Consider the following 57,671-nt stretch of genomic DNA (forward strand, 5'->3'; position numbering starts at 1 on the left):
TATTACGCTGTATTGCCGTTCCTACCTATCATCGGCGTTTTTCTGTTCAATGGACGCACCATTCCAGGCCTAAAACTGGACATCTATACCATTGTTGTTTTGTCGATTTTCATTGGTGCACTTGTCGACTTTGTCACTAAACGATTCAAAGGCAAGGAGACGCTAGAGGACTTAGAGTCTTGCTATCAGGGTATGGCAGATGCATTTAAGGGCGTGGTAATGCTGTTAGTTGCGGCTGGTGTATTCGCCCAAGGTCTGATGTCTATTGGAGCAATTGATAACCTACTTCATCTTGCTGAAACAGCGGGGGCTGGTGGTATTGCGCTCATGCTTATACTGACTGGTTTAACCGTTGCGGCAGCGATCGCGACCGGTTCGGGTAACGCGCCTTTCTATGCGTTTGTAGAGCTGGCACCTGCTCTAGCGGCAAAAATGGGGTTAAACCCGGCCTTTTTGATCATTCCGATGCTTCAGGCTTCAAACTTGGGCCGCACTGTTTCACCAGTGTCTGGTGTGGTAGTTGCGACATCAGGTATGGGTAAGATCAGCCCATTTGAAGTGGTAAAACGTACGTCAGTACCCGTTCTATGTGGCTTAATCACGGTTATTTTAGGAACGTTAGTCTTAGTTCCAATGTCAGCATAACCTAGACAAAAATAGTAAGGGCGCTCGTTGAGCGCCTTTTTTGATACTTTCTAAAACCAATTATTTTATTTCGCCGTAACGCTCAAGATACAAAACAGTTGCAGCGGTACGCGATGGAACCTTAAGTTTTTTTAGCAAGCTCTTCATGTGAACCTTCACTGTAGACTCTGAGATGAACAAGCTATCCGCGATTTGTTTGTTCCGATAGCCCTTCGCGACCTCTCTCAAAATCTGCATTTCGCGATCGGTAAGGTCGTCAAACACATCACTTATGTTTTCTCTTTCAGCCAAGTATTTAGCGACTTCTTTGCTATACGCTTTGTTACCTTGTAACGATGATTTCAACAGCTCGACCAACTCATCAGGCTCAGTGTCCTTGAGCAGGTAACCATCCGCGCCCGCCTTGACGATAGCTTCAATATCACCAGGGCTATCAGAGACTGTCAGGATAACAATGGTAGCGTCACACTCGTCAGCGCGCAGAGCATTGAGAGTATCTAGCCCGGACATGCCTTTCATATTGAGATCCAGTAAGATTAAGTCAGGCTTATGTTCGTGGTTTTGTGCGACTGCATCCGTACCATTGCTGGATTCAGCGACTACAGTGAACTCATCTTCAAAGCTTAATAGCTGATTAATACCTCTTCTCATTAGTGGATGGTCATCCACCAGCAATACTCTACACTCTGTCAATGTTATGTTCCTTAATCTTTGGATATTCTAATAAAATTTCACAGCCAGAATGTAAAGCAGTTATCACTTGTAACTGGCCATTCAGACGCGAAGCTCGCTCCTGCATAATGTTCAAACCATAGTGGTTTACTTTTTCAACACCCTTGTCAAAACCCACACCATTATCTTTCACTGACACGGTAACGGCGGTGTCGCTCTCGCAGCATCTAATTTCTATCGTTGAAGCTTGCGCATGCTTAATTGCATTGATGGTTGCTTCACGGATTAATTGCAACAAGTGCACTTGTTGGTTTGCATCTAATTCAATTGATGACAGTTCGTTAATCAGGACGATATTTGATTCCGTTTGTTCTCCCAGTTGCTCTGTCATCTCTTGCAAAGCGTTGCCGAAGCTACCCTCTCTAATTGTCAGCCGGAACGTCGTCAACAGCTCTCTGAGCTGAGTGTACGCGGAAGAAAGCCCAGTATCGAGTTCCAACAAGATCGGCTGAGTTTTTTCCAGTTGTTCAGACGCTGGCAATTTGCTCATACCACGCTTTAACAGAGAAACCTGAATTTTTAGATACGATAGTGCTTGAGCCAGTGAATCATGCAGTTCACGCGCTATCGTTGCCCTTTCTTCCATCAGCAATAATTGTTCAGCTTGTCTCTGGGCTTGATTATAGTAAATAGCGCGAGAAATTATCTGGACAAAGTTATCAATCAACGCAGGATCAGGACACGGAAGAACGACCTTCCAATACAAGGTGCCAAGCTCTTGGCCATCAAGGGATAATGTTTTCCGTTGGCAGTCTGAATCACAGTCTGAACATTCCTCACCTTCAGTGAGAGTCAGGGTTTTCTCACCTTTTTCTCTTATCTCTAATCTGACTGCCTTTATACCTTCAAGACTAGCAAGGTGCTGGAGTATCGCTTCAAAGTTTTCTTGGGTGATCCTTGATGCGGTTAACTCCTGAGAAGAGTTATAAAGAACCTGAAGGGAATCATTAGCATGTTGAAGTTTCTGGGTTTTCTCATTGACTGCGTGCTCAAGACCACGGTAAAGCTTACCGAGATCCGCAGCCATATTATTAAAAGTACGGGTCAGAATACCCATTTCGTTATCGCTGGAGACATTGAGAGATACATCAAATGAGCGAGACTGTATCTGCTCGCTTGCCGTCACCAGGGCATTAAGAGGCTTAACGATTTGCTTACGGATGTAATGAACGACAAAAATGCTGACAATCAGTATCCCACCTAAGCCCATACCGCCAGCCCAAGCCAGCTTAATCAACTTTTGTTCAGAGAAGCTTTGCAGTTTAAACACAAAGGCGTCTATTTGATTAACAAAACCTGCTACAAGAATGAGATAGCGTTCTCTGTCATGACTGCCGAGTACTTCCTTGAGTTCATGCCATCGGATAATCAAACGGTAGTAGTCGTGCGTTATGTCTTCAGGAACTGTCCAGCTTTGAAGCGCTTTCATGGAAGGTGAGTAGATCGAGCGCTCAAACATCTCTATATGCTCCGCATAGTCGACTGACATGATCTGAATGTCGTGCGCTAGCCGGTAGCTTTGCATGCGCATCGAACCTGCAACGTTCACCGCTTCCGCGTCATTTAAACTCGACGCTAAGGTAATGATCGCAAAGCTAGTTGTTGCTATCGATAACGACAAAATGAGCACCATCGCTTTCGCAATCGTACTCGTCACCGATTTCTTCACACTTTTAAACACTCACTCTCCTGCACACGCCTTTTGGCGCCATATCACTATTTATAGTTTTATATATTGACGAAGACAATATCTGATCAAATGTTCCGGAATTTATTGATCTAAAACAAGAAGCACCTCTATTTAACCCCTAAGGGGTATTTATACAAATATGTCAAAAACTACAATTTGTGTGAGGTTAAATGACAAATTATTAATAAGAAATGTGAGCTATGGTTAGTTTAGGTTTCATCAACTTTAGGTAGCGTAGTGGTCGACCTTTCAAAAAGACGTTTTTTCTCAAGAAAGAAGCTGGAAGATAACGAACTGTATCTGCCTTGGCTATCGCAGCCTGCTTTTTTCACTGACCAGTGCACTAGATGTGGCAAGTGCGTAGACGCTTGCGAAACTCAAATCATAGTCAAAGGGGATGGCGGTTTTCCTCAAGTCGATTTTTCTGTCGATGAATGCACCTTTTGTTATCAATGTGCAGACGCTTGTCCTGAACCCTTGTTTAACCCAAAAACTGAGCAACCTTGGGGAGCGAAAGCTACTATTAACGAGGGCTGTTTAGCAAAACAAAACGTTGATTGCCGTACTTGTGGCGACATGTGCGAGCCCATGGCAATCACATTCAAATTAGAAGTTGGCAAAGTAGCACAACCCATTTTAAACCTTGATGAGTGTAACGGCTGTGGCGCATGTGTTTCTGTGTGCCCTACTTCATCCATCAATGTGAGCAATTTTTAATAAGAACGGAAGATATCTATGTCACTTAACGAAGTGCATATTTCTAGCTTAGTGGTACACGTGTCACCTGAGCACCTGACTGAGATTAAGTCTCAGATTGAAGCATTCAGTAATGCCGAGATCTACGGTGATAGTCCGGAAGGCAAAATTGTCGTGGTTCTAGAAACAGAAAACCAGGGATTCATTACTGACACTATCGAAGCTATTAATAACTTACCGAACGTTTTGAGCACAGTACTGGTTTATCACCAAATCGAGACTGAGCTGGAAGAAGACGAATCAAAAAATAAAAACACTGGAACTCAATATTCCCAAACCGAGGGTGAAGTATGAAGATGACAAGACGTGCGTTTGTGAAAGCAAACGCAGCAGCATCAGCAGCAGCGGTCGCAGGTATCACTCTACCAGCTTCTGCTACCAACCTGATTGCTAGCTCAGACCAAACAAAAATCACATGGGACAAAGCACCTTGTCGTTTCTGTGGTACTGGCTGTTCCGTTCTTGTAGGTACACAAAACGGCAAAGTGGTAGCCACTCAAGGTGACCCAGAAGCGCCTGTTAACAAAGGCCTTAACTGTATCAAGGGTTACTTCCTATCGAAGATCATGTACGGACAAGACCGTCTGACTCAGCCGTTACTTCGTATGAAAGATGGTAAGTTCCATAAAGACGGTGACTTCGCTCCGGTTTCGTGGGATGTAGCATTCGATGTCATGGCCGAAAAATGGAAAGAAGCACTGAAAAAACAAGGCCCTTCTGGTGTTGGCATGTTCGGTTCCGGTCAGTGGACTGTAATGGAAGGCTACGCTGCCGCTAAGATGATGAAAGCTGGTTTCCGTTCAAACAATATCGATCCAAACGCACGTCACTGTATGGCTTCTGCTGTTGGTGCGTTTATGCGTACATTTGGTATTGATGAGCCTATGGGCTGTTACGATGACTTCGAGAACGCTGACTCTTTCGTTCTTTGGGGTTCAAACATGGCAGAAATGCACCCTGTTTTATGGACTCGTATCACTGACCGTCGTCTAAGCCACCCACATGTTAAAGTGAATGTACTGTCTACGTACTATCACCGTTCTTTTGAGCTAGCAGACAAAGGTTACATTTTCGAACCACAATCTGATCTGGCTATTGCTAACTTTATCGCAAACTACATCATTGAAACTGATGCGGTTAACTGGGATTTTGTTAACAAGCACACCAATTTCAAACAGGCTGCGACCGACATTGGCTACGGTCTTCGTGATGATGATCCACTGCAGATGGCAGCTGCTAATCCGAACTCAGGCAAAATGTCTTCAATTTCATTTGAAGAGTACAAAAAGTCTGTAGCGCCGTATACGGTAGAAAAAGCTTCTGAAATGTCAGGTGTTTCTGAAGAGAAACTGATTGAGTTAGCGAAACAGTATGCGGATCCAGACACTAAAGTAATGTCTTTGTGGACTATGGGTATGAACCAACATACTCGTGGTGTCTGGATGAACAGTCTGATTTACAATATTCACCTTCTAACCGGTAAAATCGCAACACCAGGTAATAGCCCGTTCTCTCTAACAGGCCAACCTTCAGCGTGTGGTACAGCTCGTGAAGTGGGTACTTTTGCACACCGTCTACCTGCAGACATGGTGGTTGCAAATCCTAAGCACCGTAAGATTGCAGAAGGTATCTGGAACATTCCAGATGGCGTAATTCCCCCTAAACCGGGCTATCACGCAGTTGTTCAAGACCGCATGCTTCGCGACGGCAAACTTAATGCTTACTGGGTAATGTGTAACAACAACATGCAAGCAGGCCCGAACATCAACGGTGAGCGTTTACCGGGCTACCGTAACCCAGAAAACTTCATCGTTTGCTCTGACCCATACCCAACAGCAACAGCACAAGCAGCAGACCTTGTTCTTCCAACAGCAATGTGGATTGAAAAAGAAGGTGCTTATGGTAACGCAGAGCGTCGTACACAAGCTTGGTACCAGCAAGTGGATACCGTCGGCGAAGCGAAGTCTGACCTTTGGCAGGTGATGGAATTCTCAAAACGCTTCAAGATGGAAGAAGTGTGGACGGAAGAGCAACTAGCAAAAGCACCGCAGTACCGTGGAAAAACCATGTACGACATGCTGTTTGCTAACGGCGTAATCAATAAATTCCCTATTGAAGAAGCTCGTGAGTTGAACGACGATGCTCACCACTTCGGCTATTACGTACAAAAAGGCCTATTCGAAGAGTATGCCGCCTTTGGTCGAGGACACGGACACGATTTAGCACCGTATGATGTTTATCACCAAGTTCGCGGTTTACGCTGGCCTGTTGTTGATGGCAAAGAGACACTTTGGCGCTACAAAGAAGGTTCAGATCCTTATGCGAAAGCAGGAAGTGGCTGGGACTTCTATGGTAAACCCGATGGTAAAGCACTGATTATCTCTGCTCCATACGAAGCGCCACCAGAAGTGCCAGATTCAGAGTTCGATCTCTGGCTATGTACGGGCCGTGTACTTGAGCACTGGCACACAGGAACGATGACACGCCGCGTTCCAGAGCTTTACAAAGCTGTTCCTGATGCCGTGTGCTACATGCACCCTGAAGATGCAAAAGCTCGCGGAGTACGTCGAGGCGAAGAGGTGCTTATCGCCAACAAACGCGGTGAAGTACGTGTTCGTGTTGAAACACGTGGTCGTAACCGCCCACCTAAAGGCTTGGTATTTGTACCATTCTTTGATGCACGCATCCTGATCAACAAATTGATCCTTGACGCGACGGACCCTCTGTCTAAACAGACCGACTTCAAGAAGTGTCCTGTCAAGATCACCAAAGTTGCATAAACCAGAAAGCGTCGGTCGCTCTTACGGGCGACCGCAGATAAGAATTTAGCCATAAGGCGGAGAATGTAAGATGAAAAAATTACTTATTGCACTGTTATCTGTTGGTGCTTTAGTCAGCGGTTTTGCAGTAGCTGAACTTGAAAACCCAGGTGGTATTGGTGGTCTTGAATCACTACGCGGTGTTAGTGAACTAGAAGCAACTCGCCCTGCTGATGATTTCAAGAAATACCCTCGCGAACAGGCGCTTGATAGCAGCTATGTTTATCAACCACCTTTGATTCCTCATAACATTCGTGGTTACGAAGTCTCATTGAACGCAAATAAATGTCTTTCATGCCACAGCTGGAAGAATGCCAAAGAGATGGGTGCAACGAAGATTAGTGTAACTCACTACGTAAACCGTGAAGATGCAGTTCTGGCGGATATGTCTCCTCGTCGTTACTTCTGTCTTCAATGTCATGTTCCTCAAGCAAATGCTCAGCCTTTAATTGAGAACGACTTCAAGAGTGTTGAATCACTTAAGTAAGTACTACGTGAGTAAGTAAGAGGCTATCTATGAAATTATTGAAAGCGTTTTGGAAGAGACTAGCATCCCCAAGTAAAACAGCCGTTGGTGTCGTTTTATTTATGGGCTTTGCTGGTGGCCTTCTGTTTTGGGGCGCATTTAACACGGGTATGGAAGCAACCAACACAGAGGAATTTTGTTCTGGTTGTCATGCCCCTATTGTCGCAGAAATTCAAGAAACGATTCACTACTCTAACCGCTCTGGTGTGCGTGCTATTTGTTCAGACTGTCACGTTCCACATGAGTGGACAGACAAGATCGTTCGTAAAGTACAGGCATCTAAAGAGCTGTTTGCACATTACGTGCTGAGAACTATTGATACTCCAGAAAAATTCAAAGAACGCCGAGCTCACTTGGCCGAACGGGAATGGGCTCGATTCAAAAAGAATGACTCTTTAGAGTGTCGAAACTGCCACGAGTTCGAATATATGGATTTTTCAGAACAAGGCGCACGTAGTGCTAAACAACACTCAACAGCTCTGGCTTCAGGTGAAAAAACTTGTGTAGACTGTCATAAAGGCATTGCTCACAAACTTCCTGACATGCATGGCGTTGAAGGCTGGCAATAGGAGCACTAATACATGAGTACTTTAGAATCAGTTATCTGGCATATCTTGGGCTACGGCGCGATGCCTTTTATTATCTTGTCTGGCTTTGCCGTTGTCGCCGCAATCTCTGTCTGGCTACTCTCGCTGGGCAAAGATAAAGAGGTGGATTAACCTCATCCGCATTGTCAATTTTGCCTATTTTGTATAATGCGTAAAAAAGCCACCGCTTGCGGTGGCTTTCTTCTTTGTAACGATAAGTTATGCGTCTGGATACCCTTGAGGATTATTGGACTGCCAACGCCACGTATCAGTTGTCATTTCTTCCAATGTACGATCCGCTTTCCACTCCAAATCACGCATTGCTTTGGAAGGGTCTGCCCAACATTCAGCGATATCACCAGGACGACGTTCGACGATTTGATAAGGCACCTGCTTACCAGATGCCAACTCAAAGGCTTTAACCATATCTAGGACACTGTAACCGTTACCAGTGCCTAAGTTGTAGACATGCAAACCCTCTTTCTGACCGACTTTCTTTAGCGCCGCTACGTGGCCATCTGCAAGATCCATCACGTGAATGTAATCACGAACTCCCGTCCCGTCTTTAGTTGGGTAATCATCACCAAACACAGACAAACATTCACGTCGACCAACCGCTACCTGAGAAACAAAAGGCATTAGGTTATTTGGGATACCCTGAGGATCTTCACCTAAATGACCTGATGGATGTGAGCCTACTGGGTTGAAATATCGAAGTAACGTAACGCTCCAGTCTGGGTTCGCTTTCTGAAAATCCGTCAGGCACTCTTCCACCATTAACTTACTACGACCATATGGGTTCGTCGCGCTGGTAGGGAAATCTTCAGTAATTGGCACACTTGCAGGGTCACCATAAACAGTAGCGGAAGATGAAAAGACTATAGACTTGACGCCAACTTCACGCATAGCATCGACAAGTACCAACGTACCATTAACGTTGTTATCGTAATATTCGAGCGGCTTCTCTACTGACTCACCTACAGCTTTCAAACCAGCAAAATGGATAACAGCGTTGATCTGATGCGCTTTCATTACCGCTACAAGCGCCTGCTTGTCACGAATATCCCCTTCGATGAAGGATAGCGCCACACCTGTGACTTGTTCTACTCTTTTGAGAACACTCTTTTTACTATTGTATAGGTTGTCGAAAATTACAGGTGTCATCCCTGCTTCGATCATTTGTATACATGTATGGCTGCCTATGTAGCCCATACCGCCTGTAACCAGTACGTTCATATCCCTAACCTTCTGATAAATTTGGTGCAAATACTAACGAATCTTCATGTTAAAACATAGCTTATTAATGAGAATCAAACCGCTAATTCCGCCCCTAGACGCCTTAAGCGAACCATAAGAACAAGATGCTTACAATAAAAGCAATAAATAGGCTTAGCGTTGGCAAAATAATGAAATAGATCATTGATTGTTTGTTATTTTTATAACATGTTGACTCAATAGATGAATGTTGGAATGGATTCAATGACAAAGCGTTCTATTACACTGAATTGCGATATGGGTGAAAGCTTTGGCTCCTGGCGTATGGGCAACGATGAAGCGGTCATGCCTTGGGTAGACATGGCAAACATTGCTTGCGGTTTTCACGCGTCCGACCCTCAGATTATGTCCAATACGATTAAACTGGCAATTGAGCATGACACACAAATTGGAGCCCATCCGAGTTACCCGGATCTGCAAGGTTTTGGTCGACGTTCCATTCCGATGGCTACAGAAGAAATCACCAACATGCTTATCTACCAGGTAGGCGCGCTTAAATCTTTAGCAGAAAGCCATAACGCGCAAATTGGCTACGTTAAGCCTCATGGTGCTCTATACAATGACATGATGCGAGATATCTCAATATTTGATGCGGTTGCTGATGCTGTATCGTGTTTTGATGTACCGCTAATGATGCTGGCCATTAATGATAGCGAAAAACATTTGGATATTGCTGACAAGTATGAACTTCCTGTTCTATTCGAAGCATTTGCCGATCGCGCCTATCTATCGAACGGTTCACTGTCTCCGCGCTCAATGCCTGGTGCCGTATTGCATAAAGAAGAAGATATACTCGATCAAATCAAACAGATTGTGCACTACGGAAAAGTGAGAACCATTGACGGCTTTTTAATCCCTATTGAAGCTGACACGATTTGTGTTCATGGCGACAACGAGCACGCGATTAAAATGATTCAGAAAATACGAAACGTCCTTTAGCGTAAGGAGATCATGAGTGAATATCGAAACATCTGTAGATCCCGTTGCTGAATGTTCAATACTCATCCATTTTGAGGCAGAACCAAGCCACAAGTTATCTCTCTTGATTGGAGAGATAAGCCAGTATCTGAGTAATCAACTTGGGGCCATGATAATGAACGTGACCCCTTCGTTTGATTCAATCCTGATTGACTACCTTCCTCATCGAGTCTCAATATTCGAATTTGTGCCTTATTTGGAAAAACTGGTAACAGAAGCCATTAAAGCGCTTCCTGATGATACTGACTCACAACACATCGAACTGCCCGTCTATTATCATGACGATGTCGGCCCAGATTTAGCTTATTACTACGATCAAGGGCTAAAGCTCGACGATGTGATTGAACTGCATTGCGCTCAGGAATACACGGTAGGAGCCATTGGTTTTGCACCAGGCTTTGCGTTTTTAACTTCGGTAAATGAGTCACTGCGCTTACCTAGAAAGTCTTCACCAAGAGTTAAGTTGCCAAAAGGCAGTGTCGGTATCGCCAATTCCAATACAGCTATCTACCCCGCAGAGTCTCCCGGTGGCTGGAATATTATTGGTAACTGTCCAGTAAATCTCTACACACCAGACAGCTCGCCAATATTGCCCTTCTCTATTGGCACCAAAGTTCGTTTTAAACCAATTTCCGGTGATGAGTTTCTTCGTTTAGGCGGACGTATCGCCAAGGGGTGGCAGTGATGAATAGCAATGCAATTACTGTAATTAAACCCGGCCAGCAAACGCTCATCCAAGATTTTGGGCGATTCGGATTGGCTCACTTTGGTATTACACAAGGTGGCCCTGTCGATGACTATGCCTATAGCTGGGCGAATCACCTTTTAGGCAATACCACTAATTGTCCTTCCTTAGAGATTACTCTTGGTCAGGCCGAATTTCTCATTCACTCAAAATGCGAAATGGCCATCACTGGTGGAGACCTTAATGCCCGCCTTGACGGTGTAGCGATTGAAAATTGGTCTACGTTTGTTGCACGCCAGGGGCAAACTCTGACCTTTTCTTTGCCAAAGAACGGGTTAAGGAGTTATCTCGCCGTAAAAGGCGGTTTTAAGGTTAAAACTCAACTGGGTAGCTGCGCCACCGTCACTAGAGATCAACTCGGGGGCACTCAGTCAGGCCAGCCAGTACAAGCAGGTGAAGTCATTGGTTTCGAGCCTCATGAGGTGAGGGAAAAATCACTGCAAATGACTTTCCGTTATAAGCCAGACTACGACTTACCGCTTGAGCTACGCGTTATTGAAGGCTATCAAGTGGTTGATTTTTCACAAGATGCAATAAACTCCCTCTACAAACAGGAATTTACTGTCAGTCAGTTGGTAGACCGGATGGGCTATCGACTATGTGATGCGAAAATCAGCCCGCCTAACAAAGAATATCTCAGCGAAGGCATTGCGCTTGGCGCAATTCAGATCCCGCCTAATGGGGAACCCATCATTCTACTTAATGACAGACAAACGATTGGTGGCTACCCCAAGATTGGTTGCGTTGCGCGCATTGACCTGCCCAGACTCGCTCAAGCCAAGCCAGGACAGAAAGTTCGCTTTGTCAGAGGTGATCTATTGGGGTTGCAAGATGTTTGGTGCCAATGGGCAAGATTCTTTGGCTACTAACCGATAATAATGAAAAAGCTCCCAATTTCGGGAGCTTTTTCATTATTGACCATAAACATTGGCAAGTTCTGGCGGATAATCTCGCATTTTTGCCAATTCCTCCGCTTTGGATTCAATCACTTTCGGATCCAATGCCATACTCACAGGATGCATAGACTCAATAGATGCCCCTTGGTAATCAAATAACGCCCATTCTTCAACTAGCTTGGTGGCGGCTTCTAGAGCGGAAGAACCTTTAACTACTTCGATCCTTGCATAGTGTTGTCCTTCGAAGGTGACATCCGCAGCTCGAAGGGTCTCATCTGATCCAGGAATCTGCTGAGCTCCAAATAAGGGCGTACCAAATTCATGAGCGGTCTTGTAGTCCGGTACGAAATTAGCCATGTGTTCAATAGCGCGTCTCGTGCGCTCCAATATCACAGGTTCATCCCAACCTTGTTGAATTTTTCTTCTTAACCTAAGAGGAAGCGTTGGCTGAGAAGATTGCTCACCGGAAGCAACCAAACCGTCATCAAATAAGGTGATGTCTTTCGTCATACCATGTAATTGGAATACACCATTAGGGTACGGCGTTAACTGCGCCATGCCCTTTGGCGTACCTCTCGGGCCATGGAAAATTACTTCTGGCCAGAGTTCGTTACATTCGTCCCAACGAGTGACATAAGCTGCTTTGAACTCAACCAATCGATTTCTCGGTTTTTGTGCTAAATCGTCAATGTTTCCTGTTTCGTATCCACAAGCATTGATCAAGTAGTCGACATCCAAAACGGATTGTTGCCCTTGTGCATTCATACACTCTACACGCCAGCCTATCTCAGTATTGTCAAGACCGATAACCTGTGTTTCTGTTAACAGCTCACAATTGTTGATTGACTCAAGCGCTAACGTCGCGGATGCAGCAATACGAAATACGCTCCAACCATGTTCCTGAACGGCCACAACCGGAAACTTCAAAGATTCCAAGTCCGCTGATTTCGCGAAAGGGATCATCCAGTCGTCAACATGTCTGGGGTGTTCAGGTTGAGTACGGCTGGCAAGCTCTTCCAATTCGTCTCTGCCATAGAACTTGTAATAGTCACAAGGTTTTCCCAACACTTCATTCGCTGGATCCGAATCTACCAACTCCTGATAGCATCGTTGTATCGTAATTAATCGTTCATATAACTCTTCAGGGCTACCACCATCACTGTAAGGGACAGCAATGACGGTCGGACGGCGATTAATGGTATGTGGATAAAGGCGAACAGATTCGATGGACTGTTTTAACAGCTCGATGCACTGAGAGGTCGAGATCTCCCTGTACAAATTTCCACCAGCATGTAAATGACAAATTGGTGGGCCACTGATTAAAGTTTTGCCTTTTTCAAGCAACACAACATTTATACCGATTTCTGCCAAGTGCAAGGCTGCGGTCGAACCCGCGATGCCTCCACCGATTACAGCGACAGTAGGCGTATCAACTTTAGTATTATCAGACTGCATTTATGTTGCTAATTTATTCATTCTCAGCACATTTTACTGAGTTTGTGCGCCCAAGAAAATCACATTTTTTGAAGGGGATAAATGTGACAATTTCAAGTAAAAAAAATGAAAAAAAACTCTTGACTCATATCTTGTGAAAAGAAGAAAAATTGCCACTGTGAATAACAAAAATCCTCTAAACATTATGCTTATTGGCTTCGGAGGAAATAAGGAGTTATCTACAGGCTAAGTTATCCCAAACTTTATCCACTGTTTTTGTGGATAACTGGATAACTTAGCCACTGGTGAGTTAGTTAAACTCTTTATTTATAGGGACTAGCAGCCGTTTTATCAGACTGTTCACAACCAGCGCAAGTGTGCAAAAAGTCACCAAAGGAAGTGCAAACCAGAGTGAAAAATGAAGGTTGGGAGAAAGATCAAATCCAAATGACATAATGCCCCCTACAACAGCTTCTGCGCCAATTGTAGCTATCAACCCAGCTACAAGCGCCATTAATCCATATTCGGCCCAAATGGTTCGGGTTACTCTCTTTTTACTTGCACCCAATGTGCGGTAGAGCTGAATTTCAGATTGTCGCTGGCCCAAACTCAGGCGTAACAAAGTGAATATCAACAACACACCGGCAATCACGCCTAATGCGGCAAGTACCGTAATCGACCAGACAATTTGCGTGAGCAGTTCCTGAATTTTTGCACCCATACTGCGTATATCCATCAAACTAACCGTAGGATGACTTCTGGATAGTTCATTCAACACTCCATTGTGCTGGTCTTCTACCCTAAAGCTCACTAAGTATGTCGCAGGGATGCTTTCTAAAACATCAGGTGTGAAGATGAAATAAAAGTTCGGCTTCATATCACGCCATTCAACATGGCGAATGCTATTTACTTTCGCAGTAACAACCTGGCTGTTGATCACGAACTTAAGCTCATCTCCCAGCTTGAGATTAAAGTCTTCAGCGACATCCGATTCAACAGATACACCATTACTCTCAGACCATTCTCCTTGTAGAATAGTGTTATGTTCCGGGTTTTCTGTACCGAAGGTAAAGTTAATCTCTCGTCTCAATACGTCACTGCCCTCTTCTCCTTGGGCCTGTTCTTTCGCATCAATGCCATTAATTTCAGTCAAACGTCCACGAATAATTGGGTAGTCTCTTGAGCGCTCAATCTTATGCTCATCTAACACACTCAAATAAGCGTCTTTTTCATATGGAGCGATATTCAGAGCAAACGCGTTTGGTGCATTTTCAGGAATCGTTTTTTGCCAATCAGACAACAAGTCGGTGCGAACCAGCCACATAACGGCCAACAACATTAACGACAGCGCCAGAGCGCCGAATTGGATGCCTGTAGCAAGCGACGAGCGGTTAATTCGACTTAGTGCAAGTTTGAATGACGTCGACAACGGAAGACGACCCAACATTCTGGTGACAATTAAGCTCACGACTGCAAGCGCAGCAAATAAAGCAATCATGCCCCCTAGAACGATCCAAACCAGCGTGTTTTCTCGATAAACAAACAGCATTGGCACAATTGGCACCAATATCAGCCAGCTTGTTTTACGCCCCTTTTCGGTTGTTGCTTGGGGTTGCATAACATCTACTGCACTGACATTCAAAAGACTTAGCAGAGGAATACCCAATGCAGGGACAGCGATTAGAATACTGGTGATAATTGATAGAAATGCAGGTTGCAACCCATAACTTGGTAGAGGGTTGGGTAGCAAATCCACAAGCGGTATACGAAGCAGGTATTCTAACGCGATACCAATTATGAGTCCGATGACAGATGCACTGGTTAGTAAGATCACTACCTGCATACCTAGCCAACGACTGATCCATCGCTTACTTGCGCCTAGGCTTTTAAGCATTGAGATCGTTTTCCGACGTGTCGCCACATAATGCTGGCAGGTCAAAACTAGAGTAGTTGCTGCCATGATGACAACAATCGCCACCGTCAAGGAAAGGTATTGTTCAGTGCGCTGAAACACTTCGTTGGTTCGACTAGCACTATTTTGGTCACGCCATCGGTCACTAGGAGTGAGTTCAATTGACTGTTTGACCTGCTCAATGTCGGATTCTTCACCATTAATAAATAGGCTAAAACGGACTCGACTTCCTAGCTGAACTGCACCGGTCTTGTCTAAATCAGAATTATGGATAAATGCTGAAGGCATCTGCTGGAAAGGATTAAAACTTAAACCGGGCTCTTCAATAATACGTCCAGTAACAGTAAAGTCAGCGTCACCAACGGTGACGCTGTCACCAATAGTAACATCCAATTGAGAGAAAAGTCGTTCATCAAGCCATAGCTCCCCAGGCTTAACGGCGCTGAAATCTTGTTGGTCATCTGACAGCACCATCTCACCACGCAACGGATAAGCACTGTCGACGGATTTAACCGTAATCAGTTTCATACTCTGATCGCTAAACGCCATGGTTGCAAAGCGAGTTTGAGTTGAAGTTACGAGCCCTGCGTCATTGGTAGCTTTGTAGAGCGTATCGGGAATTGGATTAGCTGTCGCAAAAACCGTGTCAGCCGTCAACGCCTCCTTTCCCTGCTTAACGACAACCTGCTCCATTCGTTCTGCGAGGGCCGTTAGCGCAAAAATACAGGCGATGATCAAAGTCAAAGCAATGGAAACTGGCCAGAGCTGACCATGTCTAATTTCACTAAGACTCCAAGAAAAGAGTCGTCGATTTAGGGTTGGAGAATTGGTCGTTCCCATTACGATTCCTCCAGATGTCCCGCCTGAATATGAACACGACGATCACACAGTTCCGCGAGCTTCATATCATGCGTGACCAACACTAAAGTCGTCCCGTGCTGTTTATTAAGTTCGAAAAGCAGTTCTACCACTTTGGCGGCTGTTTGCTGATCTAAATTACCGGTTGGTTCGTCGGCGAACAGTACTTTAGGCTGAACCATAAATGCACGGGCAAGAGCCACGCGCTGCTGCTCACCACCAGACAATTGTGATGGCGAATGATGAATTCGATGTTCTAAACCAACCGATGCTAACAAGGCTTTAGCACGCTCAACATCTTCGTTTTCACCTTTCAATAAGCAAGGTAAGGTCACGTTTTCTAATGCACTGAGGCTTGGGATCAACAAAAAGCTCTGAAATACAAAACCAACGGATTCGCTTCGAATAGCTGCGCGCTCTTCATCACTCAATGTATTCAGCGTTTTACCCAGTAAATGCACGTCACCCGAGCTTGGGGTATCGAGACCCGCTAACAAGGTCATTAACGTCGATTTACCCGCTCCGGAAGTACCCACGATGGCGATACTCTCGCCTTCCTTGATGTCAAGATTTACATTTTCCAGGATTGTTAATTGTTCCTGATTAGTAGAGACTACTTTGGATAGTGATTCAGCTTTAATTACGGATGCATGCATGTTTCGATTACTTTCCTTTGTATTTGTTCTTTTCTTCGTTAACCCAGCAAGTGCGACCAAGCTCTTGATTTTAGGTGATAGCCTAAGTGCAGGCTATCAGATGTCAATTGAAAAAGCATGGCCTACATTATTACCTGATGTAATGTCCAAGAAAGGTAAAAACCTGACTGTCATTAACGGTAGTATTTCGGGTGACACAACAGGTAACGGCTTAGCACGTTTACCTGAATTGTTAAAAAAGCATCAACCTGATTCGGTACTGATTGAGTTAGGTGCAAACGATGGTTTACGAGGTTTCCCACCCAACCTGATTCAGAGCAACCTGACTCAACTGATCAGTATGGTACGTGACGCTGGGTCAGAGCCATTATTGATGCAGATACACGTGCTACCTAACTACGGGAAACGCTACACTCAGGCATTTTCTGCACTTTACCCAGAAACAGCAAAGCAGCTTAACGTCCCGTTACTGCCATTTTTCCTCGAAGGTGTCATTACCAAACCTGAGTGGATGATGGACGATGGCCTCCATCCAAAAGCAAGCGCTCAACCTTGGATAGCAGAATTCGTTGCCAGTGAGCTAATTAATCACCTCTAATTGGTCTAGCTCAATAAACTTTACCTAGCTTTACGTTAATGTTGCGAAACTCCGTATTGAAAAGGATGTTTCCATGATCATTGAACCAGTCATCGACGGCGTGATTGCTCGCTCTGCCCACCCATTAGGATGCGAGCAATCTGTTCTCCAACAAATTGAATACGCAAGCCAGGCCAAGCCGATCAAAAACGGCCCTAAACGCGTACTCATAATCGGTGGTTCGTCGGGCCTCGGCCTCGCGTCACGTATTGCGTTGACGTTCGGAGGCGCAGAGGCAGATACCATTTCGGTTTCATTTGAACGCGAGCCATCTGAGAAGTCGGTGGGTTCTGCAGGCTATTTCAATAACGCCTTTTTCAAAAAGCACGCACAAAAAGAAGGCCGTTTAGCAATCAATATTCAAGGTGACGCTTTTTCACCACAAACAAAATCGGAAGTTGTAGAAGCCATTGAAACTTATTTTGAAGGCGAAGTGGATTTAGTTATTTATAGTGTTGCAAGCGGCATGAGGCTTAAACCCGATTGCCAAGATGTCTGGCGCTCGACAATTAAACCTATCGGTCAAAGCGTTTCAGGTGCGTCCATTTCCCTCGAACACGACCAATGGATTGAAACAACACTTACATCTGCTACAGAAGAAGAAGCAGAGTCCACACGAAAAGTGATGGGAGGCGAAGACTGGGAGATGTGGATAGACACTCTCATTAACTCCGAATCGATCGCTCAAGGATGCAAAACCATTGCCTTCTCATATATAGGCCCAAAAGCAACCCACCCTATCTATCTTGATGGCACACTTGGACGAGCCAAAATAGACTTGCATCAGACGAGCCACTCTTTAAACCTCAAAATGGCAAACTTCAGCGGGGGTGCTTATGCGACAGTGTGTAAAGCGCTAGTCACCAAAGCGAGCGTCTTTATTCCGGGATTAACACCTTACATTCTAGCTTTGTATCAAGTAATGAAACGAAAAGGCACCCATGAAGGCTGCGTCGAGCAAATGCAGCGTTTGTTCAATGACAAACTCTACAATCACAATTCGGTACCTCTAGATAGTGAACGTTTGATCCGAATGGATGACTGGGAGCTTAATCCTGATACCCAGCAACAAGTTATCGACATTCTTGACCTTATGAATGCTGAAAACTTTAAAGAGTTAGGTGACTATTCAGGCTTTAAATCAGAGTTTTTAAAACTTAACGGATTCGGATTCAGCGAAATTGATTATACCAAACCCGTTGATTTGAGTGAGTTTTAACAACTAGCCGTATGCTCTTGAAGAGAGTCTTAATTTTGAAACACTAGTACAACAAGCGCCCTGCCTTACTGACAGGGCGCTTTTTTAAACGTAGCATCTGCCTTTCTTAATAATAAGAACGAAGGTTGTCTCCCAAGCATGCCCCTTCTCCTGCTTCCGACTAAATAGCGACTATTATTAACATAAGGGCTAGGATTGCCCGGTTAGAAGGCGAAGCTGCCAGGGATAAAAAATGTATGTCAAAAATAAATACTTCGAATTTGGTCATTCCAGACGAAATGACCAGTGGTTGGCAAAATATTGTCGACCTGCTTGCTGAGATTGTGTCGGTGCCTGCTGCATTAGTTATGCGTATTTACCCTAAACATATCGAAGTGTACTCATCAAACAACAACGGGCAACACCCTTATCGCGTCGGTGACTCAGAAACCTTGGGACAAGGGTTGTATTGTGAAACCGTGGTTAATAAGCAGAGCCAACTCATTGTTCCGAACGCCGAAATTGATCCTCAATGGCAAGATAATCCAGATATTAAATTTGGTATGCTGGCTTATTGTGGCGTTCCGATCAACTGGCCGAATGGAGATACGTTCGGCACAATCTGTGTGCTTGATAACAAGGAAAATCATTTTTCCGAAACTTATCAACAGTTGATTGAGAGCTTTCGAGACTCCATAGAATCACAGCTAAAAACTCTATATCAAAATGAAAAGCTCAAACACCTCAACTTAGAGCTCAAATCCAGAGTCCACACTCGCACGCAGGATCTTGTCGATCTCAACTATTCTTTGAACCAAGAAATAGACAAACGACGTGCCGCTGAACAAAAGATACGTTATCAGCAGAGACACGATTTGGGCACTGGATTTTTAAATCGCTCCGCCCTTGAACACGAAGCGGAACACTTCATTAAAGATGTAGGTGTCAGTCCTTCGCTACAAGCCGCGGCCATTCATATCGGCTTTACAAATGGCCGAAGGATTCAGTCGAAATATGGCTACAGCTCGTGGGAGACTGTTTTAGTCCAATATAGTAAAAGGCTGGGCGATTTAAGTCAGTATCAACTTCTGACCGCTCGTCCCACTTCCACCGACCTAGTGCTTCTACTTGAGTCGTCTCAACTCGAAAGCGACTTAAACTCGATCAGCCACCAATTGGTTGAGGTGAGTCAATCTGAGTTTGATATTGACGGCGACAAACTTCATCTCAATGCGTACATCGGTATCAGCACTACAAACGATACACTCTGCCCCAAAAGCTTACTTAAATACGCTTCTGAAGCGATGCAATCATGCAAAGACTCGGGGCATAAGTTTAGCTATTACTCGCAAGCCATCGCCGACATACAGAAACATATCAATCAGATGGAAAGCTATTTACTTCAAGCGGTTCGTAACGATGACTTGTTGCTCTACTTCCAACCTAAAGTGTCACCAACTACGCATAAATGGACAGGCGCTGAGGCACTTTTGCGTTGGCGCCATCCTATCCTCGGCGATATCTCTAATGAAACGCTCATTCATATGGCTGAACAGAATGGGCTCATTTTTGAAGTTGGTAGCTTTGTTTTGCGTGCAGCCATTCAAAAAGCAGCCGAATGGGCCGAGTATGTTGACGATTTTAAAATCGCCGTGAACATATCGGCCATCCAGTTGAAAAACCCTCACTTTATCGAGCAGATTGAAGATTTGCTCAATGCGTATCAATTGCCAGCTAAATTTCTGGAACTGGAAGTAACTGAAAGTGGTTTGATTGCTGATGAAGTCACGGCTCGTAATACTCTGATTGCATTAAACAATCTTGGAGTGACATTGTCACTTGACGACTTCGGAACTGGTTATTCTTCGTTCAATTATCTGAAAAAATTTCCCTTTGATGCTATCAAAGTGGACAAAAGCTTTGTCCAACAACTGGATGAAAGTGAAGAAGACAAAGAGATTGTGCGCTCAATCATTCACGTTGCTAAGAAGCTAAATTTAATTGTAACTGTTGAAGGTATTGAAAGTGAAACACATGAAGACTTCATTATTAGTGAAGGCTGTGAATATGGTCAGGGCTACTTTTACGGTAAACCGATGCCATGCGATGAATTTGAAACCGGCCTGCTGAGACAAAACTACCCAGGGAATACAAACATTACCTATCAGTAGCTTAATCCTTTACTCTGTGGCGAGCGATTCTTATAATCCTCGCCTTTATTTTATCTCGCTTGTGAATGCCTTATGGATCAGTTAACCGCCACGCTCAAAAAAATCGAAAAACAAAACTATCGCGCTTATCAGCAGATAAAAGGTCAATATGACTTCGGCGATTACACCTTTTTCATCGACTATGTTCAGGCAGACCCTTATGCTTCAGCATCAAGAGTGAGAGCGGTTAGACCATGGTCACTAACCGGTTTACAGTGGCTACGCGAAACATCCGAAGCCTATCAAGTGGCTGCACGTGATTTCATTGCACGTAGTTTTGCTGAATTCGCCAAGCAAGAAAACAGCGTTAGTATTGCTCTCACTGGTCAGACGGTCATGGATAGCACGTCTGTCTTGTTCACAGACGAAGGTATCGAACTTCGATTCCGCGTTAATCTTCCAGCTGAAGGCCGCTCGGTATTAGGTAAAAAGACAAACAACATCCTGACCTTCCACTTACCTAAGTTTATCCGTCGTGCCACATTAGAGCGTGAACTGGATAAAGAAGCACTAGTGCACCACTGTCAAATCGTTGAAGACCAAGAATTCATTCGCAGTAAGTTAGATGAGTATAACTTGCTTGCGTTCGTTGGTAATGGTTCTGTTCTACCTCGAGTGGCTGGTAACTGTGATTTACCCATGAAAGACGCGGTCGCACTGACTGCACCAGAGTCTTTGCAGGTGACTATCGCCACACCAAACCAAGGCGAAATCACTGGTTTAGGCATCCGTAAAGGCATCACTTTGATTGTGGGTGGTGGATTCCACGGTAAGTCTACTCTTCTGAATGCCATAGAACGTTCCATTTACAACCATATTCCAGGTGATGGCCGCGAGCGCATTGTAACGAATCTAAATGCGATGAAGATTCGGGCAGAAGACGGCCGATGTGTACATAGCCTCAACCTTTCTAACTATATCAATCATCTTCCAATGCAACGTGATACCGAAGATTTCACAACGCAAGATGCATCAGGCTCCACCTCTCAGGCGGCTTGGCTACAGGAATCAATTGAGGCTGGCGTTCAAGGTATTCTGATTGACGAAGACACGTCCGCAACAAACTTCATGATCCGAGATGAGCGCATGCAGGCGCTGGTTAGTAAGGGCGACGAGCCGATCACGCCTTTAGTTGACCGCATTGGCCAGCTGCGTAACGAACTTGAAGTTTCAACGGTTATTGTCATGGGTGGTTCCGGCGATTATCTAGACGTGGCTGATACTGTTATTCAAATGCACGATTATCAAGCCGTCGATGTAACGGAAAAAGCACGACAAGTTGTAAAACAACACCCAACAGAACGAAACAACGAGTGTGAAAGCGAGCTCAGCACATTCCGACCAAGATCTTTGAATCGAGCTGCTCTACAAAAAATTCTCGCCGACGGAAAATTCCGCGTTTCAGCGAAGGGCGTCGACTCTTTACGATTTGGTAAAGAATTTACCGACCTGTCTGCGCTGGAACAGCTGGAGTCTAGCTCTGAAATCAACGCCATCGGTTGGTTGTGGTTTCAGCTAGCAAAATTGCCAGGCTGGTCGAACAACCCAGCGAAGGAAATACAGCAAATGCTTGATGGTGATTGGTCTAAGAACATGCCAAATCAGGGTGACTTGGCCAAACCACGCACCATAGATGCGATGGCAGCATTGAACCGAATGAGAAAATCGCAGTTCAAATCAGCAAATTAACCAAAAAGCGCCTTATTCAATAAGGCGCTTTTTTTCAATGTCTTAATACATGCCAAGCTTCACACAGTACGCGGAAGCGATCACTATTTCCGTTTTCTCTATCAGGGTGCCATTTCAGCGCCAGTTTACGCCAAGTCTTGCGGATTTCAGTTGGGCTCGCGTCGTGTGGGAGTTTAAACAACGACAACGCTTTCGCTCGATCCATGTCACCGCCGTTAGTACTGCCAACAAATTCACGATAACGAGTCCAGAACTCATTCAGCAGCCTCTTAACTTCCCCCTCTTCTGCTTCGTAATTGTGCCAATCGAGATAATAATCACGCAAAGGGTCTTCATGATCAACTTCATGTCCAAAGACTCTAGATTGAGGCATCAGCACGATATCCATCGCTTGCACCTGTAGCCAGTTGTCTGGGTACAAGGTTTCTTGCAATTGGTACAATGCATTCATAATAAGAAAATTACGCTTGAAGAGGTCTTTCTCGGGCGAACCGTCTAGCACTGGCAGTAGCTCTAGCTCGCTGAGATGGGAAGATAGTGTATGAACTTTCCATCCTGAAGGCTGTTTTCTGAGAACTTCCATAATAGGCCACAGCAAAGGATTCTCCATATACTGCTGGAACTGGGCCGCGACTTCCTGATGTTCGTTCATATCCACTCTACGACGGGTTTATTTTTAATGAAAATGCAAAATGGCCCATTTGTCGAGAGATTATCTCAGAATTGACGATCATCACCCAAAAAAAGAGCCAGCATTTGCTGGCTCTTTCTTAGAAATTCGTGGTTAGATAACACCTAGCTCACGTAGTCGCTCCATCAGGTAGCTGCCTGCTGTATGGCGCTCTGAAAGAACAACTTCTGGTTTCGGGTGCAGGAACAGTGGCAATGAAATGCGTGATGTTTCCTGACGTTCACCTGTAGGGTTGATAACACGGTGTGTTGTTGATGGGAAATAGCCACCAGATGCTTCTTGAAGCATGTCACCGATGTTGATGATCAAGTTACCAAAGTCACAAGGTACATCAATCCAGTTACCATCTTTACCTTTAACCTGAAGGCCTGGTTCGTTCGCTGCTGGAAGAACCGTTAGAAGGTTAATATCTTCATGCGCAGCTGCACGGATTGCACCTGGTTCCTCGTCACCTGTCATTGGTGGGTAATGAAGAATACGAAGTAGCGTTTTGTCACTACCATTGATCATTTCAGATAGAGCAACAGAGAATTTCTCCTGCACATCTTTTGGTGCATAAGCTTCAACCCAGCCTAATAGTTCTTGAGCGAACTTGTTGGCACGATCATAGTAATCCATGATCTGTTCTTTGAGCTCTTCTGGCATTTGACCCCAAGGATATACATGGAAATATTCTTTAATATCCTTAACTGTATGTCCTTTTGCAACTTCAGAAACTGAAGGTGGGAAGTAACCGTCTTGAGTTTCAACATTATAAGTGAACTCGTTCTTGCGCTCAGTCATAAAGAACTGATACCAGTTCTCATAGATAGACTCTACAAGCTCTTTAGGAATCGGGTGGTTTTTCAATACACCGAATCCAGTCTCACGCAGTGAGGTAACAAATTGCTGAGCAGCATCTTCAGCTAGATAATCGACAGTTTCCAGTTTCATGGCTTTACTTTGAGTAGTTATTTAGTAGTTGGAGCGGCAATTTTAAGTGTGACATATAGGTAAATCAAACTTTGATGAAATGAAACAGACAGTTTGAGCGTTAAATGTGCGATGTTTACGCGTTTCAACATAAATAGTTAATTATTAGTTGACGAAAACGTTCAAATGAACAATTGAACACCGTTTTATTAAGTGGCATGATATAAAGAAATGTATTCAGGGAACCTTTCAATGAACTCAAACAACAGGTCTTCATTTTCGCTTTTAAGTGGGTTAACCGTTGCTTACGCTCTGGTCTTTTTGTTTTCCGCTTTCGAGCCATCTTCGCGCGCGGTTTGGATAGCTGAAATCATTCCAGCAATTGGTATTCTGGTACTTATATGGCTTGTATCACGTCAGTTTCAGTTTTCTAGTACCGCATATTGTTTGATGTTTATCTGGCTTACATTGCACACCATCGGTGCCAAATACACATTTGCCGAAGTACCATTTGACTGGTTTAACAACTTAATCGGTTCAGAAAGAAACAACTTTGATCGTGTGGCGCACTTCTCTATCGGTTTGTACGCGTACCCTATCGCCGAATACTTGATTAAAAAACGATTAATGAGCACAAAGCTAGCAATCGCTTTTGCTCTATTTGCGATCATGTCTCTGGCTGCAGGCTACGAAATTGTTGAGTGGTGGTACGCTGCCCTCGCGGGAGGCGACGAAGGCATCGCGTTTTTAGGGTCTCAAGGTGATATTTGGGATGCACAAAAAGACATGCTTATGGATACGCTGGGGGCACTTACTGCTCTGAGCTTGCTAGTGTCTCAGCAGCGGGTGTTTTCTTCAATCCAAGCAAGGTAAGGATTAAACCCTTCAGTAAACGGAACTTGAACAACTTGAGGTACCTCATAGTCATGATTGGAAACGATCACTTGTTCAAGTTCCGCATAGCAGGCTTTTTTGGTTTTGATGATCAACAGGGTTTCGTTGTCACAGCACACTTCACCTTCCCAGATATAATGGCTATTGACTGGCATGGTCTGAATGCAGGCCGCCAGTTCTTTCTTCAATACTGAGTTGATGATTTTCTGTGTGGTTTCATCATTATTTGTTGTCGTTAGCGTAATGCAGAACTGGCCACTCATACTTAATCCAACTCCCTATTTCTTAACTATTACCGGATAATCTTGTTCAGTAAGCTCTTTGACAAAACTCGAGCCTGAACCTGTATAAGTTATCCAAACTTTTTTCTTCGCTCGCGTCAGAGCAACATAAAACAGTCGGCGTTCTTCAGCATAAGGGAACGTATCTTCAGACTGAGTCAAGGCTCCATCAATATGAAGCGCTTTAACCCGCGCAGGAAACTGCCCTTCATCCACAGACAGAACAATAACAAAATCCGCTTCTTTGCCTTTACTCGCATGACAAGTCATAAATTCAATCGACAACAAAGCGAACTGTTTCTGCCATTCAGAAAGAAGCTCCGGCTTGTGATAATGATTTCTCCCGAGAAGCAATACAGTTTGCGTACTTTTAGCTTTTCGGTTGAGTTCGTCCAATATTTTCTCAACAGTGTTACTCGGTGCCAGCGTTACAGTTTTCGCCTTCTGCTCTTTGTGGCTTTGCAACACTTTTTCGAGCTGTGCTGGGTTCTGCTGAACAAATTGGTTTGCCACTTCCCCAATCTGATTGTTGAAGCGGTAGGTCGTATCAAGATGATGGATCGTAGAATGTGGGAAGCGTTCGGCAAATCCTGTCGTCAAATCAACATCCGCGCCTGCAAATTCATAAATAGACTGCCAGTCGTCCCCCACTGCAAATAGTACACAGTTGCGCTCATCCTTCTGTTGACATAACGCTTCTACCAACGCCAACCGCTGAGGTGAGATGTCCTGATACTCATCTATCATGATGTACTTCCAAGGTGCCTTGAACTTACCTTTCATCACGTGCTGTGTCGCTTTAGTGATCATAATATTGAAATCAATGTGGCCTTCCGACTTAAGCATATCCAGCCACGCTTGATAACAAGGCCACACCAACGCAAGCTCACTATTCAGGCGAGTATAATCGTTGTGATCCACCAGCCTTTGTTGAATTTCTTTTTTCGTGCAGCCCATCGCCGATAGCTGATTCAATTGTTTATTTAGCCAAGCGATCAGCTTAGGGTTTTCAACGTGACTACCAAGCTCATCATCACCCGCTAAATAGGCTATTGGCCATTTTTGTAGATGTTTTTGCCAACGTTTGAAAGCGGTAGGTGTCATCCAATGCTTTTTAAGCCAATCTACGCACCATGCACTTTTTAGGTTGTCATCCAAGGCAATGGGAGAAATAGTGACTGGATCTTTTTCAACCTGATTTAGAATCTTAAGACCAAGTTGGTGGAATGTGTTTACTGTCACTTGTTCAGCGCTAAGCCCGATTTTGTTTTCGAGACGTTGTTTCATCTCTTCTGCTGCATCGCGGCCAAAAGCTAACATAAGAATGTCTTCAGCTTGCGCCAAGTGACTTTGCAACAAATAAGCGACACGTGCTGTTAAAACACTGGTTTTACCTGATCCTGCCCCTGCCAGTACCAAGTTGTTGTCATCGTTAAGTAAGACAGCTTGTTGTTGAGACAGATTCAATGGCGAAGACTCGATTTGTGAAAAGAGTACTTTCCAGTTTTCTAACTCAGTGACCATCCAACGTTGGTTTCGTGTAGCCATCACCTCATCGGTGTCATCAATCCAAGGTAAAATCTCAGACATACGATCCGGCATTCGCAAAAGCGCATCTTCAAGCGTCATTTCCATGGTTAAAAAGTCGCGATTCATCTTTTCAAGCCATGCATTGACCGTAGAATGGGTTAAAAACGCAGGCTGGCGTTCAAAACCACGCACTTCCATTTCCCATTCAGGTAAAAACTTATTGAGTTGAACACACTGATGGTGGTGCCACTTCTGATAGGAAGCCACCGCTAATCGCGCAAAGTCTCGGCAACGCTCCCATGGTAATCCCTGAATTAACCAGGACTGCTGCTTTCCCTCTTCTGGGTGCGCAAAGAATTGCAGACCTCCCCAGAAAAGGCCACGCTTAAGTTTAACTTTGCCGCTCCAGACATTAAAAGGAATGCGCTCTTCGCTGCCCCGAGAGCTTAATACGAGAAAATCAGATTCTAGAGAAACCTGATGATATTCATTTTGAATAAGATATTGTGCAGTCTTGTTGGCGATTAGCTGCATTCTTGTTTTGTCCTTGAATTCAATTGCCGACATCATAACTCAACCGGATTGAAGAATGAAAAGATCCTGTCAATATCTACTGCTAAGCTCACGGTGTAGAAAAGGTAATCAAACAGACTTGTTTCTTTATCTGTATCAGAAGTTTACCATTGACTATTAGGTACAATAGTCAGTATCAAGCAACTCTAAGAATCGATAACGTGCAATTTTTCAGTCAGCTCCGCCTTTTTTGGGTAAACAAGACCATTAACTACAGCCTGCTCATTCTGGTGACTCTATTGGGTGTCGTCATTCCTAGCTGGTACTACCCTATTGATGCCTACATCATCCCGCTTATTTTAGGCGTGATCGCAGCAGCACTGGCTGAAAGCGATGACAATTTCACAGGCCGACTCAAATCTATTGTATTGACGCTGGCTTGTTTCGCTATTGCATCGTTTTCTATCGAATTGCTGTTTGAAACTCCCATTCTATTCGCAGCCGGATTATTTGCGTCTACTTTTGGTTTTATCATGCTAGGAGCAATAGGCCCTAGATACGCCAGTATCGCGTTTGGGTCGCTGCTTATCGCCATATACACAATGTTAGGCGCTCATGAAAGCACCAACATATGGCTACAGCCCATAATGTTACTTTCAGGCGCGGCGTGGTATTTCTTTATGTCGATTGTTTGGTCAGCGTTATGGCCTATGCAGCCCGTTCAACAAAGCCTAGCAACCGTTTTTCTTCAGTTAGCTAACTACCTCGAATCTAGAAGCCAGTTATTCCACCCTGTTACCAATCTAGAGCCCCAGCCTTTCCGGATTAAAGAAGCAACACTCAACGCAGCCACGGTTACAGCATTAAACCTGTGTAAAGCCACATTGCTCAGCCGTTCAAAACGAGGTCATGTGGATGGCGCAAGCGACCGATTTCTCAATATTTACTTCCTCGCTCAAGATATTCACGAAAGAGTCAGCTCCAGCCACTACCGTTATCAGGAGTTAGCTGAGCACTTTGGTCGTTCGGACGTTTTATTCAGGTTTAAACATTTACTGGAAACCCAAGCTCAAGCGTGTCGAAACATCGCTCAGGCCATTCGGTTAGGGAAAGAGTATCAACACAGCGAGGACTCCGTCGTTGCATTAGATGAGTTAATGAGCTCGCTTACTCATCTACAGGAACAAAATAATCCCCAGTGGAAATCCCTTCTTAACCAACTCAATTACCTGTTCAATAACCTTGCGACAGTAGAAAAGCAACTCAGTAACATCAGTAACCCCGACGCCAGTGCATTGGAAGAGGATGTACTTGATGATACAGAGGCTCATACACTTAATGCGATGTGGCTACGTATCACATCCAATCTAAACAAAGATTCGATGTTGTTTCGTCACGCAATCCGGATGTCTATCGCTCTGACCGCTGGCTATGGAATCATTCAGGCTTTCGGTATCGAAAGAGGCTATTGGATCCTACTGACGACCTTGTTCGTCTGTCAGCCTAACTACAGTGCTACACGACAGAAGCTAGTCGCTAGAGTATTGGGCACCATTGCGGGCTTATTGATTGGTGTACCGTTATTAACGTTTTTCCCTTCTCAAGAGAGCCAACTGGTCTTTATTGTCGTATCCGGTGTTGCCTTCTTTGCTTTCCGCTTGGCAAATTACGGTTACGCTACAGGCTTTATCACTGTATTGGTTTTATTCTGTTTTCACCAACTTGGAGAAGGCTATGCCGTCGTTCTACCACGCTTAGCCGATACGATTATTGGCTGCGCTTTAGCAGTAGTTGCCGTCGCTCTAATTTTGCCAGATTGGCAGTCAAAACGACTCCACACTGTGATGGCAGATACAATTCAAGCAAATCGAAGCTACCTTGCACAGATCATTGGTCAATACCGGATAGGTAAGAAAGACAGTCTCACCTATCGAATCGCGCGGCGAAGTGCCCATAACCATGACGCTAATCTGACTAACGCGATCAGTTCCATGCTCGCTGAGCCAGGTCGGTATCGTTCAGCGGTAGATGAGAGCTTTCGTTTCTTAACCTTAAGCCACGCGCTACTCAGTTACATCTCTGCGTTAGGTGCTCATAGAACGAGAATTAACGACGAGGACACGCATAAGCTCGTACTCGATGCGCATCGGGTTATCCACCACCATTTGGACATTTTGTTTAATCAGTTGAACGACCATTGTGATACCTGCGATACCAGTGACATCGATGATCCAGCAATGGAGGCAAGGTTGGCTGAATGGCGTGAAGAAGATGACAATTCCGTTAAAATGGTCTTACAGCAGTTGTACCTTATATACAGAATGCTGCCTGAATTACACTCATTAGCAAGCAAGTTCGCAGTGCGCGTAAATCAATCAGATACTATCGATAAAAAGCACTAATTGTAAGGGGCCGCGTTGCGGTCTCCTTCACCTTTCTCTAACACTACCTGACATTATCCGGACAAAACTTCACCTCTATTCCATAAACTGGAGTCAGATAATTCTTACGGGAGTAAGAAGATGAAAGGAAACATCTCTTGCTTTTCGAACCAGAAAACTGGATTGATTCGGAGGCAGCCTAATATGAACCCTAAACAGTTTGAACTGTTCAAAGAACAGATAAAAAATTTAAGCCCTCAGCAATTGCGTGCACTAAAGGGCGAGATAACAGAAACACTAGAAGGCTCACGACCTGTTTTGGTAACGGATGAAGAGCAGAAGCTCATCTCTAGCTTGTTTTCTTAGCACAACTTGCTGAAAACGCAAACACACCTTAAGCTTAAGTTATACAGGGGGTGTCCATGTCAGTTTCCTCAGTTCAGCCAGGTTATCAACTGATCGAACAGTCATCAAAAATGGCTGACGAAGCTGCGCGTGAGATCAATCAAGTCCACAAACCCAACCCTATTCAAAAAGACGAATCCTATGAGTTCAATAAAGTTGAATTCAAACAACCAGAACCCTCCGACATCGAACCCATGATCAAACTGACTCAAGCCGAGCAATACAGTCGCATTGGGACAAATATGCTACAACGTGATCAAGAAATGATTGGTACGTTACTCGACGTACACGTGTAGCTGGAAATTTGTACCAATAGGTAAACAAGATATTGTCTTCCCGTTCAGAGTCGTTAGAATCCACTGATAATTTTAATGTCTGTTTTCGCTATGCCCAAACTAAACTTGTCTCACCATGACAATAATCCAGTCTTCAATCAAGGGCCACAATCCGAACAACTTGAACAACTAATGAGCCCCCATTTTGAGAGGCCCGCTTTGCGGTTAACACCAAACCCTTATATCTCTGAGAAAAATTTGGCTAAACGTTGGGATAAGCTCAGTCCGTTGACTGATCGTGACGCGCTGCTCGACCCAGTAACCGAGCAACAAGCTGAGCTCTACAATAAGAACATCGAACACTTTATCGGTACAGTGAAACTACCCGTTGGCCTTGCTGGCCCTTTACGAGTCAATGGCTTGCATGCTAATGGCGATTATTTTGTCCCACTCGCGACAACCGAAGCTGCGCTAGTCGCCTCCTATAACCGTGGCTCACAATTGATCACGGCAGCGGGAGGAGCTAGCGCGATGCTCTTAAACGAAGGAGTCACCCGAACTCCCGTGTTTGAGTTTCAGCACTTAGCAGACGCTGGTCAGTTCGTAGCATGGGTCGTCACTCAGTATGACCATTTCAAACAAGTGGCGGAATCAACCACCTCGCATGGTCAGTTGCACGACATTAACATCAATATTGAAGGTAACCATGCCTATCTAATTTTTGAGTTTCATACTGGTGACGCTTCTGGCCAGAACATGGTGACAATCGCAACCAATGAAGTCTTCAATTACATATTGGATCACTCCCCTATCTCGCCTCAAGATGCCTTCCTTGATGGCAACCTCTCTGGTGACAAGAAGCCAAATGCGCACACCCTACGTCATGTTCGTGGTAAAAAAGTGACCGCAGAAATTCAACTAACCAGAGAACTGGTCGAAAAGTACTTGCATACCACACCCGAGCAAATGGTTAAGTTCGGTCAGATGACCACAACAGGCGCCGCTTTGAGTGGTTCTATTGGTGTAAATGCTCATTATGCGAATGCACTTGCTGCACTATATATTGCCTGTGGTCAGGATGCTGCGTGTGTATCTGAGTCGGCAATCGGCATTACTCGCATGGAGTTGAACAAACAAGGTGGGTTATATGCGTGTGTCACTCTTCCAAACTTGATGGTTGGAACCGTGGGTGGAGGAACACATTTGCCTAGCCAAAAAGCCTGTCTGGAGCTGATGGGGCTGTTAGGTACAGGAAAAGCAAAAGCCCTTGCGGAAGTCGCTGCAGTGCTATGTCTCGCAGGTGAACTTTCAATTGTTGGCGCATTTTGCGCCGGACACTTTTCACGAGCTCATCAAAAGCTTGCAAGATAGCACCTAGTTCACTCTTTCGTTAATTAAGGCCCTCGATAAATCGAGGGCTTTTTTTGTTCCTTAATTTTCTTTTAACCCAAAAAAACACTCGATTAACTTTCGAATCACACTCATTAGAATGATCTAGATCATATTTAGTGAGGTAAAATCTAACATCTGTGATTATAATGTGGTTATATTGCTCAAAACAAATGCTCGTTCGAACATTAGGAATCAAAAAGATGACCGTTAGTTACTTAAAAGAACAAAAAGAACAAGAATTGCTGGACTTAATAGTTGTCGGAGGTGGCATTAATGGTGCCGGTATCGCAGTGGACGCAGCAGGTCGAGGCTTAAAAGTCGGCCTCTATGAAGCACAAGATTTTGCTGGCGCAACCTCTTCTGCCAGTTCAAAATTGATTCATGGTGGACTTCGATATTTAGAACATTATGAATTCCGCTTGGTAGGTGAAGCTTTAGCAGAACGTGAAGTTTTACTCGCTAAAGCACCACACATCGCTTTTCCCATGCGTTTTAGGTTGCCTCACCGACCATTTCTTCGCCCTGCTTGGATGATCAGAGCAGGTTTGTTCCTATATGATCATTTGGGAAAACGAACCTCTCTGCCTAGCAGTAAGAAGATTAAGCTAGATAATGAGAATGTTACCTTACCTGAACTGAACGTTGGCTTTGAATACTCAGATTGTTGGGTCGATGATGCGCGATTAGTTGTCCTTAACGTCATCCAAGCTCAAGAACTAGGTGCCGAGGTCAGTAACTATTGTAAAGTCACTAAGGCTCAGCGTATTGAGGGCATCTGGCACGTAGAGCTATACGATCAACGTACATGTAAAACGTTTTTCAGGAAAGCGAAAGCGCTCGTAAACGCAACGGGGCCATGGGTAAAAGAATTCCTGACCGAGAACACTAAACTGCCTTCCCCTTACGGTATTCGATTGATCAAAGGCTCTCATATCATCGTTCGAAAAATTCATGATGAAGAGCAGGCTTACATCATGCAAAATGAAGATAACCGTATTGTGTTTGTCATTCCTTACCTCGGTAAGTTCTCGATGATCGGAACTACAGATGTCGAATACAAAGGTGACCCTCGTAAAGTCGCGATTAGTGAAGAAGAGAAACAATATCTGATCGATGTGACGAATCAGCACTTCCGCAAACAAATCACGATCGATGATGTTGTTGCTGATTTTAGTGGCGTGAGGCCACTTTGTGATGATGAGTCAGATTCACCACAGGCGATTACTCGAGATTACACACTCTCACTGGATCATAAAGATGGAGAAGCACCTTTACTTTCCATCTTTGGCGGTAAATTAACAACTTACAGAAAGCTATCTGAATCTGCGATGCAGCATCTTTCTCCATACTTCAACTTGAAAGAGTCTTGGACAAAGAACGCCCCACTTCCTGGTGGCGAAGACTTCACATGGGAAAAGATGGAAGCTCAATTGGCGAAGCAAGTTCCGTTTATAGACAATGAAACACGCTTACGCTGGCTAAGAGCTTACGGCAGCCGCGTTGAACAGCTTCTAGAAGGGGTGACCACAGAGCAGGATCTTGGTATCAAGTTCTCTGCAGGAATCTATCAAAAAGAAATCGACTATCTGGTAAAGCATGAGCTTGGCACCAACGCTGAAGATGTCTTAAAGCGCCGAAGCAAACTTCACCTATTATGCGACCAAGAATGCTATCAAGCTATTGAGAGCTACCTTGATGGAACTGAATACAGTATCCACGAACAATGCGCATAACAAACTGGGGGCTAAGCCCCCATTTTTAGTTTCAGAAGTTACACTTGTTTATGAAGGGAGTATATTTAAAAAGATATCGTTCAAATAATAATAAGATGTTTTGACCATGCCCTCTGTGAATGATGCTGCTACTGAACTTGTTAAATTACTTATTCCCGGAATGCGACTCTCTGCAACCATTGAGTTTGGCCCTGCCGATCAGTACCCGTTTAACACCCACTATGTTGGCTGTAAAACTAATCAATTTCTCATCATTGATTTACCTCAGAAAGCAAAAGAATCGCTTGTCATGAGAAAACTAAACAATGCGGTAGTAGTGGTAAGGGGAATAACGAATACCAAACTCGGTCATATCGTTGCCTTTAAGACCTCTGTCATTTCTCAAATCAGTTCACCTGGACATCTGATTTTCCTTCGCATGCCTCAGCACTTCGCTTCTAAACCTATACGCGAGCATGAAAGGTATGCTTTGGACATTCCTATTGAGGTCAAATCAAACACCATCAGTTATAAAGCTGCTATGGTCGATTTTTCAGTTTCTGGATGCGCATTTTTTATTTCAGGTGAGTGTGAATTAACGAAAAGCAGCAATATAGAGTTGGACACACCGCTAAATGAGCTAATCCCAGAACGCCTTAAATATACTATTGTCGGGATTCAGAAAGAAAAGAAAGGCCATCGCTTTGGCATAAAGTTCAGTGAGGAAATTGAAATGTCTGATGAATTGAAGCAAGAGTTGCTAGAGCAATCTGCGCTATCAACACTCTTCTAGCTTGGTAAGAAATTCTTCTTTGTAATGAATGAATGCCTGATTTAGAGCTAGTTCTTTAATTGGTTTGACAATTACATAGTCGGCGCCAACGCTCAAAAATGCGCGTTTGGTGTCCTGCATTCCGTCAGCAGTACAGGCAAAGATAGGAATATCAAGTTTCAAATCTTCGCGGATGATTTTAGTCGTTTCAATACCACCTAAATTTGGTAGTTGATTATCCATCAAGATTAGATCGACGTTATCCGATTTCTTCAGATGATCGATAGCATTATGTCCATCCTGAACCCAAGCCACCTCCATTCCATATTTTTCACAGAACGCCTTCGCAATAAATGCATTGGTATGATTGTCTTCGACAAGTAAAACATTCAATGTTCTATCAAATAGGTTTTCAGGCTCAATCAGGAATGTACTGGTTTCAACCTGCTCAACGGACTCAGTCAGTTCAATCGGTACAGATAAACTGAATTTAGTCCCATAGCCTATAGAACTTTCAATCTCAATCTGTCCATTTAGCATCTCGACTAAACTGTGGACTATCGCTAAACCAAGTCCACTTCCGCCATATTCGCGTGTTGTCGTCGCTTCGGCTTGTACGAAAGGTTCGAAGATATGAGAAATACGCTCACGTTCAATGCCGATCCCCGTATCTCTAACGCTGATGTTCAAGCGCGATTCTGGACTTTCACCATCACAAAATAGTGACACCGTTACCTCACCTTCGTGAGTAAACTTAATTGCGTTACTGACCAAGTTAAACAAGATTTGATTCAACCTGACCTGATCACTATGAGCGAAAGTGTTATTGCTGACATTAGTTTCAACAACAAATCCAATACCTTTTTCATCACACAATGGCGTATAGATTTTCTCGACAGCGCTTATCAATTCGACCAAGCGGAAATCGGCAGATTGAATATGGAACTTACCCTGCTCAATCTTCGAAAAATCGAGGATGTCATTCAAAACCGCAAGCAGGTGTTCACCGCTGTTACACAGTACGTCTAAATGCTCTATATCGTCTGTATTAGATATTTTCCCTTTAAGCAACTGGGAAACGCCTAAAATTCCGTTAAGTGGCGTCCGCAATTCATGGCTCATCTTAGCTAAGAAATCCGCCCGTACTCTTGCAGATTCTTCAGCTTCTTTTCTTGCCGCTTGGCTTTGAATCTCAGCATCGACAAAGCTGGTCACATCCTGACCTTGCGCCATGATATTGTTAATACCCTTATCGACAAAGATGGGGGAAAGGTTCCAGCGATAAGTTTTCTCTCTAATGGCAATATTAATACCCGTTAGCGTTGCTCCTTTCGCACACATTCGAATATGTGGGCCGAGCTTCTCAACCAAAAGCTGATAATCATTTTGCTCATCACCCATTTCTACACGAAAACTGCGCTCTGCGGCTGGGTTGCTTCTAATCAATTTTCCTTCGACATCCCAAAGAGTAATGGGAGAAAGGGAGAAATTGAACAAATCAGCAAATTGCTTTTCTTGCTCGCTTAAACGTTGGAATGACAGTTCAAATGATTGACCAATTTGATCAAATTCTTCAATCGGAGAGCCAGGAAACTTACTGGCATCTTTAATTTCGACCGTACTTTCTGTATAGCGCATTAAGTTAGCGAGTTCTTTCGATACACGTTTTCCAAGCCACAAGCGGCTATAAATCGCAATGACAACCAAAAGTAACCCTGCTACTGCCACCCATATATAGTGGCTTCGCATAAGGATCACGATAGATTGATTATCCTGAATGGTGTAAATCGATAGAAAGGTTGCCACATTGCTAATGGTCAGGTCTGTCTTTGATACCATGTATTTACTGGCGGTGAAATCCAACGCAGACTCTTCAAGCCATTCGATGTGCCGGAAATCTTTGTCTTTGGTGCTCGACGCGATCACTTCTGAGCCAACAGAAAGCAGGATTTGATCTGCGTTACTACCTCTCAATAGAGCATTGATCAACGCAAAGTTATTGTTCATCACAACGCCAATGTGGAGATAACCCAGTACTTCGCCAGAAGCCATGTTAATGATAGGCACCCGACGAACCATCAGATAACGCGTACCTAACAAGGATGGAGTTTGTGACAAGTGCCAACTGCCACCAGTGGTCATATCATCACTTAGATGAGAAAGCTGATCGGGTGAGATACCATAGAACTGGTAATTAGAATCATCCCAGACGACTTCTGTTTCCGCTGTGATAAAACGAAAATCAGGCGCCAACTCTGGAGCAGCTTGGTCAATGCCATTAAAAAAGCGATCCAGTCCATTTACGTCAGATTCAGCAAAAGCCTCAATCAAAGATTCATTGCGACTGTAACTGTCTTGCTGGATTTCTAGGGCTTTAAGTCGGAAGTTGAAAATTTGCTGCACTAAGCTTTGCGTTTGCAGCTTTGAGCGCGCCACCTCTTGGGAGACGACCTGGCGATTTACTTGATAGTTCTGGAACACCATCACCAACGATAAGACACCGATAGTGAGGAATATAGAACGGGTAAGTAATGTGGCGAGACGGCTTTTGCTGCCTCGCCGCGTTAACAATGCCATTATTGATCCGAGTACCTAAACGCTCTCTGCTTTAATTTCTCAACTTTTGAAGGGCTATCCGCTTTGGTCACTATTTCAAAGTCACCAGAGTAGACGTGCGGTACATTTTTACCTTCAAGATCCCACTTAATAGCTTCTGCCATAGCAATACCAGTGTCATCATTCATTCTCATGGCTGTAACATCTAGATCGCCTTTAGAAATAGCCTCCAACTCGGCGCTACCACCACCCCAACCATTAATAAGAATATCCTCTCTCTTCATCGATTTAAGTGCTTCTACTGCTCCTAAGGCAACATCTGTAGAGCACGCATATATGAAGGAGATACTTGGATCTTTCTCTACCGCTTTAACGGCAGCATTAAACCCAGATTCTCGAGTTGCTGTGGTGTAATACGATGAAGATAGCTTGTACGAATCATGATGACTCATCTCTTCAATGAACGTGTCACCACGAGCATCACTCACGTAACCTTCAGAAAAGTAAAGCACCGAGTAACGGCTTTCTTTAGGGATGGTGTCTTTGTAATACTGCTCAAGAATTCGAGCGCCTTTGATGTGATCGAACCCCACATACATGAAGGGTTGCTGATCGTCCCAAGCTCTAACAGGGGTCGTAATATTTTGCAGAATGAGCTTGGTATCGGTTGAACTCAAAACATGTTCAATAAATTTGCGGTGACGAGTCGTGTCAAGCGTGAATATCAAGTAGTCAGCTTTATTTTGAACCGCTTCAAGCAACGAAAGACTTTGTTGTCTGACATCGAGATTCGGCCGAGTAAAAACTTGGTTTATCTTGTAGCTGATTCCTAACTTTTCTAAACGAGTTTCAAAAGCTTTGATATTTCGAACCCAATAGTCCGAAATCTGCTGCCCAGGATAAACCACAGCAATAGAAACTGGCTTATCTTGCTTCGCCGAAATCGGAGTTGGGTAATTTCTTACTGTTTCAGACAACGCATCCGTTAACTGCTTCTGTACGGGATGGGAATCGAGATATTCGTCGTATTGCCAGTAACCATTGAGGACTTGTGTAGTGTGTGCCTGACTTGTCGCTGATACAGCGACCGCCAATGATAACAGCGTTGTTTTAAACATTGTTTGCCCTCTTGGATACCTAGCTAACTTTAGTTTTTAATTTATTAAAGGTTACTATTTGATTCCCAACTATGTCGATTATGTGGTTACAAATTAACCTATTAAAAACATCAACTTACATTAATAGGCTAATTATGCATAATTGAGTCTAGAACGTAAAAGACAAATTACCTGAGATGCCATATTGGTTATCACCAGCATAACTTCCCGCCAAGTCTAGGCTAACTAAATCACCTGGGCTAATACCAATGCCTGCTGTAATTGAGTTGTCTAATGTATCTTCCAAATCAATTTCATAACCAGCTCTGAGTTGTGCCCACCCCATAGCATTACCTTCAATACCAAAACGTAAGAATTGGGTATCATCATTTTGGTCAGTAAATCGCTCCTGCTTAGTCAAATCCCAGTCAACCGTCGCGACAAAATAATCCAGCGCATAAGCACCTGACACTGTCACCTGAGTATCAAGCTTATAAGTACTCACGCCGCTTATATCAAGCGTTTGAAGCTCTTGTGAAAACAAGTCTTTAATTGCGATTCCAGCACGGAATTGTTCATAAAACCATACGGCACCAAGGTCCAAGTTAAACGCGTTTTCCTTGGTTTCGCTTTGGTCATAATCACTTAAATCAAAATCTTCCACCGTCAGCGCTTGTTTGTAAGTTCGCATCGTCTGGAATTTTGGTGATATGCCGAGTGAAACATCTTGTCCTGCAAGAGTCATACGTTTTGCAACAGCAACACCAAACTCGCTGTATCCGAATGCAATCATGTCTACACGAGAGTTTTCATAGCGTGTTTGGGTATTGGAAGAGCTGGAAATATCTGTTTTTGCGATCACATCCGCATAGCCTCGCAAAAATAAATTTGTTGAAAAAGCGTTCAGAGGTAACGCAACCGAAGCAACAACACCACCATTCACACCAAGTGGCTTGTCGTCTGCGAGTTGGTCTAAGTAACCATTGATAGTGGCTTCAATTCCTGGTGTAGAAGGGTTGCTTTCAAACTGCTTTATTGCATCCTGAAGATCATCAACCGTTTCAAGGGTTTTGTCTGTATCTCGAATTCGAGCTCCAATACCAGGAAGCAGTATCCCAAACGTGTCCGAATCTCGATAAACAGCCACCAGAGCGGGGTTGTAGAAAGGCGCTAACACATAATCAGCGGTGGTAACTCCCGTGTTCCCCATCCCATTCCCACGACCATCTGGGACTACTGTTGCTGCGTTAGCGGTTAAAGAAATTAAACCTGCCGCCACTGCTATTGACGTTTTTCTTAATAGTTTCATATCCATATCAACCTTTTTGACGTCTCATAATCAAGGTTAATACAAATTTCAGAAAATGACGGGAATTTAATTGAGTAGATCGATATCGAAAAAGTCACTCAAAGTTGAGCTTCCAGAAATCAACCGCTCCTTTTGAGATTTCGTGAGCTTCTTGATGCGGTACTCTATTTGGGAAGCTGCTGAACGATTTTGACCCGCTTTAGCTGACCATTCGAGTGTCAATGGTCCTTTACCCTTTAACGCCTTGGCGCCGGTACCTAGTTGATGTTGAGAGTAGCGTCGCTCAACATCTGTAGTGATACCACAATACAAAGCATTCAAACGCGTCCGGATAAGATAAACGTACCAATCCGAACACGTTGCAGTTTGTTTTGGCTGAGACATTAAGCGGTTAGTTGCTCGACAAGTTGACGGAGTTCTGCCATTTCCGACTTTAGCGTCGCCACTTCTTGTTCAAGCGCCTCGACACGATCACTGTTAAAAGCTGGCTGAACAGTAGAAGCACTTGTCGCTGCCATAGCTTCTACATCCACGTCACCACCAAACAAATGCATATAACGTGATTCACGCTTACCGGCTTCACGCGGCAGTTTCACGACCAATGCACCTTCTTCACGTGCAGCCAGACGTTCCAGTATTGCTTCTACTTCTTTAACATCTGAAAATTCGGCCAATCGATTCGTACGCGTTCTCAATTCACCCGGCGTCTGAGCGCCGCGTAGAAGCATGCAGCAAACAATACCTTTCTCTTGCTTGGTCAGTTTCAAATCACCAAATTCAGTGTTGCAAAAACGATGCTGAAACTTGCTAGCACGACTATTAAATCCACTTTCATCGCTAACCAGCCTGCGCCCTATAAGGCTATCGACTGCTTCTTGAACATCCAATTCACTTAAGGCCATAACTGGCTCGCGGTTGCTTTTCTGATTACATGCGCTGGTCAGGCTGTTTAATGTTAACGGGTAGTAATCAGGTGTAGTGACTTCTTTTTCAATCAGGCAGCCAATAACACGGGCTTCAACAGGATTTAGTTCTATGCTCATTTTTATTTCCTTATTTGAATCTTCCCAAATCAATGTTCAGAAAGGATGGGAACTTTTTTCATGTTTCCGTTTTCATCGATCATCACGATTTTACTACGGTTTAATTCGACTTCCGTCACTTCCTGACGAGTACGCTCTTTTCTGTAAGCTTCGATGATTTTGCTCGAACGCTGGGGCACTTCAGCAGGCTCAATTTTAGGGATAATAATGTCAGAAGTTCGCATAGTGGTGCGGTGTTAGTTGATATCAATAGCGAAATCATATCCTGAACTATAGCCCTTGCTCAATCACCTAATAAGTAGATTGGTGATAAAATCGTCAACGCCTTGTAATGATTGATCTTAAGACTGTTATCGGCAGGAATGTTGTGTTTTAATCGAAGACAGTTAAAGGTAAGTAAATATAGGAAAGAAACCTATGAGTGGTGTATTTGAAATTGTAGCTCAGGCCCGTCGTAAGAATAAGCTAAAGCGTGAACTGCTTGATAATGAAAAAAAGGTTCGTGACAACCGTAAGCGCGTCGATCTTCTTGAGAACCTGATGGATTACATCAAGCCGGATATGACGCCTGATGAGATCGTCGGCATCATCAAAAACATGAAAGCTGATTATGAAGATCGCGTTGATGACCACATCATTAAGAGCGCAGAAATCTCGAAAGAACGTCGTGATATTAGTCGTCGCATCCGTGAGCTAACGGAAGAAGACAAACAAGTGCTTCAGGGTAAAAAGAAGTAGTTGATATCACTAGTAGCACACCAAGCCCACATTACTAAATGTGGGCTTTTTTAGTAATGACAGTTAGAGCAGCCAACATTTTTAGTTATTACAAATTAGTAAACTACATTAAACGTTTGCGTAATCGCTAACCTTCTACAAACCCAAAACTGGGGCTTTCATCACACATTTAGCCCTGTTATATTTTCCACAGATAATTATTCAGACCATTCGAGGCATGGAGCTTCCTCAGTTATCTCAAGGCGAGAAGAATTGGTACCGACACTGTTCGGCAAACTTTTAGAGGGTCAAATTATGGATATGAATATGGTTGAAATTCTAGGCTACGCTGCATCTATCATGGTAGCAATTTCTCTAACCATGAAAGACATTGTTAAGCTGCGCGTGCTGAACTTCATTGGTTGTGCGCTTTTTACTGCTTACGGTCTTATGATTGATGCTTGGCCAGTCGTAGTGACTAATGGCTTTATTGCATGCGTTAATGTTTACTTCCTTGCGAAAATGCAAAGCGAAAAAAAGAGCACTGAAGCAGAAAGTGCTGCATAGCAAATAATTAGCTGAATGAATCAAAACGCCCCGGACATGTCCGGGGCGTTTTTGTATCACTCTTCGTCGTGCATGTCTGCCCAAGCCTGAGCACACTTCACGGCACGCTTCCAACCTTTGTAGCGTCGGTTACGCTTTTCTTCATCGTGATGAGGAACAAATGTCTTGTCGATTTCCGCTTTGTCCGCCACTTCATCTAAGCTATCCCAGAAACCAACTGCCAAGCCTGCAAGATAAGCAGCGCCCAACGCCGTAACTTCTGTGACCTTAGGGCGAAGTACTTGTGTATCAAGAACATCCGATTGGAACTGCATCAAGAAGTTGTTCGCAACCGCGCCGCCATCAACACGAAGTGCTTCAAGTTTAATTCCGGAGTCTGCTTGCATTGCATCAAGGACGTCACGTGTTTGGTAAGCGATACCTTCTAGTGTCGCACGGATAATGTGGTTGGAGTTTACGCCGCGCGTCAGTCCAACAATGGTACCACGTGCGTATGCATCCCAGTACGGAGCACCAAGACCAGTAAAGGCAGGTACTACATAAACGCCATTAGATGTGTCTACTTTAGTCGCAAAATATTCAGAATCTTTTGCGTCTGCTAAAAGCTTCATTTCATCACGCAACCATTGAATCGATGCTCCACCCATAAAGACCGCGCCTTCCAATGCATAAGCAGGTTCACCCGCAGGTCCACAAGCAAGCGTAGTTAGAAGCCCATTCTTTGAGGTCACTTTTTCCTGACCGGTATTCATTAGAAGGAAACAACCCGTACCGTAGGTATTTTTCGCCTGACCTGCGTTGACGCACATCTGACCGTACAGTGCTGCTTGTTGGTCACCCGCAATACCAGCGATTGGGATACGCGTACCCCCTTTACCACCAATGTTCGTTTGACCGTACACTTCTGATGATTTCTTCACCTCAGGCATCATAGACAACGGAATGTCCATTTCCTTAAGCAGTTTCTCATCCCATTGAAGTGTATTGATATTGAACAGCATCGTACGTGACGCGTTAGTGTAGTCTGTTACGTGAACACGACCTTGAGTCATCTTCCATACCAGCCAAGTATCAACCGTACCAAACAGTAGCTTACCAGCCGCAGCATCTTCACGTGCACCTTCAACGTTGTCCAAAATCCATTTGATTTTGGTACCGGAGAAGTAAGGGTCCAAGACTAGGCCCGTATTTTCTTGAATATACTCTTCTAAATTGCACTGTTTGAGATCCTCACAGATTGCAGCAGTACGACGACATTGCCAAACAATCGCGTTATAAATCGGTTTGCCTGTTTCTTTGTTCCAAACAATGGTTGTTTCACGTTGGTTTGTAATACCAATACCGGCTACTTCGTCGCTACGAATACCTGATTTACCCAATGCTTCCACCAACACTGAGCTTTGTGTTGCATAGATTTCCATTGGATCATGCTCTACCCAACCCGCTTCTGGGTAAATCTGAGTGAACTCACGCTGAGAAACGCTAACAATATTTGCGTCGTGGTCTAGTACAACCGCTCTTGAACTTGTGGTGCCCTGATCTAGCGCGACTATGTATTTTTGCTCAGTCATGATCATTTCCTTTTCGTTTCTATATTTCTATTAGTAATTTTAGTATTAAACATGCGCTTCTTGATTCTCTTCAGTGTCTTCACACTGATTTGGAATCGTGCAACCTGTACCTGTATTCGGTAGGTATTGAGCGATAAATTTCGGGTAAGCCCAAGCGCCAAAACATGCGCCAGCAATCGGACCTAAAATAGGAACAATAAAGTATGGAATGTCTTTAGCACCTGAGAGCGCATAATCCCAACCTGCAAGGTATGCAAACAACTTAGGAGCAAAGTCACGTGCAGGGTTCATTGCGAAACCTGTTAGTGGACCAAGAGAACCACCAATCACAGCAATCAAAACACCGATAAGTAGAGGGTTCATTGCACCGCGTGCGGCACCGTTGTTTTCATCACCGAGCGCCAAAATAGCAAACATCAGAACTGCTGTGATAACAAACTCAACTGCTAGCGCTCCTGCAAATGACAACGACGCATGAGGGTATGTAGAAAAGATTCCTGCCGTGGCCAGTGCATCTTGGCTACTGCGAGCAAAACCATGTGCAATTTCGTAATCGACGAACAAATTGCTGTACAGACTGTATACCAGTGCAGCTGAACAAAAAGCGCCTAACATTTGAGCGATGATGTATGGAACAACCTTTGCTTTATCAAATCCATGAAAAGCAGCCAATGCAATCGTCACAGCCGGGTTAATGTGCGCTCCTGACACACCTGCTGTACAGTAGATAGCAATCGCAACCCCAAAGCCCCAGACAATACTGATTTCCCATTGCCCAAACTGAGCGCCCGCCAGTACTAAAGCGGCTACACAGCCAACGCCAAAGAATATCAACAGTCCAGTACCTATAAACTCAGCGATACATTCACCAAGTAAGGTTGGTTTTCTATTAGTCATAGTAAGAGTCCTTGTTTACATTAATATGTGCAATTTAGTTTTTTTATTGATTGCGCATTGTATTTTGCATACATGAGCGTGAGATTAAACTTTCACTCCCCATTAATGAGCGTTCGAGCACATTTTGTTATTTTTATGTTCTCTATTTTGTTAATTAAATCAATTTTTTGATCTTCACTTTCAGATTCACTATTAACACTATTCTCATATCATCTGAACGCTTACCCGCTAAGACTTATGCCCACCAGGCCTTTAATAAAAACAGGTGTATTTACTCTAATCACTACCCCGACATATGTTGAGCTATTGTTACGTATACTTTTTGACAGTTTAAACAGTGTACGCCTGCCCGTATTTTGACTAATTGAAAACAAACCTGATTGTTTACTAGTAACACAACAACCATTAAACACTCGTTCGCTCATTTGTGAACAAGATACCGAAAACAAAATGAAATTAATGGCACATTATAATTATGGATATTTCACCAAAGGCCAACTTTACTATGGTTAAACGGTTCGAAACTGATGTAGTCATTATCGGTGGAGGCGCAACAGGTACAGGAATCATGCGAGACTGCGCATTACGGGGAATCAACTGCGTTCTGCTAGAACAAGATGACATTGCGTCAGGAACAACAGGACGTAATCATGGCTTACTTCACTCAGGCGCTCGTTACGCCGTCACAGACAAAGAGTCAGCAAAAGAGTGTATTCAAGAAAACCGCATACTAAAGTCAATCGCGAGTCATTGTGTAGAAGAGACAACAGGACTCTTTATTACTTTGCCTGAAGACGATATTAAATTTCAGGACACCTTTATAAGCGCATGCAGTGAAGCAGGGATCGAAACAAAGCGGTTAACAACAAAACAAACACTTGCTCTTGAGCCCAACACCAACCCTAACCTATTAGGCGCGATCCAAGTCCCCGATGGCACGTTAGATCCATTTCGTTTATGCGCGTCTAATGTTTTAGATGCCAGTGAGCACGGAGCGCGTCTATTCAATAAAACCAGAGTCACCTCCTTAATACGTCATGAAGACACCGTCCTCGGCGTGAACTGCTACAACACTCTGAGGAACGAATCCTTTCAGATATTTGCCAAGCAAGTCATCAACGCCGCTGGTATATGGGGACAAAACATTTGCGAGTATGCCGATCTCAGCATCAAGATGTTCCCGGCAAAAGGCTCGTTACTCATACTCGATTATCGAATCAACAATCTCGTAATCAATCGCTGCCGAAAACCTTCAGACGCCGATATATTGGTTCCCGGTGACACCATTTCTCTCATTGGTACTACATCAGAGCATATCGATTACGATCAAATAGATGACCTGCATGTTACCGAGCGAGAAGTCGACGTGTTGCTGAGAGAAGGCGCGAAGCTCGCGCCTATTATGGCTAATACTCGAGTACTCCGCGCGTATGCAGGTGTACGACCATTGGTTTCAGTCGACGATGACGGCAGCGGACGCAACATCAGCCGAGGCATCGTATTACTTGATCACGAAAAGCGAGATGGCCTGAAAGGCTTCACTACCATTACTGGCGGCAAACTCATGACCTACCGCCTAATGGCTGAATGGGCGACAGATTTGTTAGCCGAGAAGCTATCTGTTAATGAGCCATGCACCACACACATCAAGCCTCTTCCCGGCTCAAACAAACCAGTGAACAAGCCAAAGAAAACAGCCAGTATCGTAAAACCTGTCTACGAATCAGCGCATTATCGACATGGTGAACGTGTTACTGACTTTCTGGATGAAAGTGCAGAAAAACAAGCCGTTATTTGCGAATGTGAAATGGTCACAGCAGGAGAAATAGAATACGCGATTAAACAACTCAATGTGCACACTCTGGTCGATTTGCGTCGCCGCACGCGTCTTGGAATGGGGCCTTGCCAGGGAGAGCTTTGCAGTTATCGCGCTGCAAGTTTGTTTAACCAGTACGCCAACCATAGTGGTAATCAGTGCAGTCAACTTCTCAATGAATTCCTTGAAGAAAGATGGAAAGGTATTAAGCCCATCTTCTGGGGCGATGCGCTTAGAGAAGCCGAATTTAGCCATTGGATTTACGAAGGTTTGTTTGGTGCTGGTCAAATACTTCCTCACAACGAAACTAAGGAGGAACCCAGATGAAGTACGATGTTGCTATTATAGGAGGCGGAATAGCTGGTTACTGCTCAGCTTTAAAATGTTTGGAATCTGGGTTGAAAACGGTCTTGATTAATCAAGGCCACAGCTCCCTGCACTTCTCCTCGGGTTCAATTGATGTACTTGGACACCTACCAAATGGCTTGGAAGTGACAGACCCTTTTGAAAGTATTGATGCTCTCAAAAAGCTTTCACCTGAGCACCCTTATAGCAAGCTATCTGTTTCTGAGGTGAAACGTGCAATGTTATGGTTTCAGACTCTACTTAATCAGGCTGGGGTTTCGCTGTCATCAAGCAAAAATGGTCATAATCACCATCGAATAACACCTTTGGGGACACTCAAACCCACATGGTTGTCACAACCATTTGTGCATCAGCACATCCCCCATTCGTCATTCAAGAGGTTCGTTTTAGTCTCTATTGACGGGTTTCGTGATTTTCAACCTCAACTCGCTCTCGATAACTTGAACCAAATTGAAGAGTTCAACAAAGTCGAAAAGAAAATACTGTCGGTTCGTATTCCCGGCTTTGATTCTCTACGACAAAATCCGAATGAACTGCGTTCCATCGATATCGCTCGAATACTCAAACAGCCCAAAGCATTTTCGAGCCTTGTACATCAGTTAAGCGCAGGAGCGACGGTGGATGATCTTGTCATTCTCCCTGCTATCATGGGAAATGGCGACGGCCTTACGCTGATGGAAAGATTACAAAGCGAGACCCAACTGCGTTTCCATGAAGTGCCGACAATGCCACCTTCCTTGTTAGGAATTAGGCTAGAAGAAGCATTACAAGGCATGTTTACCAAAATGGGTGGAGTGCAACTCAAAGGTGACAAAGTTATTTCCGCACACTGGCACGAGGATAAAAAGGCCATTCGATCAATACAGACAGCCAACTTAGAAGAGTTTCCGCTCATCGCCAAACACTACGTGCTCGCTTCAGGGAGTTACTTTAGCCATGGTTTGGTTGCTGAATCGAATCGGGTTGTCGAACCAATATTCGACTTAGATGTACATTATCATCAAGACCGGCGCCAATGGCGAGATAAAGACTTTTTCAGCCAGTCTTCACACCCATTTATGCAATTTGGTGTGGTCACTGATGACCACTTTAACCCGACTCTAAATGGTCAAACGGTTCGTAACTTACACTGCTGCGGTTCAGTATTATCTCATTACGATCCTATACAACAAGGCTGTGGAGGCGGTGTTGCCATCGCAACCGCTTTCCATGTAGCAAGTAATATTGTCCATGCCATAACGTCAGAGGAGGCCTTAGTATGACCACCTATTTTGCTGATCACGCTCCTCAGGTTACCAGTTTTGATCATTGCATTAAGTGCACCGTTTGTACTGTTTACTGCCCAGTAGCCAAAGCAAACCCGCTCTACCCCGGCCCTAAGCAATCTGGGCCAGATGGAGAGCGACTGCGGATTAAAAACGCCGACTATTATGATGAAGCATTAAAGCTATGTACCAACTGCAAACGCTGCGAAACGGCTTGTCCTTCTGGCGTCAACATTGGTGACATTATTGCCGTGGCAAGAGGAAAATACGCGAAGAAAACTTTGAGCCCGAAACTCATTAGAGATTTTGTCCTCAGTCATACCGATCTTTTCGGGAATTTGGCTACCCCTGTTGCCCCCATAATCAATAAAGTAACGGACAACAAGCCTGTCAAAAAAATCATGCATAAAGCAGTGGGTATTCACGATCACAAATCGTTACCCAAATACTCACACGGAACATTTCGTCGCTGGTACAAAAAACAGGTGTCGGATCAAGCAAGCTATCCTCGTCAAATCAGCTACTTTCACGGCTGCTTTGTCAATTACAACCACCCTCAGCTTGGAAAGGATCTGATCAAAGTTCTCAACGCACTAGGCATCGGCGTACAACTATTGGAAAAGGAAAAGTGCTGTGGTGTCCCACTGATTGCGAACGGCTTTCATAGTAAGGCTCGTCGCAATGCAGAACTAAACATTAAAAATATAGAAGAGGCCGTTATTGAGCGGGATCATACAGTGCTTTCAACGTCTTCAACTTGCTCATTTACGCTCAAGCAGGAATACCCGCATGTTTTGGGCGTTGAAAATGATCATGTCAGCCATCGTATTGAATACATCACTAAGTTCCTTTTAAAGGAGTTTATGAATGGTAATACGTTGAATATGAAACCGCTCAACAAACGGGTCGTATACCACACACCTTGCCATCTGGAACGAAGTGGTAATGTCATATTCACTTTGGAAGTGCTAAAACAAATACCTGGATTGGAATTGATCGTCCTTGATAGCGAATGCTGTGGTCTGGCAGGAACTTATGGTTTTAAAGAAGAAAACTATGATGTTTCCATGAAAATTGGCCATCATCTATTTGAGTCGATTAAATCAGCTGAGGCGGACTTTGCTATCACGGATTGCGAAACCTGCAAATGGCAAATTGAAGAGAACACACAACTTGAGACTATCCATCCAGTCACATTACTGGCAATGGCCATAGCCCATTAGCTTGTGCACTGAGGGTACGTCAATAATTGAGATGTGCGTTGAGGATAGATTGTAGATTGCCACTCTTTTTGATGACTTTCAGACCTTCATTGAAAGTCATCAAGTTCTGTACGCTTTCAGGATTTTGATTGGGCAGCAACAGGTGCAGTGTATTCACAAAAAGAGGCCTAGGGTGGTAAGCCAGAAGCTCTCTTTCCGACTCTAGCCCTTCACTTTTAAGTACATAGTTGACGTGCGTAATGTACAGTGGTGACACATCAATAGTACCTGCGAGCAGTTTCTTGATGTTTTCAGCTTCATCATGCACTCGTTCAACGATCAATGTTCCACTTTGCTCCGCTTTTTCAAACGGTTCACCGTAGTAGCCACCAATCAAAGCGCTCACCTTCAAACCTTCTAGATCTTCCACACGATCCCAGTCGAATGTCTTGTCTATTTTGTAGAAGAAATGCGCGTTTATCTTATACACAACATCACTTATCAGGAATAATTCTTGGTACTCCTCATTCAGCTCCCATAGCGCTGTTGCATCAGCCTTCCCCTGCGCTGCGAAATCAAATGCCTCTTTCCAAGTTGGCAAGTGGACATACTTTACTTCTACATTTTGAGTTTTAAATGCAGCAGTAACAATTTGGGCGTTAATACCATAACCAGGCAATTGTTTAGAGTGATATGGAGGATACTCACCACCAACGGCAATGGTAAGAGTCATCGCAGATACTGACATTGGAGAGACGATAAGAAGTAAGTGGGCAAAAAATACGCCAATGGGCTTTGATAAAAACTCAGACTGATGGAGCATAAACTCTCCGCTACACTAAATGGCTAAATACAACCCGATGAAACGACATCAGGTTGTATTTGAAGAGTCTAGCTTTGGCTTTTGAGTTACGCTAATTTTTGGTCAGTTATTCGAAACGATAAACAGGACTTCTACTCGTCTGTTACAAGCTTTTCCGGCGCTGGTTGTGTTTGAACATGCTGGCACATATTCACCGTAACCGCGTGTGTAGATAGAATTCATTGCCACATTATTGCTAACCAGCTGCTTTTTCACAGCTTTGGCGCGTTTCATTGAAAGTGAGTCATTAAAAGTCGGCGCTCCAGTACTGTCTGCGTGCCCATCAATCACAATATCAATTCCTGGCTGTGTTGCTAAGTATCGGCCCATCATGTCCAGCCAATACATGGAGTCCGGTTTCACCATTGACGAACCCGTATTGAATTTGATTGTATCGGTTAACTTAACCATGATGTGATTACCCGGCAGTACCTCGTAGTCCACACCATTTTTCAATAGGAAACTTTGCAAATCACTGTAGCTCGTGGTGCGCATCTGCCCCATTGGTCCTTTCACACCAGACGAAGCCAGTTGAGGCGCGTCACCCCAATTCGGGTATCGTACTTCGAAATCTGTTTTTGGCGCAGTCTCTAGCATGTCATCCGTTAGATAACTCATTTCTTTAGCCAGATTGCCACAACCAGTGAGGAGCAAGAGCAAAGGTAAGGCAAAATATTTCATTGATCCACCATTCGTTTCCGTTTCGATACATCATTTATATCGGCAACTTCTGGAATACTTTAATTATAATTTAACCCTTTGCTTATCGCCTGTTGACGACTTAACGTTCTGAAATGATTTAATAAGCATTTCGCGCGGTTTGCTATTTAGTTACTAGCCGTGAAAGAGTAAAATCCGCCTACCGTGATCTCGCTGAAAACACAGCGTGAACAGCGATAATAAAGAGAACACACTATGAAAAAGATAATGACCTTACTGACCATCGCATTTGCCGCTCTCTTGGCTGGTTGTGCAGATAGCGATGTCCCACAGGAAGGTAAGCACTTCCAAAAACTTCCTGTCAACTTATCGACCTTTCGCTTACCTCAAGTGACTGAAGTTTTCTCACTCAATTGTGGCCACTGTAAAAAGATGGAATCAGTTTTGCCTCAATTGGAAGAGCTCACCAAGCAAAACATTGGCAAGATCCACGTGACGTTTAACGAAAGTGCACAAGTTGGCGCCATGATCTATTACACCGCCGAAATGCAATTGGGCAAAAAGCCAGAACCATCAATGATGGATGAATTGTTTACCGCGGCTCAAATGGGCGACGGCGCAACAATGGCCGAGAAAAAGCAAGCCATCGATGATGCCTTCCATTCTCGCGGACTAATTAGCCCTTACGAACTCAAAGAAGATCAGCAAAAACAGTTATTCAGAGCGATGCAAGTTGCTGAAGACATCACTGAAAAAGGTCAAATTAATTCAGTTCCAACCTTTATCGTAAACGGTAAATATATGGTGCTGACATCCGGTCACAAAGATGTTGAAGACATCGCCAAGACCATTAACTATTTAACTCAAAACAACCCTAAGTAAAAACGGAAAGGACTCATGTCTAAAATAATCATCCCAATCGTCGTTTTAGTGCTAGCTGGCTTTATGATTTATCGCACTATGGTTACCAGCAAAGCGGGCGAGCAAAACTTTGCAGCAGGCCAAGCATTTCTTCTTGAGAATGGCGAAAAAGAAGGTGTGGTAACAACGGAAAGCGGCCTGCAATACCTTGTGCTAAACAAAGGCACTGGCACAGTAAATCCAACCGCAAAGAGCAAAGTGAAGGTGCATTATCATGGTACGCTAATCGATGGCACTGTGTTTGATAGCTCTGTTGAGCGTGGTGAACCGATTTCATTCGCTCTCAACCAAGTGATCAAAGGTTGGCAAGAAGGCCTAACCTACATGGTTGAAGGTGACAAGTTCCGCTTCTTCATTCCTAGCCCTCTAGCCTATGGCAAAGGTGGAAGTGGCCCAATTCCACCAGCGTCAACGCTAATATTTGATGTCGAGTTGTTGGAAATCCAATAACCAAAAAGGCCAATCATTCGTGATTGGCCTTTTTTCTATGCAAGCTCTTTCAACTCTCTGCAAAGATGCTTGTTTAAATGTTGCTGAATAAAGTTAACATCAGCCTTATAAAAATCGTGTGTTGGAATCTCTTCTGCTGTCATCCAATGGAAGGTTTGCTGCCTTTCTTCAGAATGAGCAACGGGTTGTGCAGATTCACCAGCATGAAGAACAACGTAGTAAATTCTTCCACCATACTCATTAATATCGCTATACGTGGCGACGTGAGATAGTCCACTCAAGTGAGTCTCTTCATGCAGCTCTCTAATGGCGGCATCTGTACCAGACTCATTGCTGCCCACTTCCCCACCGGGAAATTCCATGATCATACCTTGAGTATTTCGGTGGCGCTCCTGAATCAGAACTTTTCCATCTCTGATAACTACTGCCATCGATAAATGCTTCATTGGGGGCTCCTTGGATTAAGCTGACTTCATCGGCGTTCTAACTCAGACGTTTATGTTTTTAGATTTGAAATGTCTGATGCCGATACAAGATTGTAAGAACCCGCGAAGGGTAACCGAATATGCATTTAAGTTCTCGCTCCGCCTTCAAAAAACGAAATGTAAAACAATAAAAAACGGCACCTTTCCAAAGGTGCCGTTTTGCTCAATGATTTAATGGCTACTTATGTTTTTTCTGAACAAACTTCTTACTGACATCTACAACCGCGACATCTTTAAAGAAGCTACGCCCGAGGAGTAATGGAAACTTCAAATGAGTGCGGTCTGCAAGCGTGAATTCTGTTTTCTCTTTCAGATCACCAATTTGAATCCATGATTCGACTACAGCACGACGCTCTGATTTTTCCGCACTGGACTGACGAATCTTAACCCAGCGCTCAACGGGAAGAGCGATCTCCTTACTCTTAACCCCATCATGTTCAATTTTGAACTTAACCCAATCTTTGCCATCACGTTCGAACTCCACCACATCCGTGGCACTGATCGATGAGGTTGTCGCACCAGTATCAATACGCGCTTTGAAGTTCTCTTCAAGCCCTGGAACGTAAACCCATTCTTGCTCACCAAGGATCAGTTTTCCATCTGATGTTTTCTTTGGTTGCGGTTTTGGCTTAGGTTTTGGTTTTTCTTCTGGCTTCACTTCCGGTTTAGGTTCCGGCTTCGTCTCTTTCTCAACTTCTTTTTCTGGCTGCTCTACTTTAGGCTCTTCAATCTGTGGTTTTTGCTCTGGCTCTACTGGCTGCTGGCCTGTCGTTGAACATGCCATCAAACCACCACTAAGCATAACTGGAATTAGAACCTTCCATGTTTTGTTCATTCGATCACCTAACTCAATAACAAGATACGACCGCTTTAAAAAAGGCCCACATCAGGGTGAGCCTTAAAGCGAAACTTAAGACACTTTAACTATCGCATCGGCTACGTAAGGAATATCTTTTTCTGTCAGACCTGCGATGTTAATTCGACCATCCCCAACACCATAAATACCATATTCTTCACGGAGTTGCGTCATTTGGTCTTGAGTAAAGCCTAGCACAGTAAACATGCCTTTGTGGCTTTCAATGAAATCGAAATGTGAAGTATTATGGGTATTTCTCAATTCATTACACAAAGTATGACGAAGATTGAGCAAGCGCTGCTGCATTTCGCTCAGTTCCTGCTTCCAGACGCCTGTCAGCTCTTCGCTTTGCAGGATGGTTTTGACTAATGCCGCACCGTGATCTGGCGGCATTGTGTAAGTGGCACGTGCGAGCGTTAACAGCTTACCTTTTGCATTGCCAACATCCTGTAATGATTTGCCAACCACTATAGCAGCACCCGTACGCTCACGGTAAAGACCAAAGTTCTTTGAACAAGACGTGGTAATCAACATCTCTTCAACGTTATCAGCCATAAAGCGTAAGCCTTTAGCATCTTCTTCCAGTCCGTCGCCAAAACCTTGGTATGCAATATCGACAAATGGAGTAAACCCGTTTTTCTGCGATAACTCCGTCACCGCCTGCCAAGCAGAAAAGTCGATGTCAGCCCCAGTTGGGTTGTGACAACACCCGTGCAGAAGGACCACATCTTTTGGTCCCGCTTGAGACAATTCTTCTAACATTCGCGCTGTATCAACCTGTTTGGTTTCAGGGCTAAAGTAGCTGTACAGCTTCACTTTAAGACCCGCAGCTTCCATAACAGGACGATGGTTAACGTAGCTAGGGTTTGAGATCCAAACCGTCGTTTCAGGTTGTGCGACTTTCATTAGATCGCCTAACATACGCAGAGCACCACTAGCGCCCGGCGTTTGGGTGGCTGCAACGCGATCCATGGCCGAAGTGCCCGACAGCAGCAAATCAACCATACTCTGGTTAAACTCTTCACAACCGGCCAAACCGACGTAAGATTTCGTTTTTTGCGTTTCAACCACAATATCCTGTGCTTGAGATATTGCTTTCATGATTGGTGTTTCACCAGTACTATTTTTGTAGACGCCGATACCCAAGTCCACTTTGTCAGGACGAGGATCATTGCGGTAAGCAACTGATAAAGAAAGGATGGGATCCAGTGTAGGTGTTGGTAAATGAGAGAACATGAAAGTCATAACCCTTTGAAATTCAATTAACAGTGGTCAATTTATCACTTAATCCTCTAACTCAGAAATAAAATTTTAGTGCCTAAGAGCAAAACAGGATAAAAACCTTTTATTATTAACATATTTGCAACATCAAGAGTTCGGTCAGAATATAATACTAAGATTTACAGCTAAACCTTGAATCGGTGAATAATCTGATTGGAGCTACCACGCCACTCTAGGTTGAGATCCTTTTTCTCTTGCTCAAACTTGCCGTCAATTAAAACATCAATTAGCGCGACTACTTCTTGTTGCGCCGCCGTCAATTCGGCTAGCGTATAACCTGTCCACATCCAGATATCTTTGTCTGGGCACTCTTGGCGTACACGTTTTACCAACCGAAGAACATCAGTAACATTGGCTGGATGGAGTGGATCGCCACCGGATAACGAGAGCCCACGTCTCTTAATACGTGTATCTTTTAAGTCCTGCAGAATCTGGTCTTCCGCTTGTTGAGTAAACAATACCCCTGAGTCGAGTCGCTGTGTCGATTGGTTATAACACCCACGGCACTGATGTATGCAGCCAGAGACAAACAGAGTACAACGCGTACCCGGCCCGTTAACCACATCCACAGGATAGTACTGGTGGTAGTTCATGACGTTTTCCGATGTTGGATATTTGAGAAAATGCTTTCGCTCTGATGATAAAGGGCGAGTGACTCCCCGCCCCCCTTTTCGTCACTGAATCAATTCACGCATTAGCTTTATAGATGCTTAACCCGACGCTTTACTTCTTCTTGCTTACCAAAGTTGAACGGCCTCGCATCAGGACTGCCCAGATAACCACACACTCTGCGGGTTACAGAGACTTTGGTAGAGTCGTGATTACCACAGCTAGGACACGTAAACCCTTTGCTCGTACAGTCAAATTCGCCGTTGTAACCACACTCATAACACTCATCGATTGGTGTATTGGTACCGTAGTAAGGAACTCGGCTGTAGCTATAGTCCCAAACGTTTTCCAACGCTTCCACATTGCGCTGCATGTTAGGAAATTCGCCGTAACAAATAAAACCACCACTCGAGATCTGCGGGTAAGGCATTTCAAAGTCGATTTTGTCGTATGGGTTGACCTTTTTCTCTACATCGAGATGGAAACTGTTCGTGTAGTAACCTTTCTCTGTAACACCTTTCAATACACCAAACTCTTTCGTATCAATGCGGCAGAATCGGCTACATAAGTTTTCACTAGGTGTGCCATACAAACTGTAACCATAACCCGACTCTTCGGCCCATTGGTTCACCTTATCTTTAAGGTGCTTGATGATATCGAGCGCTTTCTGACGAAGCTCTGAGTTGTCATAAACGTGTGTCTGATTGCCATACAAAGCATTAATGGTTTCATGAACACCTATGTAACCCAAAGAAATAGACGCGCGGCCGTGTTTAAAAATGTTAGCAATAGGTTCATCAGCCTTTAGGCGAACGCCACAAGCGCCTTCCATATAGAGAATTGGTGCAACACGTGCTTTCACATTCTCTAACCTAGCAATGCGTGTCTCTAAAGCGCGGCGTGCGAGTTCTAACTTCGTATTCAAAATCTCATAAAACTTACCCTCGTCACCTTTTGCTTCAATCGCAATTCGAGGAAGGTTTAGACTAACAACGCCTAGATTGTTGCGACCTTCATGGATCAACTCACCATTTTCCTCGTAGGTTCCTAGGAAACTACGACATCCCATTGGCGTTTTGAATGAACCCGTTACCTCAACCACTTTTTCGTAGTTAAGAATGTCTGGATACATACGTTTAGACGCACACTCAAGTGCTAGCTTCTTGATGTCATAGTTAGGGTCGTCAGCTTTATGATTCAGACCATCTTTGATCCCGAAGACAAGCTTAGGGAATACGGCCGTTTTACGGTTTTTGCCTAGACCAGCGATACGATTCTTGAGAATCGATTGTTGGATCAATCGCGAGGCCCAACTAGTACCAAGGCCAAACCCGAAGGTGACAAAAGGTGTCTGACCATTGGCGGTATGCAGCGTATTCACTTCGTATTCCAGAGACTGAAAAGCGTCATAGCACTCTTTTTCAGTGCGAACGCGTGCAAACGCTTTGGGTTCATGAATGTCCCATTCCTGAGCAATGCTAAGGTGCTTTTCGTAGCTGGCCATCACATAAGGCTCAAGCACTTCATCAATACGGTTGATCGTCGTGCCGCCGTATATATGGCTGGCAACTTGAGCGATGATTTGTGCGGTAACGGCGGTCGCTGTAGAAATCGATTTTGGCGTATCTATCTCCGCATTGCCCATTTTGAAACCATGGGTCAGCATGCCTTTTAAATCGATTAACATGCAGTTAAACATCGGAAAGAACGGAGCGTAGTCCAAATCGTGATAATGAATATCGCCTTGCTCATGTGCCTGAACAATGTCGCGGGGAAGGATGTGCGTTTTAGCGTAATGTTTAGCAACAATCCCGGCCAGTAGATCACGCTGAGTTGGGATAACCTTGCCATCTTTATTCGCGTTTTCGTTAATCAGATCGACATTGCTTTCTTCAATTAACCCTTCGATCTCGCGAGTCAAAGCGCTTTGCTTCTCTCGTGCAATATCGCGATCATGGCGGTACTCGATGTACGAGCGTGCGAGTGACTTATAAGGCCCTTGCATTAACTCATTTTCCACCAACGTCTGAACTTCCGTTATATGAACTTCATCGTGATCTTTAAGCTGCAGCTCCACCGCTAGTGCGACATTCAGCGCGTATATAGCGATTTCTTTATCTACATGCTCTGCCGCTGCTTCAACAGCAGCCTGAATGCGATCCCTGCTAAACGGAGCTCTAGAGCCGTCACGCTTGATTACGATTGGTTTCACCTTCTCTCCTTACCCTTTACATACTCACAGACTTATCCACAAATACACTATATAGGGTTATTTTTTATTCTACCGACACAATATGTTGTGGCGTATTTAACGAGATGAACCAAGCTCGTGTATTGATTTCGATCAATAAAATTAAGCCCTAGATTAAGATCAAATCGATCTTAGTGGCAGTGATCTCAGCTTGAAAGAAATGTATGAAAAAAGTGATTTTTATTGGATTTTAACTTGCTTTTTTTAGAGGACTTATAGAATAAAGGCTGTACCTGAAAACAGAGTTTATAGAGTATGACTAACACTAAATTCAAAGCGATTTTGGCTATCCTGTTGATAACGAAGTCGACCGCTTCTTTTGCCTCCTCCTCCCTTACAGTCACAGCATGGAATTTGGAGTGGCTGACATCTCACCCTTCAGACAAATTTTCAGAATCCCAGCGAAGCAAACAAGATTTTCAGGCACTCGCTGGACACTTTTCGACAATCGATAGTGATGTACTTGCTTTTCAAGAAGTGAACGACCAACAGGCTTTGCATAAAGTGATTGGAGATGATTATCGCGTATATTTCTCAGACCGTGCATCAGACGCGTATATGAAGCAACAGTTTGACGATATCAATCAATATACGGGATTTGCAGTCAAAGAAGATATTGAGGTGGCGGATAAGCCAGACATTCAGCTCGATCAAAGAAAAAACAGTAAACTCCGATTTGGCACTTACATTGTACTCAACCCAAATGGCTCACAGCCCATACATGCCCTGTCCGTCCATCTAAAAGCTCGCTGTAGTGGCGCCTATAAAAACAGCCGTGACTGCAAAATACTCAAATCGCAGGGCAAGGTATTGAACCAATGGATCAGTGAACGAGAGCGACAAGGACAGAACTACGCCATACTGGGCGACTTCAACCACAACCTCAGTT

General features: G+C 44.2%; 54 protein-coding genes (2 of these 54 cut by a window edge). 29 read left to right on the top strand and 25 right to left on the bottom strand.

From position 1 onward, the window contains the following. Positions 1–645, top strand: the final stretch of a protein-coding gene (dcuC, locus tag VIC_RS15850) for an anaerobic C4-dicarboxylate transporter DcuC (RefSeq protein ID WP_006961040.1). 723 nt of this gene lie to the left of the window's left edge; only the last 645 of its 1,368 coding nucleotides appear in the window; its start codon lies off the left edge, out of view; it ends in the stop codon at positions 643–645. 60 nt (positions 646–705) lie between these two features. Here the strand turns inward: dcuC and VIC_RS15855 are convergent, their stop codons facing one another. Both VIC_RS15855 and narQ read right to left on the bottom strand, forming a co-directional pair. Continuing rightward, on the bottom strand, positions 706–1,338 hold the full coding sequence (locus VIC_RS15855; RefSeq protein ID WP_006961041.1) for a response regulator: 633 nt from the start codon (positions 1,336–1,338) through the stop codon (positions 706–708). Next, on the bottom strand, positions 1,325–3,058 hold the full coding sequence (gene narQ / locus VIC_RS15860) for a nitrate/nitrite two-component system sensor histidine kinase NarQ (protein WP_006961042.1): 1,734 nt from the start codon (positions 3,056–3,058) through the stop codon (positions 1,325–1,327). Before narQ ends, VIC_RS15855 begins: the two co-directional genes overlap by 14 nt. A 246-nt stretch (positions 3,059–3,304) precedes the next feature. Here narQ and napF point away from each other — a divergent pair, with 246 nt between their 5' ends. From napF to VIC_RS26340, 6 genes are all read left to right on the top strand, one after another. Beyond that, positions 3,305–3,784, top strand: a complete 480-nt coding sequence (gene napF, locus VIC_RS15865) for a ferredoxin-type protein NapF (protein ID WP_006961043.1) — start codon at positions 3,305–3,307, stop codon at positions 3,782–3,784. Positions 3,785–3,802: 18 nt separating this feature from the next. Next, positions 3,803–4,117: a chaperone NapD gene (locus tag VIC_RS15870; RefSeq protein WP_006961044.1), complete on the top strand. Its 315-nt coding sequence runs from the start codon at positions 3,803–3,805 to the stop codon at positions 4,115–4,117. Beyond that, positions 4,114–6,603, top strand: coding sequence for a periplasmic nitrate reductase subunit alpha (gene napA, locus VIC_RS15875; RefSeq protein WP_006961045.1), 2,490 nt, complete (start codon positions 4,114–4,116; stop codon positions 6,601–6,603). The genes VIC_RS15870 and napA overlap by 4 nt, the downstream gene beginning before the upstream one ends. Positions 6,604–6,673: 70 nt before the next feature. Next, the gene (locus VIC_RS15880) at positions 6,674–7,129 is read left to right on the top strand and encodes a nitrate reductase cytochrome c-type subunit (protein ID WP_006961046.1); all 456 of its coding nucleotides are present in this window, start codon (positions 6,674–6,676) and stop codon (positions 7,127–7,129) included. A gap of 29 nt (positions 7,130–7,158) precedes the next feature. Continuing rightward, positions 7,159–7,737 (top strand): NapC/NirT family cytochrome c, encoded by a 579-nt coding sequence (locus tag VIC_RS15885; protein WP_006961047.1) that lies wholly within the window; start codon positions 7,159–7,161, stop codon positions 7,735–7,737. Positions 7,738–7,749: 12 nt separating this feature from the next. Next, a complete protein-coding gene (locus tag VIC_RS26340) occupies positions 7,750–7,887 on the top strand; it encodes a TIGR02808 family protein (protein ID WP_006961048.1) in 138 nt (45 codons plus the stop codon). A gap of 87 nt (positions 7,888–7,974) precedes the next feature. On the opposite strand, the gene galE is transcribed toward VIC_RS26340, so the two are convergent. Continuing rightward, positions 7,975–8,991, bottom strand: coding sequence for a UDP-glucose 4-epimerase GalE (gene galE / locus VIC_RS15890; protein ID WP_006961049.1), 1,017 nt, complete (start codon positions 8,989–8,991; stop codon positions 7,975–7,977). Between the two features lie 243 nt (positions 8,992–9,234). Here galE and VIC_RS15895 point away from each other — a divergent pair, with 243 nt between their 5' ends. The 3 genes from VIC_RS15895 to VIC_RS15905 are packed head-to-tail and all read left to right on the top strand — an operon-like array spanning position 9,235 to position 11,622. Continuing rightward, a complete protein-coding gene (locus VIC_RS15895) occupies positions 9,235–9,969 on the top strand; it encodes a 5-oxoprolinase subunit PxpA (RefSeq protein WP_019276635.1) in 735 nt (244 codons plus the stop codon). A 16-nt stretch (positions 9,970–9,985) separates the two neighbouring features. Beyond that, the gene (locus VIC_RS15900; RefSeq protein ID WP_006961052.1) at positions 9,986–10,693 is read left to right on the top strand and encodes a 5-oxoprolinase subunit B family protein; all 708 of its coding nucleotides are present in this window, start codon (positions 9,986–9,988) and stop codon (positions 10,691–10,693) included. Beyond that, positions 10,693–11,622: a 5-oxoprolinase subunit C family protein gene (locus tag VIC_RS15905; RefSeq protein WP_006961054.1), complete on the top strand. Its 930-nt coding sequence runs from the start codon at positions 10,693–10,695 to the stop codon at positions 11,620–11,622. Before VIC_RS15900 ends, VIC_RS15905 begins: the two co-directional genes overlap by 1 nt. 42 nt (positions 11,623–11,664) lie before the next feature. Here VIC_RS15905 and VIC_RS15910 read toward each other — a convergent pair whose 3' ends face one another. From VIC_RS15910 to VIC_RS15920, 3 genes are all read right to left on the bottom strand, one after another. After that, complete coding sequence (locus tag VIC_RS15910) at positions 11,665–13,104, bottom strand: FAD-dependent oxidoreductase (protein ID WP_006961058.1); 1,440 nt, start codon at positions 13,102–13,104, stop codon at positions 11,665–11,667. A 289-nt stretch (positions 13,105–13,393) separates the two neighbouring features. Beyond that, on the bottom strand, positions 13,394–15,835 hold the full coding sequence (locus VIC_RS15915; RefSeq protein ID WP_006961060.1) for an ABC transporter permease: 2,442 nt from the start codon (positions 15,833–15,835) through the stop codon (positions 13,394–13,396). Then, on the bottom strand, positions 15,835–16,509 hold the full coding sequence (locus VIC_RS15920) for an ABC transporter ATP-binding protein (protein WP_006961061.1): 675 nt from the start codon (positions 16,507–16,509) through the stop codon (positions 15,835–15,837). Before VIC_RS15920 ends, VIC_RS15915 begins: the two co-directional genes overlap by 1 nt. On the opposite strand from VIC_RS15920, the gene tesA reads away from it, so the two are divergent. From tesA to VIC_RS15940, 4 genes are all read left to right on the top strand, one after another. Continuing rightward, positions 16,508–17,107 (top strand): multifunctional acyl-CoA thioesterase I/protease I/lysophospholipase L1, encoded by a 600-nt coding sequence (gene tesA, locus VIC_RS15925; RefSeq protein ID WP_006961062.1) that lies wholly within the window; start codon positions 16,508–16,510, stop codon positions 17,105–17,107. The genes VIC_RS15920 and tesA overlap by 2 nt on opposite strands. 73 nt (positions 17,108–17,180) lie before the next feature. After that, positions 17,181–18,365: an enoyl-ACP reductase FabV gene (gene fabV, locus VIC_RS15930; RefSeq protein ID WP_006961063.1), complete on the top strand. Its 1,185-nt coding sequence runs from the start codon at positions 17,181–17,183 to the stop codon at positions 18,363–18,365. Positions 18,366–18,601: 236 nt separating this feature from the next. Then, positions 18,602–20,515, top strand: a complete 1,914-nt coding sequence (locus tag VIC_RS15935; RefSeq protein ID WP_006961064.1) for a sensor domain-containing phosphodiesterase — start codon at positions 18,602–18,604, stop codon at positions 20,513–20,515. Between the two features lie 72 nt (positions 20,516–20,587). Further along, positions 20,588–22,243, top strand: coding sequence for an ABC-ATPase domain-containing protein (locus VIC_RS15940; protein ID WP_006961065.1), 1,656 nt, complete (start codon positions 20,588–20,590; stop codon positions 22,241–22,243). A gap of 34 nt (positions 22,244–22,277) precedes the next feature. Here VIC_RS15940 and VIC_RS15945 read toward each other — a convergent pair whose 3' ends face one another. Together VIC_RS15945 and VIC_RS15950 are read right to left on the bottom strand one after the other, a co-directional pair. Then, positions 22,278–22,895, bottom strand: a complete 618-nt coding sequence (locus VIC_RS15945) for a DNA-J related domain-containing protein (protein WP_019276866.1) — start codon at positions 22,893–22,895, stop codon at positions 22,278–22,280. 132 nt (positions 22,896–23,027) lie between these two features. Further along, positions 23,028–23,867, bottom strand: a complete 840-nt coding sequence (locus VIC_RS15950; RefSeq protein ID WP_006961067.1) for an isopenicillin N synthase family dioxygenase — start codon at positions 23,865–23,867, stop codon at positions 23,028–23,030. 231 nt (positions 23,868–24,098) lie between these two features. On the opposite strand from VIC_RS15950, the gene VIC_RS15955 reads away from it, so the two are divergent. Continuing rightward, positions 24,099–24,719: a DUF2238 domain-containing protein gene (locus tag VIC_RS15955; protein WP_006961069.1), complete on the top strand. Its 621-nt coding sequence runs from the start codon at positions 24,099–24,101 to the stop codon at positions 24,717–24,719. Here the strand turns inward: VIC_RS15955 and cutA are convergent. Both cutA and helD read right to left on the bottom strand, forming a co-directional pair. Further along, positions 24,683–25,003 (bottom strand): divalent-cation tolerance protein CutA, encoded by a 321-nt coding sequence (cutA, locus tag VIC_RS15960; protein ID WP_006961070.1) that lies wholly within the window; start codon positions 25,001–25,003, stop codon positions 24,683–24,685. The two genes, VIC_RS15955 and cutA, sit on opposite strands and share 37 nt — an antisense overlap. Positions 25,004–25,018: 15 nt before the next feature. Further along, positions 25,019–27,085: a DNA helicase IV gene (helD, locus tag VIC_RS15965; protein WP_006961071.1), complete on the bottom strand. Its 2,067-nt coding sequence runs from the start codon at positions 27,083–27,085 to the stop codon at positions 25,019–25,021. Positions 27,086–27,285: 200 nt separating this feature from the next. On the opposite strand from helD, the gene yccS reads away from it, so the two are divergent. The 6 genes from yccS (at position 27,286) to VIC_RS15990 (ending at position 34,022) form a co-directional block, all read left to right on the top strand. Further along, positions 27,286–29,466 carry a YccS family putative transporter gene (gene yccS, locus VIC_RS15970; protein WP_006961072.1) on the top strand — a complete coding sequence of 727 codons (2,181 nt, stop codon included), beginning with the start codon at positions 27,286–27,288 and terminating at the stop codon, positions 29,464–29,466. A gap of 183 nt (positions 29,467–29,649) precedes the next feature. Continuing rightward, positions 29,650–29,811 (top strand): hypothetical protein, encoded by a 162-nt coding sequence (locus tag VIC_RS26870; protein ID WP_006961073.1) that lies wholly within the window; start codon positions 29,650–29,652, stop codon positions 29,809–29,811. A gap of 56 nt (positions 29,812–29,867) precedes the next feature. Next, complete coding sequence (locus VIC_RS15975; protein ID WP_006961074.1) at positions 29,868–30,146, top strand: hypothetical protein; 279 nt, start codon at positions 29,868–29,870, stop codon at positions 30,144–30,146. A gap of 90 nt (positions 30,147–30,236) precedes the next feature. Further along, a complete protein-coding gene (locus tag VIC_RS15980) occupies positions 30,237–31,496 on the top strand; it encodes a hydroxymethylglutaryl-CoA reductase (RefSeq protein ID WP_039952224.1) in 1,260 nt (419 codons plus the stop codon). Positions 31,497–31,717: 221 nt separating this feature from the next. Then, positions 31,718–33,250: a glycerol-3-phosphate dehydrogenase gene (glpD, locus tag VIC_RS15985; RefSeq protein ID WP_006961076.1), complete on the top strand. Its 1,533-nt coding sequence runs from the start codon at positions 31,718–31,720 to the stop codon at positions 33,248–33,250. Between the two features lie 106 nt (positions 33,251–33,356). Continuing rightward, positions 33,357–34,022, top strand: a complete 666-nt coding sequence (locus VIC_RS15990) for a PilZ domain-containing protein (protein WP_006961077.1) — start codon at positions 33,357–33,359, stop codon at positions 34,020–34,022. Here the strand turns inward: VIC_RS15990 and luxQ are convergent. From luxQ to VIC_RS16020, 6 genes are all read right to left on the bottom strand, one after another. Then, complete coding sequence (luxQ, locus tag VIC_RS15995) at positions 34,008–36,578, bottom strand: quorum-sensing autoinducer 2 sensor kinase/phosphatase LuxQ (RefSeq protein WP_006961078.1); 2,571 nt, start codon at positions 36,576–36,578, stop codon at positions 34,008–34,010. The two genes, VIC_RS15990 and luxQ, sit on opposite strands and share 15 nt — an antisense overlap. Beyond that, positions 36,578–37,675 (bottom strand): autoinducer 2-binding periplasmic protein LuxP, encoded by a 1,098-nt coding sequence (locus tag VIC_RS16000; protein ID WP_006961079.1) that lies wholly within the window; start codon positions 37,673–37,675, stop codon positions 36,578–36,580. The genes luxQ and VIC_RS16000 overlap by 1 nt, the downstream gene beginning before the upstream one ends. A 148-nt stretch (positions 37,676–37,823) precedes the next feature. Beyond that, a complete protein-coding gene (locus VIC_RS16005) occupies positions 37,824–38,963 on the bottom strand; it encodes a conjugal transfer protein TraF (RefSeq protein ID WP_039952225.1) in 1,140 nt (379 codons plus the stop codon). A 66-nt stretch (positions 38,964–39,029) separates the two neighbouring features. Continuing rightward, entirely contained in the window at positions 39,030–39,347 is a 318-nt protein-coding gene (locus tag VIC_RS16010) for a GIY-YIG nuclease family protein (RefSeq protein ID WP_019275432.1), read from the bottom strand. Continuing rightward, positions 39,347–40,006: a YceH family protein gene (locus VIC_RS16015; protein ID WP_006961081.1), complete on the bottom strand. Its 660-nt coding sequence runs from the start codon at positions 40,004–40,006 to the stop codon at positions 39,347–39,349. Before VIC_RS16015 ends, VIC_RS16010 begins: the two co-directional genes overlap by 1 nt. A 29-nt stretch (positions 40,007–40,035) precedes the next feature. Next, positions 40,036–40,230 carry a hypothetical protein gene (locus tag VIC_RS16020; RefSeq protein ID WP_006961082.1) on the bottom strand — a complete coding sequence of 65 codons (195 nt, stop codon included), beginning with the start codon at positions 40,228–40,230 and terminating at the stop codon, positions 40,036–40,038. Positions 40,231–40,423: 193 nt separating this feature from the next. On the opposite strand from VIC_RS16020, the gene VIC_RS16025 reads away from it, so the two are divergent. Together VIC_RS16025 and VIC_RS16030 are read left to right on the top strand one after the other, a co-directional pair. Next, on the top strand, positions 40,424–40,744 hold the full coding sequence (locus VIC_RS16025; protein ID WP_006961083.1) for a DUF496 family protein: 321 nt from the start codon (positions 40,424–40,426) through the stop codon (positions 40,742–40,744). Between the two features lie 294 nt (positions 40,745–41,038). Continuing rightward, on the top strand, positions 41,039–41,290 hold the full coding sequence (locus VIC_RS16030; RefSeq protein ID WP_029236068.1) for a YgjV family protein: 252 nt from the start codon (positions 41,039–41,041) through the stop codon (positions 41,288–41,290). Positions 41,291–41,346: 56 nt separating this feature from the next. Here the strand turns inward: VIC_RS16030 and glpK are convergent, their stop codons facing one another. Both glpK and VIC_RS16040 read right to left on the bottom strand, forming a co-directional pair. Further along, the gene (glpK, locus tag VIC_RS16035; RefSeq protein WP_006961085.1) at positions 41,347–42,861 is read right to left on the bottom strand and encodes a glycerol kinase GlpK; all 1,515 of its coding nucleotides are present in this window, start codon (positions 42,859–42,861) and stop codon (positions 41,347–41,349) included. A 45-nt stretch (positions 42,862–42,906) separates the two neighbouring features. Beyond that, positions 42,907–43,758: an MIP/aquaporin family protein gene (locus VIC_RS16040; protein ID WP_006961086.1), complete on the bottom strand. Its 852-nt coding sequence runs from the start codon at positions 43,756–43,758 to the stop codon at positions 42,907–42,909. Between the two features lie 475 nt (positions 43,759–44,233). On the opposite strand from VIC_RS16040, the gene glpA reads away from it, so the two are divergent. The 3 genes from glpA to glpC are packed head-to-tail and all read left to right on the top strand — an operon-like array spanning position 44,234 to position 48,428. Further along, the gene (glpA, locus tag VIC_RS16045; RefSeq protein ID WP_006961087.1) at positions 44,234–45,901 is read left to right on the top strand and encodes an anaerobic glycerol-3-phosphate dehydrogenase subunit A; all 1,668 of its coding nucleotides are present in this window, start codon (positions 44,234–44,236) and stop codon (positions 45,899–45,901) included. Beyond that, positions 45,898–47,202, top strand: coding sequence for a glycerol-3-phosphate dehydrogenase subunit GlpB (glpB, locus tag VIC_RS16050; protein ID WP_006961088.1), 1,305 nt, complete (start codon positions 45,898–45,900; stop codon positions 47,200–47,202). Before glpA ends, glpB begins: the two co-directional genes overlap by 4 nt. Further along, the gene (gene glpC / locus VIC_RS16055) at positions 47,199–48,428 is read left to right on the top strand and encodes an anaerobic glycerol-3-phosphate dehydrogenase subunit GlpC (RefSeq protein ID WP_006961089.1); all 1,230 of its coding nucleotides are present in this window, start codon (positions 47,199–47,201) and stop codon (positions 48,426–48,428) included. The genes glpB and glpC overlap by 4 nt, the downstream gene beginning before the upstream one ends. A 19-nt stretch (positions 48,429–48,447) precedes the next feature. Here the strand turns inward: glpC and VIC_RS16060 are convergent, their stop codons facing one another. Continuing rightward, positions 48,448–49,230: a substrate-binding periplasmic protein gene (locus tag VIC_RS16060; protein WP_006961090.1), complete on the bottom strand. Its 783-nt coding sequence runs from the start codon at positions 49,228–49,230 to the stop codon at positions 48,448–48,450. Positions 49,231–49,332: 102 nt separating this feature from the next. Further along, the gene (locus VIC_RS16065; protein ID WP_006961091.1) at positions 49,333–49,950 is read right to left on the bottom strand and encodes an OmpA family protein; all 618 of its coding nucleotides are present in this window, start codon (positions 49,948–49,950) and stop codon (positions 49,333–49,335) included. Positions 49,951–50,184: 234 nt separating this feature from the next. Here VIC_RS16065 and VIC_RS16070 point away from each other — a divergent pair, with 234 nt between their 5' ends. Continuing rightward, positions 50,185–50,811 (top strand): thiol:disulfide interchange protein DsbA/DsbL, encoded by a 627-nt coding sequence (locus tag VIC_RS16070; protein ID WP_006961092.1) that lies wholly within the window; start codon positions 50,185–50,187, stop codon positions 50,809–50,811. A 15-nt stretch (positions 50,812–50,826) separates the two neighbouring features. Next, positions 50,827–51,300, top strand: a complete 474-nt coding sequence (locus VIC_RS16075) for an FKBP-type peptidyl-prolyl cis-trans isomerase (RefSeq protein ID WP_006961093.1) — start codon at positions 50,827–50,829, stop codon at positions 51,298–51,300. Positions 51,301–51,335: 35 nt separating this feature from the next. On the opposite strand, the gene VIC_RS16080 is transcribed toward VIC_RS16075, so the two are convergent. From VIC_RS16080 to nrdD, 5 genes are all read right to left on the bottom strand, one after another. After that, on the bottom strand, positions 51,336–51,746 hold the full coding sequence (locus tag VIC_RS16080; protein ID WP_006961094.1) for an NUDIX hydrolase: 411 nt from the start codon (positions 51,744–51,746) through the stop codon (positions 51,336–51,338). 217 nt (positions 51,747–51,963) lie between these two features. Further along, positions 51,964–52,620 carry an ATP-dependent zinc protease family protein gene (locus tag VIC_RS16085; protein WP_039952107.1) on the bottom strand — a complete coding sequence of 219 codons (657 nt, stop codon included), beginning with the start codon at positions 52,618–52,620 and terminating at the stop codon, positions 51,964–51,966. A 75-nt stretch (positions 52,621–52,695) separates the two neighbouring features. Then, positions 52,696–53,877 (bottom strand): amino acid aminotransferase, encoded by a 1,182-nt coding sequence (locus tag VIC_RS16090; RefSeq protein ID WP_006961096.1) that lies wholly within the window; start codon positions 53,875–53,877, stop codon positions 52,696–52,698. 170 nt (positions 53,878–54,047) lie between these two features. Then, positions 54,048–54,515 (bottom strand): anaerobic ribonucleoside-triphosphate reductase-activating protein, encoded by a 468-nt coding sequence (gene nrdG, locus VIC_RS16095; protein WP_006961097.1) that lies wholly within the window; start codon positions 54,513–54,515, stop codon positions 54,048–54,050. 107 nt (positions 54,516–54,622) lie between these two features. Next, the gene (nrdD, locus tag VIC_RS16100; protein ID WP_006961098.1) at positions 54,623–56,743 is read right to left on the bottom strand and encodes an anaerobic ribonucleoside-triphosphate reductase; all 2,121 of its coding nucleotides are present in this window, start codon (positions 56,741–56,743) and stop codon (positions 54,623–54,625) included. Between the two features lie 294 nt (positions 56,744–57,037). Here nrdD and VIC_RS16105 point away from each other — a divergent pair, with 294 nt between their 5' ends. Beyond that, positions 57,038–57,671, top strand: the 5' portion of a protein-coding gene (locus VIC_RS16105) for an endonuclease/exonuclease/phosphatase family protein (protein ID WP_006961099.1). 257 nt of this gene lie beyond the right edge of the window; the window shows 634 of its 891 coding nt (coding positions 1–634); the start codon lies at positions 57,038–57,040; its stop codon lies off the right edge, out of view.

It is taken from the genome of Vibrio coralliilyticus ATCC BAA-450, from assembly GCF_000176135.1.
Lineage (GTDB): Bacteria > Pseudomonadota > Gammaproteobacteria > Enterobacterales > Vibrionaceae > Vibrio > Vibrio coralliilyticus.

Bases quoted from the DNA above. Each gene is read 5' to 3' on its own strand.
- VIC_RS15870 (WP_006961044.1), top strand. From the start codon at position 3,803: ATGTCACTTAACGAAGTGCATATTTCTAGCTTAGTGGTACACGTGTCA.
- napA (WP_006961045.1), top strand. From the start codon at position 4,114: ATGAAGATGACAAGACGTGCGTTTGTGAAAGCAAACGCAGCAGCATCA.
- VIC_RS15880 (WP_006961046.1), top strand. From the start codon at position 6,674: ATGAAAAAATTACTTATTGCACTGTTATCTGTTGGTGCTTTAGTCAGC.
- VIC_RS15885 (WP_006961047.1), top strand. From the start codon at position 7,159: ATGAAATTATTGAAAGCGTTTTGGAAGAGACTAGCATCCCCAAGTAAA.
- VIC_RS26340 (WP_006961048.1), top strand. From the start codon at position 7,750: ATGAGTACTTTAGAATCAGTTATCTGGCATATCTTGGGCTACGGCGCG.
- galE (WP_006961049.1), bottom strand. From the start codon at position 8,991: ATGAACGTACTGGTTACAGGCGGTATGGGCTACATAGGCAGCCATACA.
- VIC_RS15895 (WP_019276635.1), top strand. From the start codon at position 9,235: ATGACAAAGCGTTCTATTACACTGAATTGCGATATGGGTGAAAGCTTT.
- VIC_RS15905 (WP_006961054.1), top strand. From the start codon at position 10,693: ATGAATAGCAATGCAATTACTGTAATTAAACCCGGCCAGCAAACGCTC.
- VIC_RS15910 (WP_006961058.1), bottom strand. From the start codon at position 13,104: ATGCAGTCTGATAATACTAAAGTTGATACGCCTACTGTCGCTGTAATC.
- VIC_RS15915 (WP_006961060.1), bottom strand. From the start codon at position 15,835: ATGGGAACGACCAATTCTCCAACCCTAAATCGACGACTCTTTTCTTGG.
- tesA (WP_006961062.1), top strand. From the start codon at position 16,508: ATGTTTCGATTACTTTCCTTTGTATTTGTTCTTTTCTTCGTTAACCCA.
- VIC_RS15920 (WP_006961061.1), bottom strand. From the start codon at position 16,509: ATGCATGCATCCGTAATTAAAGCTGAATCACTATCCAAAGTAGTCTCT.
- fabV (WP_006961063.1), top strand. From the start codon at position 17,181: ATGATCATTGAACCAGTCATCGACGGCGTGATTGCTCGCTCTGCCCAC.
- VIC_RS15935 (WP_006961064.1), top strand. From the start codon at position 18,602: ATGTCAAAAATAAATACTTCGAATTTGGTCATTCCAGACGAAATGACC.
- VIC_RS15940 (WP_006961065.1), top strand. From the start codon at position 20,588: ATGGATCAGTTAACCGCCACGCTCAAAAAAATCGAAAAACAAAACTAT.
- VIC_RS15945 (WP_019276866.1), bottom strand. From the start codon at position 22,895: ATGAACGAACATCAGGAAGTCGCGGCCCAGTTCCAGCAGTATATGGAG.
- VIC_RS15950 (WP_006961067.1), bottom strand. From the start codon at position 23,867: ATGAAACTGGAAACTGTCGATTATCTAGCTGAAGATGCTGCTCAGCAA.
- VIC_RS15955 (WP_006961069.1), top strand. From the start codon at position 24,099: ATGAACTCAAACAACAGGTCTTCATTTTCGCTTTTAAGTGGGTTAACC.
- cutA (WP_006961070.1), bottom strand. From the start codon at position 25,003: ATGAGTGGCCAGTTCTGCATTACGCTAACGACAACAAATAATGATGAA.
- helD (WP_006961071.1), bottom strand. From the start codon at position 27,085: ATGCAGCTAATCGCCAACAAGACTGCACAATATCTTATTCAAAATGAA.
- VIC_RS26870 (WP_006961073.1), top strand. From the start codon at position 29,650: ATGAACCCTAAACAGTTTGAACTGTTCAAAGAACAGATAAAAAATTTA.
- VIC_RS15975 (WP_006961074.1), top strand. From the start codon at position 29,868: ATGTCAGTTTCCTCAGTTCAGCCAGGTTATCAACTGATCGAACAGTCA.
- VIC_RS15980 (WP_039952224.1), top strand. From the start codon at position 30,237: ATGCCCAAACTAAACTTGTCTCACCATGACAATAATCCAGTCTTCAAT.
- glpD (WP_006961076.1), top strand. From the start codon at position 31,718: ATGACCGTTAGTTACTTAAAAGAACAAAAAGAACAAGAATTGCTGGAC.
- VIC_RS15990 (WP_006961077.1), top strand. From the start codon at position 33,357: ATGCCCTCTGTGAATGATGCTGCTACTGAACTTGTTAAATTACTTATT.
- luxQ (WP_006961078.1), bottom strand. From the start codon at position 36,578: ATGGCATTGTTAACGCGGCGAGGCAGCAAAAGCCGTCTCGCCACATTA.
- VIC_RS16000 (WP_006961079.1), bottom strand. From the start codon at position 37,675: ATGTTTAAAACAACGCTGTTATCATTGGCGGTCGCTGTATCAGCGACA.
- VIC_RS16005 (WP_039952225.1), bottom strand. From the start codon at position 38,963: ATGAAACTATTAAGAAAAACGTCAATAGCAGTGGCGGCAGGTTTAATT.
- VIC_RS16010 (WP_019275432.1), bottom strand. From the start codon at position 39,347: ATGTCTCAGCCAAAACAAACTGCAACGTGTTCGGATTGGTACGTTTAT.
- VIC_RS16015 (WP_006961081.1), bottom strand. From the start codon at position 40,006: ATGAGCATAGAACTAAATCCTGTTGAAGCCCGTGTTATTGGCTGCCTG.
- VIC_RS16020 (WP_006961082.1), bottom strand. From the start codon at position 40,230: ATGCGAACTTCTGACATTATTATCCCTAAAATTGAGCCTGCTGAAGTG.
- VIC_RS16025 (WP_006961083.1), top strand. From the start codon at position 40,424: ATGAGTGGTGTATTTGAAATTGTAGCTCAGGCCCGTCGTAAGAATAAG.
- VIC_RS16030 (WP_029236068.1), top strand. From the start codon at position 41,039: ATGGATATGAATATGGTTGAAATTCTAGGCTACGCTGCATCTATCATG.
- glpK (WP_006961085.1), bottom strand. From the start codon at position 42,861: ATGACTGAGCAAAAATACATAGTCGCGCTAGATCAGGGCACCACAAGT.
- VIC_RS16040 (WP_006961086.1), bottom strand. From the start codon at position 43,758: ATGACTAATAGAAAACCAACCTTACTTGGTGAATGTATCGCTGAGTTT.
- glpA (WP_006961087.1), top strand. From the start codon at position 44,234: ATGGATATTTCACCAAAGGCCAACTTTACTATGGTTAAACGGTTCGAA.
- glpB (WP_006961088.1), top strand. From the start codon at position 45,898: ATGAAGTACGATGTTGCTATTATAGGAGGCGGAATAGCTGGTTACTGC.
- glpC (WP_006961089.1), top strand. From the start codon at position 47,199: ATGACCACCTATTTTGCTGATCACGCTCCTCAGGTTACCAGTTTTGAT.
- VIC_RS16060 (WP_006961090.1), bottom strand. From the start codon at position 49,230: ATGCTCCATCAGTCTGAGTTTTTATCAAAGCCCATTGGCGTATTTTTT.
- VIC_RS16065 (WP_006961091.1), bottom strand. From the start codon at position 49,950: ATGAAATATTTTGCCTTACCTTTGCTCTTGCTCCTCACTGGTTGTGGC.
- VIC_RS16070 (WP_006961092.1), top strand. From the start codon at position 50,185: ATGAAAAAGATAATGACCTTACTGACCATCGCATTTGCCGCTCTCTTG.
- VIC_RS16075 (WP_006961093.1), top strand. From the start codon at position 50,827: ATGTCTAAAATAATCATCCCAATCGTCGTTTTAGTGCTAGCTGGCTTT.
- VIC_RS16080 (WP_006961094.1), bottom strand. From the start codon at position 51,746: ATGAAGCATTTATCGATGGCAGTAGTTATCAGAGATGGAAAAGTTCTG.
- VIC_RS16085 (WP_039952107.1), bottom strand. From the start codon at position 52,620: ATGAACAAAACATGGAAGGTTCTAATTCCAGTTATGCTTAGTGGTGGT.
- VIC_RS16090 (WP_006961096.1), bottom strand. From the start codon at position 53,877: ATGTTCTCTCATTTACCAACACCTACACTGGATCCCATCCTTTCTTTA.
- nrdG (WP_006961097.1), bottom strand. From the start codon at position 54,515: ATGAACTACCACCAGTACTATCCTGTGGATGTGGTTAACGGGCCGGGT.